Origin of the sequence: Pseudonocardia sp. ICBG1293 (assembly GCF_020131355.1) — a bacterium.
Taxonomy (GTDB): domain Bacteria; phylum Actinomycetota; class Actinomycetes; order Mycobacteriales; family Pseudonocardiaceae; genus Pseudonocardia.
Genome location: NZ_JAHLEL010000001.1, coordinates 1 through 57,671, shown reverse-complemented (window position 1 = coordinate 57,671; position 57,671 = coordinate 1). Strand labels below are relative to the sequence as shown.

At 68.5% G+C, this 57,671-nt stretch carries 48 protein-coding genes and 3 pseudogenes; 23 read left to right on the top strand and 28 right to left on the bottom strand.

Annotation, left to right across the window (positions count from 1 at the left end; all coding sequences use genetic code 11):
* Positions 1-674 precede the first annotated feature (674 nt).
* Positions 675-1,738: pseudogene (locus tag KPF47_RS00250) on the bottom strand (IS630 family transposase).
* 212 nt (positions 1,739-1,950) lie between these two features.
* Here KPF47_RS00250 and KPF47_RS00245 point away from each other — a divergent pair.
* Together KPF47_RS00245 and KPF47_RS00240 are read left to right on the top strand one after the other, a co-directional pair.
* Positions 1,951-2,487, top strand: coding sequence for a hypothetical protein (locus KPF47_RS00245; protein WP_224386164.1), 537 nt, complete (start codon positions 1,951-1,953; stop codon positions 2,485-2,487).
* A gap of 58 nt (positions 2,488-2,545) precedes the next feature.
* A complete protein-coding gene (locus tag KPF47_RS00240) occupies positions 2,546-2,854 on the top strand; it encodes a hypothetical protein (protein ID WP_224386187.1) in 309 nt (102 codons plus the stop codon).
* A gap of 25 nt (positions 2,855-2,879) precedes the next feature.
* Here KPF47_RS00240 and KPF47_RS00235 read toward each other — a convergent pair whose 3' ends face one another.
* On the bottom strand, positions 2,880-3,602 hold the full coding sequence (locus KPF47_RS00235) for a hypothetical protein (RefSeq protein WP_224386162.1): 723 nt from the start codon (positions 3,600-3,602) through the stop codon (positions 2,880-2,882).
* 321 nt (positions 3,603-3,923) lie between these two features.
* Between KPF47_RS00235 and mobF (KPF47_RS00230) the strand changes: the two genes are divergently transcribed.
* Positions 3,924-8,213 (top strand): MobF family relaxase, encoded by a 4,290-nt coding sequence (gene mobF / locus KPF47_RS00230; RefSeq protein ID WP_224386161.1) that lies wholly within the window; start codon positions 3,924-3,926, stop codon positions 8,211-8,213.
* Between the two features lie 279 nt (positions 8,214-8,492).
* Here mobF (KPF47_RS00230) and KPF47_RS00225 read toward each other — a convergent pair whose 3' ends face one another.
* The 9 genes from KPF47_RS00225 to KPF47_RS40700 all read right to left on the bottom strand — a co-directional run bounded on the left by KPF47_RS00225 (position 8,493) and on the right by KPF47_RS40700 (position 18,788).
* A complete protein-coding gene (locus KPF47_RS00225) occupies positions 8,493-9,221 on the bottom strand; it encodes a hypothetical protein (protein ID WP_224386160.1) in 729 nt (242 codons plus the stop codon).
* A 250-nt stretch (positions 9,222-9,471) separates the two neighbouring features.
* Entirely contained in the window at positions 9,472-10,032 is a 561-nt protein-coding gene (locus tag KPF47_RS00220; protein WP_224386159.1) for a hypothetical protein, read from the bottom strand.
* Between the two features lie 115 nt (positions 10,033-10,147).
* Positions 10,148-10,378, bottom strand: coding sequence for a ribbon-helix-helix domain-containing protein (locus KPF47_RS00215; protein WP_224386158.1), 231 nt, complete (start codon positions 10,376-10,378; stop codon positions 10,148-10,150).
* Between the two features lie 25 nt (positions 10,379-10,403).
* Positions 10,404-11,201, bottom strand: coding sequence for a ParA family protein (locus tag KPF47_RS00210; RefSeq protein ID WP_224386157.1), 798 nt, complete (start codon positions 11,199-11,201; stop codon positions 10,404-10,406).
* Between the two features lie 472 nt (positions 11,202-11,673).
* Positions 11,674-14,676: a Tn3 family transposase gene (locus KPF47_RS00205; protein ID WP_224386186.1), complete on the bottom strand. Its 3,003-nt coding sequence runs from the start codon at positions 14,674-14,676 to the stop codon at positions 11,674-11,676.
* 118 nt (positions 14,677-14,794) lie between these two features.
* Positions 14,795-15,580, bottom strand: coding sequence for a hypothetical protein (locus tag KPF47_RS00200; RefSeq protein ID WP_224386185.1), 786 nt, complete (start codon positions 15,578-15,580; stop codon positions 14,795-14,797).
* Positions 15,581-15,626: 46 nt separating this feature from the next.
* Positions 15,627-17,330 (bottom strand): type IV secretory system conjugative DNA transfer family protein, encoded by a 1,704-nt coding sequence (locus tag KPF47_RS00195; protein ID WP_224386184.1) that lies wholly within the window; start codon positions 17,328-17,330, stop codon positions 15,627-15,629.
* A gap of 304 nt (positions 17,331-17,634) precedes the next feature.
* Positions 17,635-18,543, bottom strand: coding sequence for a DUF2637 domain-containing protein (locus tag KPF47_RS00190; protein ID WP_224386183.1), 909 nt, complete (start codon positions 18,541-18,543; stop codon positions 17,635-17,637).
* On the bottom strand, positions 18,540-18,788 hold the full coding sequence (locus KPF47_RS40700) for a WhiB family transcriptional regulator (RefSeq protein WP_224386182.1): 249 nt from the start codon (positions 18,786-18,788) through the stop codon (positions 18,540-18,542). Before KPF47_RS40700 ends, KPF47_RS00190 begins: the two co-directional genes overlap by 4 nt.
* A 135-nt stretch (positions 18,789-18,923) precedes the next feature.
* On the opposite strand from KPF47_RS40700, the gene KPF47_RS00180 reads away from it, so the two are divergent.
* The 3 genes from KPF47_RS00180 to KPF47_RS00170 all read left to right on the top strand — a co-directional run bounded on the left by KPF47_RS00180 (position 18,924) and on the right by KPF47_RS00170 (position 22,127).
* Complete coding sequence (locus tag KPF47_RS00180) at positions 18,924-19,403, top strand: GntR family transcriptional regulator (RefSeq protein WP_224386181.1); 480 nt, start codon at positions 18,924-18,926, stop codon at positions 19,401-19,403.
* A 1,375-nt stretch (positions 19,404-20,778) separates the two neighbouring features.
* A complete protein-coding gene (locus KPF47_RS00175; RefSeq protein ID WP_224386180.1) occupies positions 20,779-21,003 on the top strand; it encodes a hypothetical protein in 225 nt (74 codons plus the stop codon).
* A gap of 278 nt (positions 21,004-21,281) precedes the next feature.
* A complete protein-coding gene (locus tag KPF47_RS00170; protein ID WP_224386179.1) occupies positions 21,282-22,127 on the top strand; it encodes an IS5 family transposase in 846 nt (281 codons plus the stop codon).
* 31 nt (positions 22,128-22,158) lie between these two features.
* Here KPF47_RS00170 and KPF47_RS00165 read toward each other — a convergent pair whose 3' ends face one another.
* The gene (locus tag KPF47_RS00165; protein WP_224386178.1) at positions 22,159-22,752 is read right to left on the bottom strand and encodes a plasmid pRiA4b ORF-3 family protein; all 594 of its coding nucleotides are present in this window, start codon (positions 22,750-22,752) and stop codon (positions 22,159-22,161) included.
* A 77-nt stretch (positions 22,753-22,829) separates the two neighbouring features.
* On the opposite strand from KPF47_RS00165, the gene KPF47_RS00160 reads away from it, so the two are divergent.
* Positions 22,830-23,924 (top strand): M20 family metallopeptidase, encoded by a 1,095-nt coding sequence (locus tag KPF47_RS00160; RefSeq protein WP_224386177.1) that lies wholly within the window; start codon positions 22,830-22,832, stop codon positions 23,922-23,924.
* Between the two features lie 19 nt (positions 23,925-23,943).
* Here the strand turns inward: KPF47_RS00160 and KPF47_RS00155 are convergent, their stop codons facing one another.
* From KPF47_RS00155 to KPF47_RS00135, 5 genes are all read right to left on the bottom strand, one after another.
* Positions 23,944-25,095 carry an acetyl-CoA carboxylase biotin carboxylase subunit family protein gene (locus KPF47_RS00155; RefSeq protein WP_224386176.1) on the bottom strand — a complete coding sequence of 384 codons (1,152 nt, stop codon included), beginning with the start codon at positions 25,093-25,095 and terminating at the stop codon, positions 23,944-23,946.
* 165 nt (positions 25,096-25,260) lie between these two features.
* Positions 25,261-26,814 (bottom strand): AbgT family transporter, encoded by a 1,554-nt coding sequence (locus tag KPF47_RS00150; RefSeq protein WP_255658828.1) that lies wholly within the window; start codon positions 26,812-26,814, stop codon positions 25,261-25,263.
* Positions 26,811-27,836, bottom strand: coding sequence for an MAB_1171c family putative transporter (locus tag KPF47_RS00145; protein WP_224386174.1), 1,026 nt, complete (start codon positions 27,834-27,836; stop codon positions 26,811-26,813). Before KPF47_RS00145 ends, KPF47_RS00150 begins: the two co-directional genes overlap by 4 nt.
* Before the next feature lie 5 nt (positions 27,837-27,841).
* Positions 27,842-28,297 carry a hypothetical protein gene (locus KPF47_RS00140; protein WP_224386173.1) on the bottom strand — a complete coding sequence of 152 codons (456 nt, stop codon included), beginning with the start codon at positions 28,295-28,297 and terminating at the stop codon, positions 27,842-27,844.
* A gap of 109 nt (positions 28,298-28,406) precedes the next feature.
* The gene (locus KPF47_RS00135; protein ID WP_224386172.1) at positions 28,407-28,871 is read right to left on the bottom strand and encodes a helix-turn-helix domain-containing protein; all 465 of its coding nucleotides are present in this window, start codon (positions 28,869-28,871) and stop codon (positions 28,407-28,409) included.
* 330 nt (positions 28,872-29,201) lie between these two features.
* Here KPF47_RS00135 and KPF47_RS00130 point away from each other — a divergent pair, with 330 nt between their 5' ends.
* From KPF47_RS00130 to KPF47_RS00105, 6 genes are all read left to right on the top strand, one after another.
* Complete coding sequence (locus tag KPF47_RS00130) at positions 29,202-30,092, top strand: TauD/TfdA family dioxygenase (RefSeq protein ID WP_224386171.1); 891 nt, start codon at positions 29,202-29,204, stop codon at positions 30,090-30,092.
* Positions 30,093-30,096: 4 nt separating this feature from the next.
* Positions 30,097-31,371 carry an NAD/NADP octopine/nopaline dehydrogenase family protein gene (locus KPF47_RS00125; RefSeq protein ID WP_224386170.1) on the top strand — a complete coding sequence of 425 codons (1,275 nt, stop codon included), beginning with the start codon at positions 30,097-30,099 and terminating at the stop codon, positions 31,369-31,371.
* A complete protein-coding gene (locus KPF47_RS00120) occupies positions 31,361-32,647 on the top strand; it encodes an aspartate aminotransferase family protein (RefSeq protein ID WP_224386169.1) in 1,287 nt (428 codons plus the stop codon). The genes KPF47_RS00125 and KPF47_RS00120 overlap by 11 nt, the downstream gene beginning before the upstream one ends.
* Complete coding sequence (locus KPF47_RS00115) at positions 32,644-33,612, top strand: TauD/TfdA family dioxygenase (protein ID WP_224386168.1); 969 nt, start codon at positions 32,644-32,646, stop codon at positions 33,610-33,612. The genes KPF47_RS00120 and KPF47_RS00115 overlap by 4 nt, the downstream gene beginning before the upstream one ends.
* A 77-nt stretch (positions 33,613-33,689) precedes the next feature.
* Positions 33,690-34,898: a GNAT family N-acetyltransferase gene (locus KPF47_RS00110; RefSeq protein WP_224386167.1), complete on the top strand. Its 1,209-nt coding sequence runs from the start codon at positions 33,690-33,692 to the stop codon at positions 34,896-34,898.
* A gap of 58 nt (positions 34,899-34,956) precedes the next feature.
* Positions 34,957-36,204: an MFS transporter gene (locus KPF47_RS00105; protein ID WP_308015274.1), complete on the top strand. Its 1,248-nt coding sequence runs from the start codon at positions 34,957-34,959 to the stop codon at positions 36,202-36,204.
* Between the two features lie 163 nt (positions 36,205-36,367).
* On the opposite strand, the gene KPF47_RS00100 is transcribed toward KPF47_RS00105, so the two are convergent.
* A complete protein-coding gene (locus KPF47_RS00100; protein ID WP_255658826.1) occupies positions 36,368-37,432 on the bottom strand; it encodes an IS630 family transposase in 1,065 nt (354 codons plus the stop codon).
* Positions 37,433-37,644: 212 nt separating this feature from the next.
* On the opposite strand from KPF47_RS00100, the gene KPF47_RS00095 reads away from it, so the two are divergent.
* Both KPF47_RS00095 and KPF47_RS00090 read left to right on the top strand, forming a co-directional pair.
* Positions 37,645-38,181: a hypothetical protein gene (locus tag KPF47_RS00095; protein WP_224386164.1), complete on the top strand. Its 537-nt coding sequence runs from the start codon at positions 37,645-37,647 to the stop codon at positions 38,179-38,181.
* Positions 38,178-38,549, top strand: coding sequence for a hypothetical protein (locus tag KPF47_RS00090; protein WP_224386163.1), 372 nt, complete (start codon positions 38,178-38,180; stop codon positions 38,547-38,549). Before KPF47_RS00095 ends, KPF47_RS00090 begins: the two co-directional genes overlap by 4 nt.
* 25 nt (positions 38,550-38,574) lie before the next feature.
* On the opposite strand, the gene KPF47_RS00085 is transcribed toward KPF47_RS00090, so the two are convergent.
* Positions 38,575-39,297 carry a hypothetical protein gene (locus KPF47_RS00085; protein WP_224386162.1) on the bottom strand — a complete coding sequence of 241 codons (723 nt, stop codon included), beginning with the start codon at positions 39,295-39,297 and terminating at the stop codon, positions 38,575-38,577.
* A gap of 321 nt (positions 39,298-39,618) precedes the next feature.
* On the opposite strand from KPF47_RS00085, the gene mobF (KPF47_RS00080) reads away from it, so the two are divergent.
* Positions 39,619-43,908, top strand: a complete 4,290-nt coding sequence (gene mobF / locus KPF47_RS00080; protein WP_224386161.1) for a MobF family relaxase — start codon at positions 39,619-39,621, stop codon at positions 43,906-43,908.
* 279 nt (positions 43,909-44,187) lie between these two features.
* On the opposite strand, the gene KPF47_RS00075 is transcribed toward mobF (KPF47_RS00080), so the two are convergent.
* The 5 genes from KPF47_RS00075 to KPF47_RS00055 form a co-directional block, all read right to left on the bottom strand.
* Complete coding sequence (locus tag KPF47_RS00075) at positions 44,188-44,916, bottom strand: hypothetical protein (protein ID WP_224386160.1); 729 nt, start codon at positions 44,914-44,916, stop codon at positions 44,188-44,190.
* A gap of 250 nt (positions 44,917-45,166) precedes the next feature.
* Entirely contained in the window at positions 45,167-45,727 is a 561-nt protein-coding gene (locus KPF47_RS00070) for a hypothetical protein (RefSeq protein ID WP_224386159.1), read from the bottom strand.
* Positions 45,728-45,842: 115 nt separating this feature from the next.
* Positions 45,843-46,073, bottom strand: a complete 231-nt coding sequence (locus tag KPF47_RS00065) for a ribbon-helix-helix domain-containing protein (protein ID WP_224386158.1) — start codon at positions 46,071-46,073, stop codon at positions 45,843-45,845.
* A gap of 25 nt (positions 46,074-46,098) precedes the next feature.
* Complete coding sequence (locus KPF47_RS00060; RefSeq protein WP_224386157.1) at positions 46,099-46,896, bottom strand: ParA family protein; 798 nt, start codon at positions 46,894-46,896, stop codon at positions 46,099-46,101.
* Positions 46,897-47,368: 472 nt separating this feature from the next.
* Entirely contained in the window at positions 47,369-49,645 is a 2,277-nt protein-coding gene (locus KPF47_RS00055) for a Tn3 family transposase (RefSeq protein ID WP_308015273.1), read from the bottom strand.
* 14 nt (positions 49,646-49,659) lie between these two features.
* Between KPF47_RS00055 and KPF47_RS00050 the strand changes: the two genes are divergently transcribed.
* From KPF47_RS00050 to KPF47_RS38300, 5 genes are read left to right on the top strand one after another with little or no spacing between them, the layout of a single operon-like run.
* Entirely contained in the window at positions 49,660-50,373 is a 714-nt protein-coding gene (locus KPF47_RS00050; protein ID WP_224386156.1) for an ATP-binding protein, read from the top strand.
* A gap of 30 nt (positions 50,374-50,403) precedes the next feature.
* Positions 50,404-51,336, top strand: a complete 933-nt coding sequence (locus tag KPF47_RS00045) for an ABC transporter ATP-binding protein (protein ID WP_224386155.1) — start codon at positions 50,404-50,406, stop codon at positions 51,334-51,336.
* Positions 51,333-51,896: a hypothetical protein gene (locus KPF47_RS00040; RefSeq protein WP_224386154.1), complete on the top strand. Its 564-nt coding sequence runs from the start codon at positions 51,333-51,335 to the stop codon at positions 51,894-51,896. Before KPF47_RS00045 ends, KPF47_RS00040 begins: the two co-directional genes overlap by 4 nt.
* An 11-nt stretch (positions 51,897-51,907) precedes the next feature.
* A complete protein-coding gene (locus KPF47_RS38305; RefSeq protein WP_255658825.1) occupies positions 51,908-52,258 on the top strand; it encodes an ABC transporter permease in 351 nt (116 codons plus the stop codon).
* Entirely contained in the window at positions 52,165-52,539 is a 375-nt protein-coding gene (locus KPF47_RS38300) for an ABC transporter permease (RefSeq protein ID WP_308015272.1), read from the top strand. The genes KPF47_RS38305 and KPF47_RS38300 overlap by 94 nt, the downstream gene beginning before the upstream one ends.
* Before the next feature lie 4 nt (positions 52,540-52,543).
* On the opposite strand, the pseudogene KPF47_RS00030 reads toward KPF47_RS38300, so the two are convergent.
* Positions 52,544-53,634, bottom strand: a pseudogene (locus KPF47_RS00030) (M24 family metallopeptidase).
* 30 nt (positions 53,635-53,664) lie between these two features.
* Between KPF47_RS00030 and KPF47_RS00025 the strand changes: the two are divergent.
* Positions 53,665-54,381, top strand: coding sequence for an MBL fold metallo-hydrolase (locus tag KPF47_RS00025; RefSeq protein WP_224386153.1), 717 nt, complete (start codon positions 53,665-53,667; stop codon positions 54,379-54,381).
* A 25-nt stretch (positions 54,382-54,406) separates the two neighbouring features.
* Positions 54,407-54,922: a hypothetical protein gene (locus KPF47_RS00020; RefSeq protein ID WP_224386152.1), complete on the top strand. Its 516-nt coding sequence runs from the start codon at positions 54,407-54,409 to the stop codon at positions 54,920-54,922.
* An 88-nt stretch (positions 54,923-55,010) separates the two neighbouring features.
* Here KPF47_RS00020 and aroB read toward each other — a convergent pair whose 3' ends face one another.
* From aroB to aroC, 3 genes and pseudogenes are all read right to left on the bottom strand, one after another.
* On the bottom strand, positions 55,011-56,153 hold the full coding sequence (aroB, locus tag KPF47_RS00015) for a 3-dehydroquinate synthase (RefSeq protein ID WP_224386151.1): 1,143 nt from the start codon (positions 56,151-56,153) through the stop codon (positions 55,011-55,013).
* Positions 56,150-56,824 (bottom strand): shikimate kinase, encoded by a 675-nt coding sequence (locus tag KPF47_RS00010; protein ID WP_308015271.1) that lies wholly within the window; start codon positions 56,822-56,824, stop codon positions 56,150-56,152. The genes aroB and KPF47_RS00010 overlap by 4 nt, the downstream gene beginning before the upstream one ends.
* Positions 56,821-57,671: pseudogene (aroC, locus tag KPF47_RS00005) on the bottom strand (chorismate synthase); the annotation flags it as partial. The pseudogene aroC and the gene KPF47_RS00010, both read right to left, overlap by 4 nt.

Genomic DNA, 57,671 nt, shown 5'->3' with positions numbered 1-57,671 from the left:
ACTGTTGGCTCGAGAGTTGACCGGCACCATCGCGGCCGCGTCTGCTCTCTTCACCATTAATGGCATACTTTGCGTACTCTTTCAGTACACATTGCTGCAGCACGTGTTCTCCCGGACGTCCGGAGAGTGCTGCTGATCGTCGGTTTTGGATCTTTTGCGGTCGCGTACGCCGTATTGATCCCGTTCAGTGGGTGGGGTGCCCTGCTGGCCTATATTCTGCCCATGACTTTCGCTGAGCTGTTGATTGGCCCACTCTGGACCAAGAGATCGTCAAGTAGGTTCGCTCGGTCGTGCCGGAGTTGCGCTGGGCGCCGTTACGCTAGCAGGGTCGATCGGGACCCTGCTCGGATCGTGGGGCGCGGCGGATCTATTAGACGCCTTTCAATCGAGCGATGCTGCATGTGCGTACTTTGCGGGATCTCCCTTTTCGCAGTTATGGTGTGTGTTCTAGTTCCGCAGAATCAAGAAGATCTGGGTCGTAGTTCCTCGGCAAGTTCTCGCACCACCCCTAGACCTGCTGACCTATGCGGCCTTCGACCTCTTTGGAATTTAGACACAGAGTTATCGTCGCGAAGTATGCAGAAGCAGTATACTGCGGTGGGCTGCGCATCACTTCAGCACTGGATAAAAGTTCCCAGGCTCTGCATTATCAGACATTTCGGGCGCTTGCAGGGCTAGTGTCGCGTAAACGATGTTCTTTGACCGGGTCGGCAGTGGTTGAGTAGGTGGTCTGCGGGTTTGGTCCAGATGAACGGGTGGCAGCGTTCGTTCCAGCCGTCGATGAACCGGCCGATCGCGCCGATCAGTTCTCTGACGCTGCCGAAGCTGCCACGGCGAATGGCCTGGCGGGTGATGACCCCGAAAAAGACCTCGACCATGTTCAGCCACGATCCCGAGGTCGGGTGAAGTGCAGGGTGATCCGCGGGTTGCGGGCCAGCCAGGCCTTCACTGCGGGGTGCTTGTGGGTCGCGTAGTTGTCCACCACCAGGTGCAGCTTGCGCCGCGGGTAGGCCTTCGCGACCTGCTTGAGGAACCGCAGGAACTCCTGATGGCGATGCCGCGGCAGGCACGCCTGCTCGACCCGCCCGGTCGCGACCTCTAACGCCGCGAACAGCGTGGTGGTGCCGTGACGGACGTAGTCATGCGTCCGTTTCTCCGGGATACCGGGCATGATCGGCAGGATCGGCGCTGTCCGGTCCAGGGCCTGGACCTGGGATTTCTCGTCGACGCAGAGCACGACGGCCTTGTCCGGCGGGTTCAGATACAACCCGACGATGTCGCGGACCTTGGCTTCGAGCTCGGGATCGGTGGAGAACTTGAACGTCTCGGACTTCCACGGCTGCAGCCCCCACCGCCGCCAAATCTTGCCGATCCACACGTGGGAGATCCCGAGCTCGGCACCGAGCAGCCGTGACGACCAGTGCGTGACTCCGAGCCGCTCAGGCGGCGGTTCCAGCGTGGCGAGCACGACCGCGACCTCGTCGATCACCGGCGGCCGGCCCGCCTTGGGCCGGTCGGCCAGCCCGGCGATCCCCTCAGCGGCGTAACGCTTCTTCCACCCGATCACCGTCGCCTTCGACGCCCCGACCAGTGTGACGATGTCCTTGACCGCCACCCCGTCCGCGGCCAGCAACACGATCCTGCCCCGTCGGGCCAGTCCCGCCGAAACCGACGAGGAACGCAGCCAGGACTCCAGCACCTCGCGGTCGGCGGCCGGAACGTCCACGGTCACAGTCAACGGCACAGCTCATGATCCCGTAAACCAGCCCGTGAGTAAAGTAACCTAGTTACCGCAACACTAGTAACGGCTCCGGGTCGCGTTTCGGCAGGTCGGGCGAGCCGATAATCAATATTATGTTCGATCGAGCCTTGTTGGGTCGCTTGCTCATGCTAGCTAAAGCTAGCGTCAGGATACCCTGACAGGGGAGATCGTCAGGGTATCCTGACAGTATGGGGTGGACCTGGGACACTGGTTACGGACCGGCCTACGAACACGAGGGCTACGCCGCCGTAGTCCTCGATGGCGACACGGTCACCGGGATCCACGACGATCTGACCAACAGTCGGTTCGTGGGCTGGCGCGCCGCGTGTGTCTGCGGTTGGCGCGGGGAGAGGTTCTGGTCCCGCGCGGAGGTGGTGGCCACGGACTCCTGCTACGCCGAGCAGGTCGCGCTCTATCCGAGTTCAGCCAGTGTCGCCCCGGAGTCGGTGGAGGGCCCCGAGGAGGGCGAGGGTGCGCAGGGACAGTGGCGTACGCACCTGGGCGAGGCGCTGCCGGGGCTTGCGGTGCACGATGCCGCGGTTCGGTTGGCTGAGATCCGCGAGGAGCTGGACACCGCGGTCGGCCGGGCCCGGGCTGCCGGGGCGTCCTGGACAGTGATCGGTGACGCGGCCGGCCTGACCCGCCAGTCGGCCCACGAACGCTGGGGAGCGGCCTTCCCGCCCCCGCCCCGTTCGACGGAGGCCAGGACGAGGAGCACGCGATGAGCACCTGCACCCACCCCGGGCGCACGTCCACGGCTTGGTCGGTTCCGGACCGGTCGCCGTGGCGCCCGAGGAGACCCGTCTTGCCCTGGAACCGGCCGAGTGGGGCCACCTCGACGGACCGTTGCGCCGCGGGGAGCGCATGTCGGCTGCGATCGGGGCGTGCAGCAGTTGCGGGGCGCTGGTGGTGTCGGTGTCGACCTGGCACCCCGCCGACGGTCAGGGGGAGCACGCGGTGCAGTACCGGACTCCCTGGACTGCGATGCACGGTCCGAACTCGGCTGAGGCGGTACCGGCCGATCCTGCGGCGCGGCCGCCGCTCCCGGTGACGCTGGTGGGGTTCGGCGGTCAGGATCTGACGCCCCGTTGAAGCTGAGCCAAGGGACCGGCGGGTGCTATCGGGGGAGCCAGTCCCACCGGTCCGGGGACCGACGGGCGGCTGCGGCCGCGAGCGAACCCAGTGGTTCTGAGGCGAGGTCGTGCACGCAGGTGAGTAGCTCGACGGCGCGGTCCCCGAGCTGATGGCGCGCGGCTGCGGCTTCGTCGTGGGGAGTGGCCCCGCAGACGGTGCAGCAGTACCGCCCGAACCCGGTCCGGGTGATCTGGCAGTCGCGATCGAGCGCGGTCACCACCTCCACCAGGACGTCGGCGGGGTCCCTGCCGGTCCCGGCCAGCCGCCGACCGGAGGCACACGAGAGTTTCCCGGCGCCGTCGATGTCGGTGATCGGCAACGAGGGCCGGAGCATTTCCGTCCATTCCCGGGTGGCCCCGTTCTCCGTCATCTGCGGTGACGGATTGATGATCCCGTTCTCGTCCCACACAGGGCTGTCCGGATCGCCCCACACCTGGTAGCTCCGTTCGAGACGGGCGCATTCCTCCGGTGTGAGAACGACCCCGGTCGCGATTACGCGGGTCACCACTGCCGACCGGCACCGCCGGAATGTCTTGGGGAAGTGGCGGTAATCCGGGTCCGGCCGGTCGACTTCCGGCCGCACTTCGTAGACGTCTCCCGGAATCGTGCGGCCGAACGGATCCACGTAGCGGCTCGCGTAGGCACGGGCGGAGCCCTCGTCAGCCGTGACGTACACCCAGTCCGGCGAGTACTCCGCCCCCGCCATCGCGTAGGTGTAGGCGATGCCGAGCGCCGTAGCGCTGACCAGGCGCGCCCCCGGGCGCAGCCCTGGCGTCCCGCCGTGGAACCAGCGTCCTGCACCGCGACGCCCCGGCGTCGTGTCCTTCGACCGTCGCGCGCCGCTGCCGCGACGCCTGTCTCTCGATGTCGCCACAGGCGCACCATACGAGCCGCCACCGACACCCAGCTGTCCGTTGCACGCTCAACCACAACCCAACATCAGCACCTGCACTCAGCCACTTTTCGATCATCAACACACACCTATGCACAGTGTTATGATCTTGGTCGGCTCCGGTACGATGGGCTCGTGCTGCGCATCACCGCCATCGGCTCCGGAGCGGTCGAGTACCTGCTCCGCGGGTCGGGCTGCCGCGAGCACGCTCACGAGGCGGCTGCCGGGCAGCAGGGGCCGGGGTACTACACCGCAGCGGTGGAGCACGGCGAGGCCGTCGGGCGCTGGGCCGGGTCGGGTATGGAGGCAATGGGCCTAGATTTCCGCGACGGGGACTCTGTGAATCCGGATGACGTTCGGGCGGTTTTCGGGCAGCTCCGTCGACCGGAGTCGACCGAGGAGACGCCGGTCTATCTGGGTCGCCGGCCTGCGAAGTACAAGACTGAGCAGGAGCGATACGACGCGCTGGTCGCGAAGGAGTCCGGCGAGGTGTCGCCGGAGCGTGAGCGGGAGCTGCGCAACCAGGCAGCTACGGATGGTCGGCGTCCCGTTGCCTATTACGATTTCACGTTCAGTGCGCCGAAGTCGGTGTCGGTTTACGAGGCAGCGCTTAGGGCTACGGGAAACGTTGAGATGGCGGATGCGGTTTCCGCTGCGCATGACCGTGCAGTCGGTATCGCGATCGAGTACGCGGAGTCGCGGATTGCTTTCACACGGACGGGATGGCATGGGCGGTCGGTAACCGGGAACGAGTCGATCGGGCGCCACGAAGCCGGTACCGGAACGGTATGGACATTGTGGCGGCACTCGACCAGCCGGGAGAACGAGCCCCAGACGCACACCCACGCGGCTCTGCTCAACCGCACGGTGACCGCTGATGGGAAGATCGGGGCACTGGACGGGGCCGCGTTCCGGGCCTACAAAGAGGCCATCGACGCCGCGTACGTCCGGGCGTTGGAGCAGGAGGTCACGACCGCGTCCGGTGCGAGGTTCGAGCTGCGCCCGGACGGAGTGGCCCGCGAGATCGTCGGTGTCGATGTCGAGCTGATGGCCGAGGCGTCGACCCGGCGCGGTCAGGTGACCGAGCTGGTTGCCGAGCGCGTGGCGCTCTACCGAGAGCGGCACGGCCAGGAGCCGGACGCGGCGGCAATGAAGCGGATCACCGACATGGCCGTCTACGAGACCCGCAAGGCCAAGGGGCCCGAGGCCGGCCCCTCTGCGGTGGCTGGATGGAGCGAGCCGCGGACAGCTCGGCTGGCCGCGATGGTGGCCGAGGTCGAAGCAGCCGGACACCGGGCGGACGGGGACGGCCGGGCGGCCACGGCCGCCGTGGCCGGGCAGCCCATCACTCCGGACAGAGTGTCCGCGGTGCAGCTGCGGGAGGTGATGGCGGCCGCGGTGGAAGACGTGCAGGCGCAGTACGCGGTGTGGACGTTCGGGAACCTCGCGGCCGCGCTGGACAAGCGCCTCGGTGACGCGGCCGCGCTGGGCGTGTCTGTGGCCGAGCGACCCGCCCGGTTGGAGGAACTGATCCGGGACGCACTGCGGACGGTCGAGGTTGTGAAGGTGTCCGCACCGGACCCCGTTGAGGTGCCGGAGGGGTTCCGGCGGGCGGATGGTGCGTCGATCTACCGGCGGGCGAACGGGGAGCGCTACGCGACCGCCGCGCACCTGGCCACGGAGCAGCGTGTGGCCGCCCGGATGGCCGCCGCGCGGACCCCGGACACCGCGGCGGCGGACGTGGTTGCGCTGCGGGCACGGCTGGACGGGGCGGGCCTGTCCGCGGACCAGGTGGCCGCGGTGGTCGGGGTCGTCGAGTCCGGCCGCGTCGGCGACTGTCTCGTGGGTCCGGCCGGGGCCGGGAAGTCCCGCACGGTCGGTGAGCTTGCCCGGGTGTGGGGTGAGTTCACCGGTGGGCGGGTGCTCGGAGTGGCGACGTCGCAGATCGCGACGCAGAACCTTGCCGGGGACGGGCTCGAAGCGATCAACACGGCCCGGTTCTTGCAGGCGTTCACCCCGAATGAGACCGGTCAGGTGCGGGACCGGCTGCAGGCCGGTGACCTGGTGATGGTCGACGAGGCCGGGATGTCCTCGACGCAGGACCTGGATCGGATCGTGGAACTGGCCGCGGCTGCCGGGGCGAAGGTCGTCATGACCGGGGACCCGTACCAGCTCGATGCGGTCGGGGCCGGCGGACTGTTCGCGCACCTGATCGCCGAGCACGGCGCGCACGAGCTGCGGGAGGTGCACCGGTTCACGCAGGAGTGGGAGCGCGAAGCCAGCCTGGGTCTGCGGATCGGCAACGTCGCGGCGGTGGACGCCTACGCCGACCGGGGCCGGTTGCGCACCGGCACGGTCGAGGAGATGCAGGACGCCGCGATGGAGTCCTACCTCGCAGACACCCTCGCCGGAGACGACGCGCTGCTGATCGTGGGAAGCAACGCCGACGCTTCAACCTTGTCTACGAACATCCGTGAACGACTGATCGAGCTGGGCCGGGTCGAAGCGCAGCCGGTCGCGCAGCTGGCCGGTGGTCAGGATGTGAGTGTCGGGGACCGGGTGCAGGCTCGGATGAACGACTACCGGGCGCGGGTCGACCAGCGACCCGGTGCAGCCGGGGAGCCCGACCCGGTGACGAACCGGGCGCTCTACACCGTGATCGGACGCCACACCGAGTCCGGGGCGCTGCTGGTCCGTGACGAGGACGGCGCGACCGCGCACCTGCTGCCGCAGTACGTGCGTGAGCACGTCACCCTCGCCTACGCGGTTACCGTGCACGCCGCCCAGGGCGTCACCGTGGACGCCAGTTACCCGGTGGTGGACCGCGACGCCAGCCGCGAGGCGTTCTACGTCGCGATGAGCCGTGGCCGAGCCCGCAACATCGCGCACCTGGTCACCGAGCGGGCCCCTGACGAGCATGCTCCCGAGCGGCTGGTTGAGTCCGCGCGGGAGCGGGCCGTGGCGATCCTGGCCACCAGCGGGGCGCAGCGCACCGCCACCGAGACCCTGCGCGCCGGGTTGCGGGACTCCGGCAGCTTCGCGATGGCCGCCGCGACCCTCGACGTCGCCGCCCAGGACCACGCACACCACCGCTACAACCTGGTGCTGGCAGAGATCCTCGGTCCGGAGCGCATGGCGGCCGCCGAGCAGGACCGGGCCGGATACGGGCGGCTGCTAGCGGCCACACGAGAGGCCGAGCTGGCCGGGCACGACCCGACTGTGCTGCTGGCGGAGGCGGCCGGGGTACGGGGCCTGGACACCGCCGACAGCGTCCCGGACGTACTGCGGTGGCGGCTGCGGAACCTGACCGGACTGCGTGAACCTGAGAGGGCCGTGGACCCGGCGAACTGGACCACCCGAGTCCCGGCACCGGATGGCACCGAGGCCGGCCGGTTCGTCGCCGAGCTGGCCGCGGCCGCGACCGATCGGCAGGCGCGCCTGGGCCGCCAGCTCGCCGCCGAGCCGACCGCGTGGGCGATCTCCGGACTCGGCGAGGTCCCCGACCCCGCCGATGTCGCCGCACACACGGACTGGCAGCGGCGCGCCGGAGCGGTCGCCGCGTACCGGGAGCTGCACCGCATCCCCGACAACCAGGAGTCGATCGGGGCGGCCCCGTCGAGGGAGCACCCGCTTCAGCGCGCTCTCTGGACCGACGCGCGGACCGCGCTCGGCGACCAGGACGCCGTCGTGGACCACCGGGCCCTGACCGACGGGCAGCTCTACGCGCGCACGGAGCGGTGGGAACGCGAGCAGGCCGCGGCTCCGGAGTGGGTCGCGGACAAGCTCGCCGACGCCCACCGCGCGACGCATGAGTACCGCACCCGCCACCGGCTGCTGTCCGGTGAGATCGAGGCCGCCGCAGCGGCCGACCACCCTCGCCACCATGAAGTGGCTCAGATGGTCGACGAGCGCGACCAGGCGCAGCGGATGATGGGATGGCACCAGCAGCGGGCCGCTGTACTCGAGACCGGCTATGCCGAGCGCGCGAAGTGGGCCGAGGCCAACCGCGACGCCGCCGACGACGCCCGACTCGCGGCCGAGGAACTGGCCCGCCGCAACCGCGACGCCACCCGCGCCGGGGTGGACACCGCGAGTCCGCGGACCGTCGATGCCGCTCCCGAGCACACGAGCGAGGGCCAGCAGGACACCACGCAGCGGCCAGACGCCGTCCCGGCACGCCAGCGCGTCGACGGGCACGAGCAGGGTTCGACGCTAGCCGCAGAGATGGACAGGTTGCGAGCCGTCTGGCAGGAAGCGGCTGAGGCAGGTGCGTTCCGCCGCGGCGAGGACTCCGGCCGGGAGGCCAGCCGTCAGCAGGCTGCCGCAGAGACCGCCCGTCAGCAGCGCAACCGCGGGTACGAGCGACCCCATCACCAGGTTCAGGAACAGGCTCAGGAGATGGACGGCCCGAGCCTGGGCTACTGACTCCTACCCACGGTGTCCGGCCCGTATAGGAAGATCTTGGCGTCTCTAGCGCAGGCGCTCGTGAGGCCTTTGCTGGCTGGACAGTCTCACGAAAATGCGTAAGGCCGTGCTCCCGGTCTGCCCCAGGTCACACGGCCTCGCGACTCGCTCAGCACCCGCGGTACCGCGCTGACCTGGAATCTATCAGTCCCGCTGCGAGCGTTCCGGCATGAACGGACCTATGCGAGGGAGCAAGTGCACGAGTGCACAAACACAGGAGTGCACTCGTGCAGTCTTAAGTTACCGGGGCGGGCGGGAAGTGCTGTTGCGCGCGATGAGCGCGGCGTCGGCGGCCATCATGTCGAGAGCATCGCGGCTGGGCTGCTCCCAGGTCGTGCGTGGCCCCCACGGAGACGGGCATACGCCCAACGCGGCATCCCAGATCGTCGCGTTCTGATGACTCATGATCCGCCTGTAGACCGGCGGGTCCAGGATCTCGAAGGCGTACCCATCCGGCGGCGGGCCCCACCGGCATCCAAAGCGCTGCTCAGTTAGCTCTCGAACAGCGTCGACGGCGATCGCGCTAGCAGCTCTAGCGACCCGACGGAGTCGAGGCGAGTCGACAGGTAGTCGTCGACCGTCTCGCAGACTCACGGCGGTCCGGCCGACGTATAGGTGGTGGTGGATCCGGATCATGCTGAACCCCGGCACAGTGCTCTCGCCGTAGGCCGTGAGATCCAGACGTGCTGGAAGTGAAATGCCTTGTTCGTCGACGACGTATCCGCCCATCAGCTGCAGCTGTGCCGTGGTGCGGTCCATGACCTGCTCGTACAGCGCGAAGCAGGCGCGCCCGTCTTCCTCCCGGCCGGCCTTGAACAGATCGTCGACGAACAGGGAGAACGACTGCGGCGCCCGGAACTGCACGTCCAGGGCATCGGCCGGTGGACCGCTCCCCCGATCCTCAGGGGCGAACAACCGCCCGGGCTGCACCCGGGTCTCTCCGATCCGCCCCATGCCCACCACCTCCACCTACGAGCCTGCACCGACGGTAGCGGCCCCCACCGACACCAACTGCGGAGTGCACAAGCGCACTCGTGTGCTCGTGTGCTCGTGCACGATTCTGCGGCCGAGGTGCCCGGCTTGTTTGCGGCGCCGCTTCGATGCTGGCATCATCTAGTTCGTAGCCAGTGCTCTGCGGAGTACTGGAAGTGAGCCCGAGAAGTTCCCGCCGGACGACGGGGTCTCGGGCTCGCGCCATATACAGACCTGCGACGCCGAATCAGGCGTCGTAGAACGTCGTCAGGCTGGCGAAACGCTCTAGGTACGCGGGTTCGCCTGCGCGTTGTGCACCTACCGCTCCCGCTACCACGTCGGGGACCCACAACAGCGGGTCCTGAGGCCCCGGCTGGTGATAGACCCGCAGCTCGGAGCCGACCTCACGCCGCGCCCGCATCGCAGCCAGGATCTGCAAGTCGCGGCCGTTCTGCTTGGTCTCACGGGCCTCGATGTAGACCTCACGCACCCCGTGCTGATCCAGCTCAGGAAGCAACCTGGCCAGACAGAGCCGACGACGTCGCTCTGACCTCGCGTGCACGTCAACCGTGACCACGATGAGATGGAGCACGGGAAGGCCGGCGATCGTGTCCGTCAGTAGCTTGCGCCGCGGGGCGTCTTCGTCGTGCCAATGCAGCTTGCGTTGTCCCCTGAGGCGCAGCGCAGCCATCGTCACCCGGGCCGCTTCCTGATCAACCTGGTCGATCAGCGCAGCCGCGAGCACATACGCCCCTGGCCCGAACCGGGGATCCGGCTCCGACTCATCGACGTACGCGCACCAGCTCATCAGGTGAACCTTTCCGGAGCACACCGAAAGACCGGTGGACAGCTCGTCTCAGCCAAAGATCCGAGATCATGCGCACCTGTGCGCACTCACACGAGTGCGGTTGTGCACGTACGCACTAGCTCGAAGCCGTCTGGTCCAGATAGAGCCGAACAGCGTCCTGGACGAGCTGTGCGACGGGGCGGTCCTCCCGGATCGCCTGGTGCTGCAGCTCGTCACGTAGAGACTTCGGGACCCGGGCCGACAGGTACTTCATCGCCACGGAGTCCTCCGCATCGACAGCGGGAGGGGTCGCCGTGGCGGTCTGCGTGGGCTCACGGACCAGGGACTCCGGCTGCGGGGTCAACATCGACGCCCCACCCGGACGCTGACGGTTACGCGGCGGCATTCGTGGACTCCAAACGGTCGGCCAGCTCATCGAAGATTGTCACTAGGTCCCGGGCGACCGATCCGGTCTGAGCCCGCAACGGCTCGGCCGCGTCCATCGCCTCGGCCAGGACCGAACGCGACGGCACAGGCGGGGTCCACACCAGGTCGCCGAACAAGTCCCGGAGGCTGCCCAGGTGCCAGGTGTGCAGCCCACGGCGCCGGTCCTGGGCATTCACGATCACCCCGACCAGAGCCAGGCTCGGCCGGTCGAGATGTTGGGCGCTGGCGGTCAGGAAGTCACGGACCCGGGTTGCGCCGGCGACATGGTCGTACTCGGCGACCACCGGAGCGATCACCCCGTCCGCCGCAGCGAACGACAGCTGCGTGAGATGCCCCAGCGACGGCGGGCAGTCCAGGAACACGACGTCGTAGTCGTCGGTGACACCGTCCAAGCCGCGCGCGAGGCGCAGGTGCGCCCCGAGCTGTCCGGCTTCCGGAACTCGGTTCTCCAGGTCGAAGCGAGACGGGACCAGATCGATCCGTTCCGCCCACGGCACCGACCACCGGCACCCGATCACAGCCTCGGCAGCGCAACCGGTGCGGTTCTCCCGGACGACCTCCGAGGTGGTGACCATCGAAGAGAGGTCGGATTCGGCGTAGCCGAGTCGACGGGTCAGGTTCGCCTGCGGGTCCATGTCGACCATCAGGACGCGGCGGCCGCGCGCGGCGAGCGCATCAGCCAGACAGAGGGCAACGGTCGTCTTGCCCGCACCGCCCTTGTTGTTCGCGATCGCGTAGCGCACAAGGCGCACTATCGCACAGCCGCACTCGTGTATTCACACACGAGCACGTAAACGCACGAATGCGTTTGTGCAGTCGTGCGCGTGTGCACAACTGCACCTGTTTAGTGCGCCTCCGGCGGCCCCTCCGGGGAGGGCCTCCGCTCCAGGATGAGGAGGAGGCGGGTGGGTCATCCCGCCACGACGACGCCCCAAGGGGGCGCCGTAGTATCCGGAATTTTTCGGGCGGATATGGAGGATGCAGGGCTGTGACCTCGTGGTTCGTGGGGATAGGTCAGATAAGCCGCGATTATCGCGTGTCTCAATCTATCGAGGCGGAAGCGACCATGGACTCGTCTCGACAGCAGTGGCCACGGAGTGCGCTGCCAGAGACGACAGTGGGTCTGAGCAGCGACGATGGGTGCTGTGGTGGCTGGCCAGTGAGTGAAACTTGCCCGATGACGGGGGCGTCGCGTCGTGAGGACGGCGAACCTGATCAGAACAGGGTGTCGCGGACACGTAGTGGTCGGTAGCCGGTCGGGCTGAGTTGGGCGAGTTCGCCGTCGATGTCGACCTCGATGGCGCCGAAGAAGTTGATGTTCTCCGAGTGGGCCGGGGAGATGTGGGCCAGGACCTCGTCGTCGATGCGGCGACCGGCGGCGCGCATCTGCTCGACGGCCAGGCCGTAGTACTCGGTCGTCCAGGTGACCACGGCGTTGGTGACGAGGGTGAGGCACCACGCCTGCTCGGTCTGTCCCTCCAGGTGTCGGGCGCGGATCATGCCCTCGTGGGCGTAGAGCAGGTCCCGCTTGAGCGCGTGCAGCGACTCGCCCTTGTTCAGCTGCCGGGAGATCTTGCGCCGGTAGGCCGGATCGGACAGGTACCGGGCGGTGTAGACGGTTCTGCGCAGCGCGCCGTACTCCTTGAGCGCCGCGGCGAGCGCGTTCTGCCGCCCGGACGCCGAGAGTTTCCCGACCAGTAGCGATGCGGTGGCGTGCCCGAACTTCAGCGACCCGGCCAGGCGCAGCAGGTCGTCCCAGTGCTCGGCGATCAGGTCGGTGTTGAGCTTGCGAGCCAACAGCGGCCCCGTCAGGGGGAACGCCGTCTCGGCCGCCGCCTTCGCACCCGTCCGGTAGAGAGTGATCTTGCCCAGGTCCCGGATCCGCGGTGAGAGCTGCAACCCGAGCAGGTCGAACAGCCCGAAGTTGACCAGGGTGACGCCGTGCGTGTCGGTGGCGTGCTCGGTGATCGGGATGTCGGTCGCGTTGCCGAGGATCTCGTCCAGGACGTAGTGCGCCTCGCGTTTCGTGGCGACGATGATCTTCGTGCCGTAGGTGGTATGCTGATCGGTCACGTGCGTGTAGGTCGACAGGCCCTCGTGCGCAAAATACCTGCTCAGAGCCCTGGCGGTGACCGACTTACCTCGCGTCGGGAACCGCTGACCGTCCGAAGAGGACAGCGTGCCGGTGCCGAACACCGGGGTCAGCGGCAGGCGCTGGTGGTAGCCGATCAGCGCCAGGTTCGCCGCCCGCAGCGTTTCCTCCCGTACGTACCACTCGGCGGTCCAGGCCAGGATGTCGTAGGAGATCCCGCACGCGTCCGCCATCCGTGTGAGCCCGAGGTTGGTGGACTGGGCGAGCAACACCGCGATCAGGTTCCGCTTCAGCTCGCGCGTGCGGGCCTGCTTGCCGCCGGCGTGGGTGAAGCAGTCCAGGAACCCGGTGCGCTTGTCCATCTCGATCAGCAGCGACACGATCGGCGCGAACGGCAGCATCTCGGTCAGCTCCGCCTTCAACGCTCTCGCCTCGGCCGGGATGTCCTCCGCGGTCAGCGGGGAGATCACCAGATCGCCGTCGTCGTCCAGGCGGACCGGGCCGTCGCCGTGGGCGAGCGTCGTTTCCAGCTTGCCCAGCGCGGTGTGCAGCTCGTCTTCGGCCTCGGCCAGGCCGGTGGCGGCGTCGGAGGGTTTGCCGACCAGTCGGCAGAACTCCGCCCGCTGATCCGCCCACTTGTCCTCGGTGAGCAGGTAGGCGGCCGGGTCGGAGTAACGGCGGCTGCCCGGCACGAACACGTCCCCGGTGCGCAGCCCGTCCCGCAGGGCCAGCAGCACGCACAGCTCCCAGTAATGCCGATACGCCGTCGCGCTGCGGTTCGCCGCGGCGGTGTCCAGGTAGCCGCGGAAGCGGGCCGGGACGAACCCGCTCGGCGCGTCGTCGGGGACCTTGCGGGCGCCGGTGGCGTTGAGCTCCCGCAGGATCGCCACCGCCTCCAGCAGCTCGGCCGCGGCGGTGCCGCCGGCGAAGGTCACGGCGTCGAGGACGTTCGGGGTGAACTGGCGCAGGTACCCGTACGAGCCGTCCAGCGCGGCGAGGTGCCCGTGATCGCGCGGCAGCGGCGGCAACGCGCTCGACTGCGCCGAACGCAGCCGGTCCCAGCCGACCCGCTCGCCCCGGATCAGACCGCCGACATCGCCGTCCGGCACCGCCGGGTCGGCCACGATGGCCAAGATCGCGTCCAGAAGCTCCTGGCGGTCCTCCCCGGACTTGGCGCGTTCGGCCAGATAGTCCCGCATCCTGTGCGCGGCCTTGCTCTCCCGCGCCGAGAGCGCCTGGTCGAACAGCGCCACCACCTCGTCGAGCACCTCGGTCGCCGACTGGGCCAGCAACGTCAGCAAGATCGGGTACCGGCGTTCCGGCTCCCGCCGTTCCAGCGCTTGGGCGGTGAGGCGGCGACCGACCGTGGCCAGGAACCGGCGGCGTTCGGCCGGCAGCACCGACAGGTCCAACGCGTGGGCGTCCATTCCGCGCAGGAACTCCAGCTTCGCGATCTCGGCCTTCACCGCCGCGGGCGAGGCCTCCACCGGCCCCTTCCCCAGCCACCGCAGCCGGGTCATCCCGATCTCCGAATCCACCACCAGCAGCCCGTCCAGCCCGACGCGGCGGGCGTCGGTGAACTCGTGCGCCAACCGGTCGAACGTCTCCTGCCGGGCCACCTCGCGGGCGTGGGCGACCCGCTTGACCACCGTCACCGGTCCCGGCCGGATCACCCGCGCCGAGATCAGGAACTCGCACGCCAGCCGGAACAGCAGCGTCGGCGAATCATGCTCCATCGCCCGCGCCAGCAGGAACTCGTCGAGCTCCTTGATCTCCAGCGTCGTCGGCGGCCGCCACCCCAGATACTGCGCCGCCAGCCGAAGATGCTCGGTGCGGGTCTTCGCCCGGCGCCCATACGAACCGATCACGGCCGGATCCACGCGCAACTGCTCAGCCAGGCGCACCACCGCCGCCTGCGGCGCCGACGCCACCTCATCCGGCACGAACCCCAACCACGACAACGAGCACACCGCGACCGCCAGACCCAGCCGATCCGCCGCGCCCCGGCCCCGACCGGGATCAACAAACGCAACGTCCGCCGGGGCCAGCGTGAAGAACCGGAACAACTCCTCCCGGCCGATCTCCGGGAACCGCCGCAGCCTCTCCAGCTCGACGTCTGTGAACACCGGAGCGACCACCCGACAACCTCCCGACCAGAACCCCAGAAACCCCCTGGTCAGGAGCCTACCCAGCCATATCCGCCCGATTATTCCCGGATACTACGGCGACCCCCACAAGCGAAAATCAGCCGGCCTCACGGGCACGGCGTGCGGCAACGTCAGCGTCCACCGCGCGGCGCCAGAACGGCGCCCAGTGCTCCGGCCGGATCGGATCATCCCGGAGGTACACGGTCTCGCGTCCGAGTTCGGCCTGGAGCTGCTCCAGCTCTGTCGCGGGCCGGACCGGATGGCCGGTCTCCCGGAACCCATTCCCAGACAGCACCGGCGCGCCGTCGGGGCCCGCGCCGTCGTGCCGCCCCGGAGAGCAGACCCGTTCCCGCGGGGCCATGTGGGCGAAGATCGCACTCAGCGCGTTCGGCAGCCACCGGTTCTGCCAGTCCGCGACCGCGGCCGCCGACGCTGCCGAGCCGCTGTAGGCCGCCACGTAAGTGGTGTGCAGCGCGGAGAGAAACCGCACCACCGGCCGGTGCAGAGCCCAGCAGTCGGGCAGATGCCCACGAGGCACCTCGTACCAAGGACCCAGGACGTCGGCGACCCACGTCGCCAACCGTGTCCACTCCTCCGCCGCCTCATCTGCGCTCAGGGTCTCCCACACCACACCGCTGACGACCTCCTCGCCACCAGTCCCCCCGTCACCGCTCGTCGATGCCCGGCCCCGGACCTCCGCGACCTGCTCGGCGAGGGTGTCCAGACGCGGGATGACCTGCGCGAGCAGGCCCGCGGACTCGGTGACGGTCTCGCCCAGGCCGCCGAGCGTCCCCTGCAGCTCGTCGAGGACGGTGCCGTGACGTCGAGTCCGGGCGTCGAGATCGGCGATGATCTCGTCTCGGACGTTGTCCGCGGCGCTCACGCAGCTACCTCCGTTGCCGACGTCGGGTGGATCGTGTCCAGGATGCTCACGTGGCGTCGTGGGCCAGGCCGAGCATCGCCCTGCGAGTCGCGACCAGCTCGTGGCCGGGGGTGTAGCGCACGACTGCGGGCCGCGGTGCGAGGCCAAGCACGTACGCATGGTGACGGGGCATCCGGGAGATGACGTCACCTTCCACCACCAGCTCCCGAGGGCGGCTCACCGACACCGACCGGGACCGGCGACCGTCGCCCTGAGACTCTCCCTCGGTGTCGTGCCGTACTCGCCGTTTACCCGCGAGGTAGGCCAGACCGTCAAGGTCATCGGTGCTCGACACCCCCGGCAGGATGACCTTGACCGGCAGGTTCTGCCAGATCACGTCCCCAGCGTCGCGGCCCCAGCGGGTCGACAGCTGAGCCAAGGACTGGAACACCCCGACGACCGTGATGCCCCACCCGCGAGAGTCCGCGGCCCACCGATCCAGCGGGACCGGGGTCAGGTTCGCGACCTCGTCGAGCAGGAACGTGCATGTCGTCGGCAGCACCCCGCCCGCCTCGGCGGCCGCACGTTGCGCCTCGGCGAAGACCGCTTCCACCAGGGCGGTGAACAGCGGCGCCACCCGGTTGTCGTTCGCGCCGCCGACCAGGTAGAGGCTGCCGTGCGCAGCGAGGAACTCCCCCAGATCGAGAGTGTCGCCGTCGGTGGCGGTGCACGCGGCCGCGATCGTCGGCGACTGCATGAACGCGAGCGCGGCGTGCACGTTGGTCATCACCGTCGCCGCGGTCTTCTCGTTCTGGGTCAGTGCGGTGCGCAGCATGCCCGGGAGCGTGGCGTCCACCGCTGCCGTCCCAGCCTGAACCGCACGGGTCAGGATCTCGACCGGGACCGGAACGGTGCCGCGCGGCTCGTAGCGGGTGTTGACCCACGAAACGACGGTGTCCATGCGGCGCCCGGCAATCGCCGCGGCCATCAGGCAGCCCCGCAGGATCAGCTCGGCCTGCCCAGACCAGTACGAGGCGTCCTCGACCCCGTTGACCCCGCCGGAGCCCCGCACCAGCGCCGCAGCGCGAGCCGACGCGACAGCGCTGTCCTCGCACCCCGCCACCGGGTCCCACCGGAATGTCGAGCTGACCCCGGCCAGGGCCTCGGGGTTGAAGACCGCGACCGGCCCGCGGGTCGTCCGCCGCAGCGCCATCGTCGCCCGAGCGAGCTCCGTTTTGGTCGAGGTCACCACAGCCGCACCAGGAGCATCGAGAACCAGCCGGGTCAGATACTGGCTCTTGCCCGAGCCCTGCGGGCCGAGGATTCCGACCCCCCGGGTCCACGGCGCGTACACCCGCGTGCGGCGCAGCCGCAGGTGAGCCGGTCCGGAGACCAGACGGCCGGCCTCCCAGCCGGAGAAGTGCAGCGGTGCCGTGAACGGGTCGCGGTCACGGAAGATCCCCGCCGCGGTCAGCCGGACGCCTCGCTCCCCCGCCTGCTCCGCCACATCACGGTTGGACAGCCACCCATCCTGACCGCCCAGCTCACGCCGGAACACCCGTGCCGGGTGGAAGTGCCACCGGTGGTGCACCAGTGCTCCGGCCGCCGCGAGGGAGCCGACGGCGCCCCCAACGAGCGCAGCATCATCGACGAGCCCGGCGAGTGACTCCCACACCGGCGCCGCGGCCAGGCCCGCCGACCCGACGGCGACGGCCAGGCCGCCACCGCCGAGCACCTGGTGCCGGGACCGGATCTCCGCATCGGTCAGCATCGCGATCACCTCAACCAACGGGTCGGAGGCAGCGAGATCGGCGACAGACCGTGTACGGGACGCCCAGCCCCCTGCACGCCGCGCCACCGAGCCAGCGCAGGACGTGGAGACAGCCACGGGCCCACAGCGCGCGCGACCCGCAGCGCGTGACCGCCAGCCACAAGCAGGAGCGGCCGGAACCGGTGTGCCAACGGAGCCAGCAGCACCGTTAGAGCCTGGGCGACTCCCGGTACGTACGCCGTGATGAGCACAGCGACGGCGAAGACCGCCGCGACCCGCTTGACCTTGGACAACGTGGAGCGCATCAGGAAGCACCTCCTACCGAGACCAGCGCCAGCGGAGCCGCGTCCCCGGAGGCGCGGTGTCGCAGGTCGGCCGCCTGCCGGATGAGGCGTCGGCCCGTACGGTCCGAGACGCCGAACTCGGCTCCTACCGAGCGCCCGGTCAGCTCCTCACCCGCGTTCAGACGTCGGGCAAGGGCCTGCACACGGGGCTCAGCGGTTCGGCCGGCCTCCGGCGCCTCGTCGACCTGAGCAGCTCGTCGCTGGACACCATCAGACTGCTCGGCGGCAGCCGAACGCGGCGCCGCCGCGGCATCAGGAGCTTCGGCCCACCAGTCCAGCGATCGGTCGTCCTCGCGTTCCTCGACCTCGTCCAGGTAGCCGATGACGATCGGTTCCCCAGGCCCAGCCGGAGCGTCCGATGCAACGACGGGCCGACTGATCGAGCCCCGTCGCGGCCCGGACCGGTAAGCGACAAGCGCGACCAGCTCCAAGGTGATCGCCAGAGCCAGTGGCGGGAACAGCGCCACCGCGACAGCCTCTGGCCTGGGCTGGGCGACTGCGGCGAGGTTGGCCAGGATCGTGACGACCATGCCGAAGCCGAACGCGAGCCAGGGGAACACACCCGCGGGATCGCCGCGGTGACGGCGCACCCAGATCACGACCAACGCCGCGACGAGCATCCCGTCCACGCTCAGCGGCAGCCACGGCGCCATCACCGGGTCGCCGTTGGTCGCGATGACGTCGCGGGCGTGTCGATAGGAGGCGACAGCGGCCGGAACACCCACCGCGCCGACCGTGCTGACGGCGAGCAGCGCGGGCCACGTCCGGCTCCACCAGTGACGTGCGCGCGCAGCGCTCTCATCGGGGGTCTCGGCCGTCGACCAACCCCAGTTCGCAACCGCCGCCTGAGTGTCCGCCGGGGTGCTCACGCCGCCTCCGTCCCGGTGCGCCCCTCGGCGCGAACCGCGCGCCGATCAGCCGCGGTGAGCCCACCCGCAACGCCGTACGGCAGCTCCATCCCGAGCACCACCGACCGGCAGTCGGCAAGCAGCGGGCAGCGACCACACACCCGCAGAGCCCGCCGCTCCCCGTCGGTGGGCCGCCCTGCCTTGCCCGACTCCGCGACGGGAAACATCCGCTCCGGATCCGCGGCGCAGACAACTGCGCGTGTCATCCTGTCCATTGGTCGTTCTCCCAGCTATCAGAGGCAGCGAGATCGGCCTATGCCGCGGCGGGGGCCCAATCCCCGCCGCGGTCCGGGCCGGACCAGACTGGCGTGTGCCAACTGGCATGTGCCAGGCTAGGCGACATGAGCGCCTATGTCTATGCCAGTTGGCCTAGGCTGCCTTTCGTGGCTGAGTCGAGGGGACGCCCGGCGATCGCAGCGGAGGTCCGCGCAGCAATTCGTGCAGGTGAGTACCGACCCGGGCATCAGTTGCCCTCGGCGCGTGTGCTCGCTGACCAGTTCGGTGTAGCCCGAGGCACGGTGGGAGCTGCGATGGATCAGCTCGTTCGAGAGGGGCTAGTGGAGTCGAGGCCCCGCACCGGCTGGTTTGTCGCGGAGAGAACTGCTCCCATCCAGATCGAACGTGCCACACGCGAGCACGCCAAGGCTGTCGATCGCATTGAGGCGGCTCCCGCAGGCAAGGACGACGCAGACCGCCTCGGAGTGCCTGTCGGATCTCCCCTCCTAGTAGTAACGCGCACTCCACTGGTCGACGGAGTGGAGGACCCCGCTCGTTCGGAGCGGCTCGTCGTCGCTAGCACCCAGCTCATCTACGAGGTCTGAGGTTGCAGCTCTTTGCACAAATCCGCGAGCGGACGGCGTGTCCGGGGGCTGTTGGAACAGCTCTACGGCATGATCCGGCGCCATGAGCCGGAGGAAGGACCCGCGGGGGAGACCGTCGATAGGCCAGCCAGAGATGGTGTGGGGCCGTGTGTCGACGGATGTCCGTGACCAGGTCGACGCCCTCTCCGACGAGCTCGGCATCCCGAAGTCACGCGTCGTTGCTGCGTTGATCGAGGTCGGTCTCACCAACCTGGATCAGGCCCGGTTCCCCGTGAGTCGTCGTGCGCAACCGGAGCTGCCGCTGACTGAAGCCTCATAAACAGAACGAGGCGGCCCTTGCCGGGGCCGCCTCGTTCGAATCCTCACGTCACTCGGTCATGCACCCGAGCGACGTCGGTGCCCTGGCGTACCGGGGCGGTTCCCAACTCCCTGCGAAGAGAAGGGGCGCTGTCGCGCTCCCGACGATGAGAAGGGGCGCTGTCGCGTGCCCAGAGTAACCCCTGCGCGCAGAATTACGCACGCACCACACCGCCGAGACCGGGCAGAGACGTCTCCCCGCACTCCAGTACCTAGGGCATGCCGACGTGCCGTTTACGGCCGTCGGCGGGCAGCTCGCCGAGTCCGAGCCGGGGGTTTCGCAGTGCACCCGGGTTGGCGCGGCCGGGTCCCGGCCGGTCGAGTCGTGGTCACTGACCAGCACGAAGCTCGTGCATGGCTGGACCAGATGCTCGACGAGGAACTGTGGCGTGCGGACCGGCTTCGAACCAGCCGCGCGATTCTGCTCACCCTCGTCGAGGCGATGGACTGGCGAACCGGCCTGGTCACCGGCGCGACCCGCGATAAGGCCGCTCAACGGGCTGCAGTCAGCACACGGACGGTGAGCCGAGTCCTTGCCTGGGCCGCCCAGGTCGGGCTCCTGGTTTGCGTCGAGGGAGGCGCCACGGCTGAGTTCCTAGGCGTCACTACCAACCGCGCTCCGGCCTACGTCTTCACTGCCCAGACAGGCATGCCGGCCCCTACCCGGAGGAGGGAGTCGGCGGCTCATGGTGTGGACAAAAATGGCAACCCCCCCGCATCTTGCGTAAGCACTCAAACCCTTGTGCACGAGGGCGCGAAGCGCGCTTCACAGAAGCGGCGAGCCTGGCCGGGTCGAGACCGAGCCAGGGACAGCCAAGAGCGGTTGGCCGCGACGCAGACGGTCTTGGACCGAGCAGGGGTCCGCCGTGTCCCGGTGTGGAAGGCGTCGGCGATGCTGGCGCGCTGGTGGCACTCTGCCTGGTCCGTGGCGGGGTTGCTCTATGCAATCGACCACCACCCTGACCGGCCCGGAGAGTCTCGAGGTGACGCGATCCGAGGTGCCCGCGACCCGCTGGCCGTGATCGGGCACCGGCTCGCCGCATGGACCGGCCGCGAGCACGAGCTGCCCGCCGCCGTCCAGGCCGTCGACCCGGACGAGCGCCGCCGCCGCGCGGCGCGTCTGGCCGAGCAGTTCAACGAGCCCGCCCAGCAGCCGCGGTGCACCGGTTCCACCACGATCGGCCGCCAGCAAGCCCGGGAGCTGTTCGCCAGTGCTCAGCGGGCCCGTCGAGCGGCCCCGTGATCTTTGTTTGCCGTCGTCGTGCATGTGTGCACGTGTGCGCTCGGGCTGTGTGGGCGTGGAGGGGTATCTGAGCAATGGCGGTCTAAGAGGTCATTTCAGAACGAGGTCGACGTGTCTGTTGTAGACGACAAGCGGCTATCTGACCTGCCGTTTGATCTGTCGTCGAGGGGTCAATGGAAACTCGACAAGTCGTTCTGAAACGACCTCTAAGAGGTCGTTTCAGAAGTCGGCGTGTCGGTCCTGTGTGGATCGGCGCTGGTAGCTGATCATGTCCGGTCGTGGCGCGGCGATCTTGTGTCGAGCGATTGGTGAGCGACGAGCTGTGGGCGCTGGTGGAGCCGCTGCTGCCCAAGCCGCGCAAGCACAAGCGGGGACGGACAGGCCGTCCGCGGGTGCCGGATCGGGCCGCTCTGGCCGGGATCGTGTTCGTGCTCAAGACCGGGATCAGCTGGAACGCGCTGCCCGCCGAGCTCGGCTGTGGGTCCGGAGTGACCTGCTGGCGGCGGCTACGGCAGTGGCAGCAGGCCGGGGTCTGGGCCCAGCTGCACCGGGTGATGCTCGACCGCCTCGCCCAGCAGGGCCTGCTGGACTGGTCGCGGGCGGCGGTGGACAGCGTGAGCGTGCGGGCCAAGCGCCGCGGCGAGGCCACCGGGCCCTCGCCGACCGATCGCGGGAAGGCGGGCAGCAAGTACCACGTGCTCTGCGACCGAGGCGGGCTCCCGCTGCATGCGCTGGTCACCGGGGCGAACACCCACGACAGTCGGATGCTCGCCCCGCTGCTGGACACCAACCCCGGCGTCCGCGAACGGGCGGGACAGCCGGGGCGTCCGCGACGTCGGCCGGACAAGGTGCACGCCGACAAGGGCTACGACTATCCCCGCTGCCGCCGCTACCTGAGTGGGCGTGGGATCGGGGTGCGGATCGCCCGGCGCGGGATCGAGGACTCCACCCGGCTCGGGCGGGTCCGCTGGGTCGTCGAGCGCACCATGTCCTGGCTGCTGGACTTCCGCCGCCTCGCGCTGCGCTACGACCGCGCCGAATCCACGATCACCGCGCTGTTATCGCTGGCCTGCGCCCTGATCTGCCACCGCCGCCTCACCAAGCCGAAGCCGAAGCCGAAGTGATGGTCGACCCAGCCCTCGCTGAGGCACTCGCCTACGAGGTCGGGGCCAGCGGCCGCCAGGCCAGCCACTCCAAGGCCCGGTCGGCCTCGTCAGGGTCGAAGCGGTGCGGGTCGAACGGCCCGCCCGCCCACTCCAGGCGCTCGGCGCGGTCGGGATGGTCAGGGTCGGCGAGCACGGCCTGGAAGTCCTCATACCCCCCGATCCCGCCGACGTCCTCGGGCGGGCACGCCCCCTGCCCGGCGACGCATCGCGGATAGCACACTCCCGGCTCGACGGCCGCGACCGCCTCGACGGTGATCTCGTGGGCCCAGTTGTCACCGAAGTCGTAGACGTAACCGAACCGGTCACCAGCCTTGACCAGCCGAAACAGCTTCTCTTTCGTCTCGTCGGCGACATCCTGTCCGGGCCAGTCCGGGTCTGGGATCCCGTAGCGGCGCCCGACGATCTCGAACTCGTGCAGATGAGAGTTCGTCCAGCCCATCACTGACTGCACCACCTCGTGCAACACCGCCAAGTCGACCTCGCCCGGCACCTGCACCCGACGCCGGACCGCCGGCACCACCTCGGTCAGGACGATCTCCAACTCGAAAATCTTCGTCTTCTCAGACACACGAGGCGCGACCATCAGCCGATGCTGCCAGCCCCGCCGTCACCGGCAGAACCGGGCCCACCACTTCTGAAACGACGTCTAAGCTGGGTTTCATGCTGGTTCGAGACGGCACCCGTGTCACGTCTATGCTCGACGATCTTCGCCAGCTCGTTGAGATCGAGTCTCCCTCGGGTGATCCGACGTCACTGCAGTCCTCAGGGCTCGCCGTCGCCGACCTCCTCGAACGGAGACTCGGTCGGTCGGTGCATCTGGTACACACCGAAGTCGGACCCCATGTGCTGTGGGATGGGGGTGGCGAGACCCGCGTGCTGGTGCTCGGGCACCACGACACTGTGTTCCCACTCGGAACGCTCGCGGCTCGCCCCTTCGCCGTCGACGATCGGATCGTCACCGGCCCAGGTGTGTTCGACATGCTCGGTGGCATCGTGCAGGGTGTGGAGGGGCTAAGCCGTTTGCCAGTGCTCGACCACGTCAAGGTGTTGGTTACCTGTGACGAGGAGACAGGGTCGCACCATTCCCGCGAGCTGATCGAGGAACTCGCAACGGGGTGCCGTGCCGTTCTGGTACTTGAAGGCGCCGGTGTGGGTGGCGCCCTCAAGACGAGTAGAAAGGGATGTGGAACCTTCGGGGTCCACGTGACCGGGCGTGCTTCTCATGCCGGTCTCGAACCCGAGGCCGGCATCAACGCTCTGATCGAAGCTGCACATCAGGTGCACGAGATCGCTGCACTAGGGCGACCCGATCTCGGAACGACAGTCATCCCCACACTGGCGAGAGCCGGGACTCTCGACAACGTCGTTCCCGCATACGCCGAGATCGCGGTCGATGTGCGCGTGGAGACCAACGAGGAGAAGGCCCGCGTTGAGCAGAGCTTCGCAGCGCTCGCCCCGCGCCTCCCCGGAGCTGCGCTGACCGTGTCGGGCGGCATCGGACGCCCCCCGATGCCACGCTCGACGGCGATCGAGTTAATCGCCCTCGCACGAAGACTTTGCCCCGGTGTGGAGGATGTCCACGTCGGCGGAGGCAGCGACGGAAACTTCACCGCCGCTCTCGGGGTCCCGACCCTCGACGGCCTCGGTGCGGTCGGTGGCGGAGCGCACAGCGACGATGAGCACCTGCTCATCGACTTCATGGTTGAGCGCGCCGACCTCGTTGCAGGACTGGTCCGCACCTCCACTGCCGACTGAGCCGGATGACCTCTGCCATTCATCGTTCATACTCGACCGTGAATCGTGTCTCGAGCAGTTCTATCAGGGGTTCGACCTCCTCTATCGAAGACAGATGACAGTGACTCATCCCCGACATCGACGACGCGTAGAGAGTGCCGTCGATGCACTGTCCCGGGCGAACTCGCACTTCAGTATCAATCACTGCAGGAACATCCTCGAATATATTACAATCGGGTACCGAGCGTACGGTTCCGCGCCGAAGCGGAAACTGCACTGTCAACCATACTCCTGGTGAAACTCTCGGACTCCATTCGATTTGTTCGTTCAGCTCTGTCGCCATGAAGTGGCGCCAGGTGTCAAACCCATAAGCGTCAAGCATTTGCCTAGGAACAACTCCGCCGCCCGGTCGGCAAGCGATCTCGCCAACCATGAAACCGTCCTTGGTTCGGAACGCCTCCATGTGGGTGACTGAATTCTGTAGCCCTAGGGCCGCAACGGCACGGCGGTGGAGCTCTCTAAGTGCATAGGTATGGGGGGAGCTACTAGGCAGCGTGAATGAACCGTACGTACGGCCGAATGCATTCAAAGTAGGTCTGATGTACTGAGAACTCGCGACAAACACGACCTCGCCATCGTAGACGAGGCCGTCGCAGTGGAACTCTTCGTCGAACTGGACGAACTCCTCGACGAGGAAAGGTGCCGACTGTTCGCGCAGGAACGGGCTGTCTGATCGGGTGAGTGCGTCGAGTTCGCCGTTGTCGCGCACGACGTGAACGTGGGCCGCGCCGTCGCTCCAAACAGGCTTCACGACGGCGGGGAAACCGTTCTCAAGTACTCGTTCCCGAAGCACCTGGCTGGTTTCGGCCAAGCGGTCGTCCGCGACCGGTACGCCGGCGGCCCGCAACCGATTCTTCATTGCGTGCTTGTTACAGAAGGCGTGTGCAACGTCAAACGACATCCCGGCCATACCAAAGTAGGAACGCAGGTATCCACCGGTCGGTATCGAGCTTTCGCCTGGTGCGACGATAGCTGCAAAATCGCGGTGGCTACCCAATTTTAAAGCGGCCTGTCGTACCTCGTCAAGATTCTGGACGTCCTGCACGATTTCGACGGCTTCCATAGGTGGGTAAACTGACAGGCAGTCCGCTTCGGTAATCAATGAGATTCGTAGTTTTGGGTCGATGGCCATGCGGTGCACCAGCTCAAGCCGTCGTCGCCCTACGACTAGAATGTCGCGGCCACCGATGTGAACACCCGGAGTTCCTCGGCTACCCATAAACGTATCCCACCGTTCTTCTCGTTCGGCTTAAGTCTTTAGAAGGTAATGCTACGTGCCTTGGTGGCTACCTACTGGCTAGAGACCAAATGGTATACCGAGCAGATGCCAGAGGATGAAGAAGAGGATCCACACGATCCAGACCGCACCTGCAACGGGCAACGTCAGTGAAACCAAAGTCCCGATGCCCGCTGTCTTGCGATACGTCTGTAGGTGTCGGAGTGCCATCGCGAAATAAGGACTCATCGGCGTAATGCAGTTCGTGGCCGAGTCGGCGACGCGGTAGACCGCCTGCGTGGCCTCAGCAGGGATTCCTGTTAGGAGCAGCATCGGCACGACGACGGGAGCAACCAACGACCATAGAGCTGATCCGCTGGTGATGAACAAGTTCATCACAGTGATGACAGCGGCGACGCCGACGAGCACCAGCCACTCGTGTGCTCCTAGTCTGGTTAGGGTTTCCGCACCCCTAATGGCAACAATCTCACCTATGTTGGTCCAGGTGAAGTAGGCGAGGAACTGCGAGATTGCGAAGAACAAGACCAAAGTTGGCGCCAGAGAGCGAACGCCGTCGCTCATCGCGGCGACAACGTCACGAGCGCAGGTGAACGTTCCGGTCGTCAGGCCGTAGGCCAGGCCGACAGCGGTGAAGAACACCCCGAGCACCAGGGCGATCCCGGTGATCAGTGGAGACTGGGTCAGGCTCCCACCGGGCCCGCGCAGCGGCGAGCCTGATGGAAGCACCACGAGAATGAGGGCGACAACGAAGCCGAGTGCGACCGCAGCGCTCGCCCACAGTCCACGGGTCTCCCGGTTGTTTGGCTCATTGGGCGCGTGGGCAGCATCTGTTTTCAAACCCGCGGTCTCGTCATGGCCGAGGCCGGGTGACCGGGCGAGCACAGTCTCTACGACCACGGTGATAGTTGCAGCGATGAGAAGCGAAGACGCGAGACCAAAAAAGTAGTTCGACAGAGGGCTCACTACCAGGCCGGGGTCTACTGTGTTTGCCGCTGCGGTCGTGATGCCCGAGAGTAGGACGTCGGTACTGGTCAGCAGGGGAGAGGCGTCGTAGCCGGCGGAGACGGACACGAACGCGACAACGCAACCGAGGAGTGGACTGCGCCCGGCTGCCTGAAACGCCATCGCTCCGATCGGGATCAGTGTCACGTAAGCAGCGTCGCCGGCAACGTGGCCGACCATGGCGGTCAGCGACAGGACAAAGGTCAGTGAGGGGCCCGAGACCTGCAGCACCATGCGCTGCAGGAGCGCAGTGATGAGTCCGCTGCGGTCCGCCACCGAGATACCGAGGAGCACGACGATGACAGTGGCTAAGGGAGGGAAGCTCGCGTAGTTCCGGACCGCGCCACCGACCATCATCGCAACACCATCAGAGCTGAGCAGGCTGCGGACATGCAGGAGCCTGCCACTCGAGTTCCGGGCGGCGAACCCGGTGGTCGAGAGCGCGGCGCTGAGCACGATGACTGCGAGGGCCAGCATCCAGAACAACCAGAACGGGTCTGGAAGCCTATTGCCGAGCCGTTCGACCGCCGCGAGAGCCCGGGCTACGGTGCGGCCGCCAGTGTGATGCGGGTGAGTAGGTCGCGCCGAAGAGAATCCTCGGGCTTCGTTCATGTGGATCGCGACATGTGCACGAGCCAAGCCACCTCATCAGCGAGTCTGGGCTGACCGGCAGGAACAGAGAGGCCACCGTCGGCCTGAAGGGAGAGCCGGGCGTCCTGGATCTCGACGACGCGACGACAGAGGTGATAGCGGACGTCGCGTACCCGCAGGCAGTCGGCCCACCGTGAGCGCGGCGGGTCGAGGGCGATCGTGGGAACTTGCCTGTAGAGCGAGGACCACAGTGGGTAGAGCGCAAGATGATTGCGATAGTCGCGCCACCAGAGAGCCGCAGCCGACAGCTTGATACCCCACGACGGCAGAGTGAAACCCACAACTATGAGCAGGGCGCCGACACCAACGCACAAAGGCGTTGCCAATTCGATGTCCGGGAAGTCGGCGCGCAGGCCCGGAAGCATCACGCCAACGACTCGATGAACGCAGTACAGCAGATAGACAGAAGCGCCGAACGCGGAAACGTACAGGCCGCGCCGCAACCACGCACCGGTGGCGACACGCGCATACCGTAGGCACGTTAATAGCACCCCAAGCAGTCCTGCGACAAAAGAAGCGATGTAAAGCAAGAGATAAACTGCAACCGACGGTAACTCAAGGTTGTCTAGTAGGTATCTTCCGGAGCGGGCTGTAACGGTGTTGGTCGCAGCCAACCACATATCTATCAGCACTCCGGACATGATCACCGAAAGCACGATCCAAATAATCGCTCGACGCTGCGCTCGCTCCACTGGGTAGGCCCAGTAGCTCAGCGCAACTAACATTCCAGTGCTGTAGACAACGCCGCCGAGCAAATGCACAACGAGGGCATTAACGTTCGGAACTCCGACAATCTGATCAATGAAGGTTGCAACTGTCGGGGCCGACAAAGTCAAGGATACGGCTTTGGCTGCAAACGCAAGAATGAGCATTTGTAACGATCGATCCTCCGCGCGACCTCGCAGTCCTACTGCTAGGTACACGTCTGCGATTAAACAGACCACAGCACACGACAAGAACGTCCAGTCCTTGATTTCGTCCACAACACCTACCTCTCGAGCCAATCTCTGCGCAGCGACCGGGAGATGCGCTTCAGCGCGTCGGTCTCCGCGCACCAAGGAGCTACCAGCGTCGGCTGCTCGTTGCGAGCAAGGCGCTCCAGTAGCACCGTCGCGACGACCTCGGCTTCCTGCTCGTCGCGGTCATCGTAACCGCCTCGGCCCAACATCCCGCGGACAAAGGTCGGGTCGAGATCGGGGAACAGGAGCGCAATCACTTGGTCGGTCATCGATTTTGTACTCGTGTGACCGCACAGCATGTGGGCGAACTCGTGGGCAACGATGTGAATGCGGTGCTGAAACCCGGCTGACGCCTCATACACGACGAGGTCGATCTCCGCAGTCTCGACCCACAAGCCGCTCAGTCCGCTGGTTTTTACGTCGAGTCCTATTAGTTCGACAGGGCGTTTTCGCACCGTGCTGACCCGTTTTTGCAGCGCGGACATGTCGCACGGGTCTGGCAAGTCGAGAGATTCGACCAGGGACCGAGCTCGCCGCCGCAGGCTGCGAAAATTCGGCTGTTGCGGCCGGCTAGGTCCACTTCGATGCGCCATCTCACGTTTCCCCGTCTACGGGGGGCAGCCCCTGGAGCTTGCGAACCTGATCGAGGACTGAGGTAATGGCCTCGAGGTTCTCGCTCGACAGTCCCATAGCTCGTATCGCGATGCCTCGGATACCTGCGGCGCGCAGCTCTTCAAGGGTGTCGAGCTGCGCGGTGATGCGGTCGGATTCGTCTCGGTCAAGAAAGTAGCTGGGCGAGACGCCGAAGTATTCAGCGAGCGCCACCAAGAGATCTCGTGACGGATTGACCCGAGTTCCTGCGCGAAGGGCGGACAGATAAGCGCCACTCACCCGCAGTCCCGGTCGACGCCGCTGTATCTCGGCGGCGACCACCTTGTTGGTGAGCCTCTTGTCGCCGCTTCGCATCCGGAACAGTCGATCGAGACGGGAGCCCAGGAGTGATACCTGCTCGTCGGCGAGCGAGGCCTGCTCGACGACGGGGCGAGGGGGGCGCTGCATCCCGCCGTCATCGGTGTTTGCGCCAGTCACTCTCTGCCTCCCAGCTGCTGGAGCCGTAGTCGTCTCCCGACCAGCGTAGACAACGAGCAGTTGAAGTCAAGTCAGAAAATCAACTGACAGTTGCGCTAGGTTCGAAGCTGTGCTTACGTCACCTCAAGTGCTCGCCCCAACAGTCGAACCGAGCCCGCCCGTGGCCGGAGCCTAGAGGGATGCTGCCTAGCGCAGCACATGTTCGAGACCGCCTGGCTGGTGTCGTCCTTTCGCGAGACAAGATCACGAACCTCACGAAGGAGCTGACTCATGCCTAGAACAGGACCGAACGCCCGGATCGTGCTGGACGACACCGAACAGGCATTGGTGGAGGAGATCGTCCATAAGGTGCACGAGAACTGTCCCGGCCAGACCGAATACCGCTACTTGAATTTCCTGCGCGAGCACGTCGTGACGCCGATCGACCGAGTGCGTGCGTTCTGCGATGCCAATAAGGGCGAGCCCGTCTTGGTGAATCATCTCCCGCGGTTCGACGACGTCGAGCACAGCAAGATCTTGGCACTTCTTCTCGGGCGCACGGTCGGGGTCCCCGTCGCTTACAGCGATTACAACGGGTCCTACATTACCGATATCCGCCCGACTGAACTCTCGAAAGAGAAAAGTTCGGGTACCGACCTGCTGGCGATGCACAACGACCTCGCGTGGGCCGACGACGTGTGTCGACCCCGGACGCTGGTCTTGGTACCGCATGTGGCCGAGGGAGCGGTGCCTTGCACGCTTCTCGCCCCGGCCCGCACGGTCGTCGAGCGACTAGCCCCCGACGTCGTCGACGTACTGTGTTTGCCGATCTTCGAGGCACGAGCAGGTTCTTCGTTGGGCTGGGGTTACGAGCGGGTGCGTCAGATGCCGCTGATCGAGTTCATTGACGGAGCCGTCGTCGTGCGGCTCAACTTCTCGGCCTTCACCCCAATCTCCGGTCTGGCCCCGGAACAGCGTGCTGCCGCTGATGCCGCCCATCAGCAGCTCCACGCGACCGCGCTGGAGGTCGGCCGACTCCACGGACATGCGGCGCGCGAGGGCGAGGCATTAATCATCCCGAACGACCACTGTCTACACGGACGCGATCCAATCGACACAGGTGCTTGCCGTCGGCTTCTGTTGCGCTCATACGTGGTGCCCGACGAGATCGTCGAACACCACGGCCGCACAATGATCTCGCTCGAGTACTGACTCGATGTCGGGTATCGTCGTGATTGGCGGGGGACACGTCGGCCTCACACTGCTCACCGACCTGGTCTGCCTCGAAGAGCACCAGGACCTGCACCCCACGCTGCTGTTCGTACGAGAGAACGCCCAGGCGCGGGCTTCAGGCACGATCACTCGGACAAATCTGCTCGACGGGGAGCAGGACAGCGTGAGGTTGAGAGCAGATCACTTCGAATCACTCCATAGTCCGTGCGCCGACGCACTCCTGAGTCGAGCCGATCACATCATCGTGACCGTCCCGGATATCCCTGTGCTACGGCTCGAGCTGCTGAGACGTATTGCCGGGCTCAGGAGCCTGGCTGGAAAAGTGATCACGTTCGTCCGCGCGGGGCAGGGCGGGCAGCCCGTCGTCGCCAATTGGGTGCGAGGCACGCCGCAACTCCGTGACGCCTCGATCGTTCTGGTCGAGGACTCCTTCTACGGAACGCGGGTCGCCGGTGCCCACATCACGTTCAAACGCAAGCTCTCGGTGAACGTCTCGGTGTACTCGCGCACTCCTCAAATAGCAATCACGCGGCTCCGAGAACTGTTCCCGCTGGGCGAGCGAATCGGAAGGACGTCGTGGCCGGAGATCGTGGTGCGCTCAGGCACCGGTCTGCTGTTCGACCCGCTCGGCTACATCATTCATGTCGGGGTCGCGTTCTACGCCCGCAACCTCGCCCGGACTCACGCCGGCCACCGCTACCTGCACTACACCGACGGCATCGACCGCAACCTCGCCCCTCTGCTCGCTCAGCTCGACGAGGAACGGGTCCAGCTGGCCCAGGCCTATGGCGTTGAGACCGAGACTTTTCCTCAGATCATCGAGCGCCAGTACGGACTGCCGTACCGGTCGGATTTCTACGAGATGATGCAGTCTTGCCGAGAAATCTATCGCTCGACATCATGCGCCTCACTCGCAGAGTTGCGACACTCACGGCTCGTTCGCGAGGATCTCCCGGGCTTACGGACGATCCGCTGGCTCGCAGATGTAGCGGGCATCGCCCTGCCAGCAACTGAACGCTACGAGGCCGAGGTTGAGCGAACTGCTACTAGCCTCGGAGTGTCTGCGAGCGATCTGAACGGGTATAGCGCCCAGTTGGCGCTCATACCAGCTGATGTGTCGTTCCTACGTTCCGTTTTGGAGGCGCCGCACGACCTCCAGGGGAACCACCAGGAACCCTTCCTTTTATTGCCAATGGGCACAGGCGGTGTGCCGACCGGCGACACCTCCCAAGGAATGGAGCCGCGCCGTGCTGGATGACGCTCTACAGCATGCACACGCCAGATATGCGCAACGTCGTCCGATGAGCGCGCGATTACACGCTTCGGCGGCGAGATTCCTGCCGTCAGGAACTACGAGGTCGGTCCTGGACCTCACGCCGTTCCCGTTCGCCGTCGAGTCCGGTTGGGGCTGCCGGCTCCGGGACGTCGACGGTCATGAGTATCTCGACTACCTTGGTGACTACAGCGTGGGATTGGCGGGTCATAATCCGCGAGAGGTACGCGAGGCGGTCGAGTCAGTCCTGGTCAGCGGGTGGTCGTTCGGCGCGGTCGCGCCCGTGGAGGCCGAGGTGGCTCGTCTCTTGTGCGAGCGGTATGCGTCGATGGATCGCGTCCGATTCACTAGCTCCGGAACCGAGGCCAACCTGGTAGCGGTGTCCTTGGCAGCGAAGGCGTCGGGGCACACCACGGTGCTCGGCTTCGATGGCGGATACCATGGTGGATTCCTCAGCTTTGCTCGCGGCAGCGACTCGCTCAATGTCCCCTTTGAGTTGACGATCTGCGACTACAACGATCTCGACTCCGTCACCTCGGCTTTCCGTGCCTACGGGGGCCGCCTCGCCTGCGTATTGCTCGAGCCGATGCTCGGCTCCGGCGGGCGGATCCCGGGTGATGCAACCTTCCTGCAGGGGGTTCGTGACCTGTGCACCGATCATGGCGTAGTTCTGATCTTCGACGAGGTGCAGACATCGCGGACGACGCCTGGCGGCGCCCAGTCAGCTCTGGGAATCAACGCTGATCTGACCACAGTCGGGAAATACATCGGCGGCGGGCTGGGCTTCGGAGCCGTCGGTGGTCGCGAGGATGTCATGTGCTTACTCGACCGTTCTCATGAACCACACTTTGACCACTCCGGGACGTTCAATAACAACCGATTCTCTATGGCGGCAGCGGCCGCCATGCTCGGACGGGTCCTCACCGCCGAGCGCCTCGACGACTTGCACCAGCGCGGAGAGCGATTGCGCAAGCACGCCGATGAGTTGCTCCGCACACGCGGATTTCAGGCAACCGGCTGGGGCTCGTTAATGAGTATCCATCCGACCGACCGACCGATCCGTAGTGCGGCGGACCTCGCCGGAATCGACCGGAGGCGTGTGCAGCTTCTGTTTCACGAGCTTCTCGAGCGCAATGTCTATATCGGAAGGTCGGGCTTCGTGACCTTGTCCTTGGTCCACGACGACGAGACCGACCACGCGTTCCTGACCGCACTCGGGGAAGCTCTCGATGCCCACGATCACCACGAATGGATGTCATGACGACTGCCGACACACTCGACGTATTCGTCCTTGAGGACGGCTTCCCCCCGATTGCCCGACGCCGTGGCCATGCTGCGCGCCCGGTCGATGCGCTCGAGGACCTGGGTCCTGCAGAGCGGACTCAGATCCGCGATCTACTGGACTCAGCCGGTGCAGTGCTCTTCCGAGACTTTGAAGTGTATACCGTCGAGGAGTTCGAGGGCGTCGCGCAGAGCCTGCTCGGCCAACTTGCCCCGTACCGAGGCGGTGACTCGCCACGTCAAGCCGAGAAGGGCCTGATCTACAACGCGGCCGGGCCGAGTCCATCGAGGCTCCTCCGAGCGCACAACGAGCTGTCCTACGCGCCGTGGCACCCGAAGACCCTGTGCTTTGGCTGCAGTCGCCCCGCGGATGAGGGCGGTGCGACCACGCTCATCGACGGGCATCGAGTCTATCAGGCGCTTCCTGCGGAGATCCGCGAGGCTTTTCACACCCGAGGCGTCATCTATGTCCAGCATCTCCCCCACGTCAGCGGCGACGCGAGCGGGGTTAAGTCTTGGTCGGAGACCTTCGAGTCCGACGATCGTGACGCTGTCACGGCGCTGTGCGAGTCCACCTACACCTCGTCGGAGTGGACCGAGTTGGGCCTGCTCACCACCAACCGAACGCCGGGGACGCTGCTTGTCGGCACCGATCGTCGTGAGGTCTGGTTCAACCAGGCCCACATCTGGCGCAAGGACGACAGCGTCACTCCCGACGCCACGAACATGGACCGGTGGCGTAAGCGTATCGGCTACGGCGCGATCTTCGGGGACGGGACGGATATCCCGATCGACTACGTTGAGGTCATCAGCCGAACTCTGACCGAGTGCACAGTGCCGGTGCAGTGGGAGGCCGGCGACGTGCTGCTGATCGACAACCGAGCCGTAATGCACGGCCGTCTACCGTTCTCCGGACCGCGTGAGGTCTTCGTCGCGTTCGCCTGATTGGACTGCCTACCCGGAACCATCGACCCCGCACGCAGTGCTGGGCGTCCTCGACGTCTCGACCGACGGAGCCCACGATGCCCCTGACGCCCATCATTCCGAACCTGACGCGACCCGTGGCCGAGGCGAATCACCCCAACCAGCTCATCGTCGAGACGGTCGACAGCATCAGCGACATCGCGGAGCCCGAGTATGAGGTCCTGACCCGCGGCCGTTCTTTCTACGTCGCGCGCCCCTGGCTCCTTGCTGTCGAGTACGCCCGCGGCGGTAACGTCCGCTACTTGTGCTGCCGTTACGGTCTCCATCGAAGCTTGGTCGGTGTGCTTCCCGTCTACGGGGAGTCACCCGGCCCATATCACCTCTATGAAACATTCCTCAGCCGATCGCACGCTCGCTTCGCTCGCGATGAGTGGTCACCGGCCGCGGTGGTCGGCGCCCAAGCCGGTTACTCGACAGAGTTCGCGATCGACCGCGCACTCGACGCCGTCACGGCCGAGGCCGTCCTCTCAATGCTCCTTGATGCAGCGGGCCATGGGCCGGGGACTTCGCGCGTGCCCCTTACTGCGCTGCACCTCAACCCGGTGGGAAGAGCGCAGCTTCGTGCGCTCGGTGTTCATGATGACGCCTTCTTCACGACAGGTGCGAACTGCGTCATCGACATCGAACACGCGACCCTCGCCGAGTACATCGACGCGCTCGGTGGCCGTCAGCGGCGGGAGATGCGGCGTGAACAAAGAATCTTCGAAGGTGCCGGATACACGTTGTCGCGACGGGGTTTAAGCGATTGTGTGGATGTAGCCGCCGTGTTGTGCACGCAGTTGCAGAGCAAGTACGGCGACCACGCTTCCTCCGTTACGGCTCGCCGGCAGTACATGACGAAGCTCGCCGAGGCTGCCGACGACCACAGCCATGTGCTTCTCCTCGAGGACGGCGAGCGCGCCGTCGGCGTCGTCATCTGCTTCGCGTGGGGCAACACACTCTACGTCCGACAGGCAGGATTCGACTATGCGCGAATCGGCCGCAACTTCGAGTACTTCAACCTTTGCATCTATTCAACCGTCCACCTTGCGATGCAGCAGTCCCTGCAGGCGGTGCATCTCGGGATGTCCTCATACACGGCCAAGCTCTCTCGTGGCGCGCGGATCGAACGTCTGGAGGGCCTCGCGATGTCCGCGACGGGAGAGTCTCCTACCGACCAAGAGGAGTTTGCGCGACGGCAGGACGGCCTGCGGTCGATGTTGGAGCGCGGCGACGGACGCGAGATCGACCGGGACGACAGCAGGTGATCGGCACACCCGCCTTCACCAGCAGCATCGGAATCGATGCGGGACAGGCGCGTGGGCAGTGAGTCAATGGCGTGAGGCTTCGCCCCTGGCGCGCCTGCTGCTCGTCGTGGTGCTCATGACCGGAGCCACCACATTTATGTTCGTACCGCTGCTCGCGCTGAGGCTGGATTCAGCGGGGCTCACGACGGCGACGGTGGGGCTCGTCGCCGGTTTATTGGCATTCTCGAGCCAGGCTTTCTCCCTAGTGATCGGGTGGATCGTCGACCGTACTCGGCTGCGTTTCGTGCTCGCCGCGGGGCTTACGGGACGGATCGCTGGATACCTCGTCCTCATCAGTGCGCTGAGTGAGCCGAATGACGACCCGAGTGTGCCAGCCCTAGTGGTCGGCGTGGTTTGTGTCGGGGTGGGGGGTTCCCTGCTTACCCTCGCAATCAAGATCGAGCTCGTCCGGCAGAGTGGTACGAGTAGCAGAGAGATGCTAGCGCTACGGGCAACATTCTTGAATACAGGAGTCGTCGCCGGCCCCGCGCTCGGCGCCGCGGTCTATCCGGTCGGTTTTACTGTCATCCTATGCGCCTGCATCGCATCACACCTGTTTGTCACGCCGCTGCTCTTCTCCCGTCGCCTCACTGCGCCCAAACTTCGCGATGACACGAGGAAGGCAGCCGAGCCGAAGGAGGCCGAGCAGGAAACGACCTCATGGCGATCTGCGATTCGCTATTGGGCGCCCTTGCTGCTGCTTTCTACTATGTTCTGGTTGATCTACAGCCAGATCAGTGTAATGCTGCCACTGTTGGCTCGAGAGTTGACCGGCACCATCGCGGCCGCGTCTGCTCTCTTCACCATTAATGGCATACTTTGCGTACTCTTTCAGTACACATTGCTGCAGCACGTGTTCTCCCGGACGTCCGGGAGAGTGCTGCTGATCGTCGGTTTTGGATCTTTTGCGGTCGCGTACGCCGTATTGATCCCGTTCAGTGGGTGGGGTGCCCTGCTGGCCTATATTCTGCCCATGACTTTCGCTGAGCTGTTGATTGGCCCCACTCTGGACCAAGAGATCGTCAAAGTAGGTTCGCTCGGTCGTGCCGGAGTTGCGCTGGGCGCCGTTACGCTAGCAGGGTCGATCGGGACCCTGCTCGGATCGTGGGGCGGCGGCTATCTATTAGACGCCTTTCAATCGAGCGATGCTGCATGTGCGGTACTTTGCGGGATCTCCCTTTTCGCAGTTATGGTGTGTGTTCTAGTTCCGCAGAATCAAGAAGATCTGGGTCGTAGTTCCTCGGCAAGTTCTCGCACCACCCCCTAGACCTGCTGACCTATGCGGCCTTCGACCTCTTTTGGAATTTAGACACAGAGTTATCGTCGCGAAGTATGCAGAAGCAGTATACTGCGGTGGGCTGCGCATCACTTCAGCACTGGATAAAAGTTCCCAGGCTCTGCATTATCAGACATTTCGGGCGCTTGCAGGGCTAGTGTCGCGTAAACGATGTTCTTTGACCGGGTCGGCAGTGGTTGAGTAGGTGGTCTGCGGGTTTGGTCCAGATGAACGGGTGGCAGCGTTCGTTCCAGCCGTCGATGAACCGGCCGATCGCGCCGATCAGTTCTCTGACGCTGCCGAAGCTGCCACGGCGAATGGCCTGGCGGGTGATGACCCCGAAAAAGACCTCGACCATGTTCAGCCACGATCCCGAGGTCGGGGTGAAGTGCAGGGTGATCCGCGGGTTGCGGGCCAGCCAGGCCTTCACTGCGGGGTGCTTGTGGGTCGCGTAGTTGTCCACCACCAGGTGCAGCTTGCGCCGCGGGTAGGCCTTCGCGACCTGCTTGAGGAACCGCAGGAACTCCTGATGGCGATGCCGCGGCAGGCACGCCTGCTCGACCCGCCCGGTCGCGACCTCTAACGCCGCGAACAGCGTGGTGGTGCCGTGACGGACGTAGTCATGCGTCCGTTTCTCCGGGATACCGGGCATGATCGGCAGGATCGGCGCTGTCCGGTCCAGGGCCTGGACCTGGGATTTCTCGTCGACGCAGAGCACGACGGCCTTGTCCGGCGGGTTCAGATACAACCCGACGATGTCGCGGACCTTGGCTTCGAGCTCGGGATCGGTGGAGAACTTGAACGTCTCGGACTTCCACGGCTGCAGCCCCCACCGCCGCCAAATCTTGCCGATCCACACGTGGGAGATCCCGAGCTCGGCACCGAGCAGCCGTGACGACCAGTGCGTGACTCCGAGCCGCTCAGGCGGCGGTTCCAGCGTGGCGAGCACGACCGCGACCTCGTCGATCACCGGCGGCCGGCCCGCCTTGGGCCGGTCGGCCAGCCCGGCGATCCCCTCAGCGGCGTAACGCTTCTTCCACCCGATCACCGTCGCCTTCGACGCCCCGACCAGTGTGACGATGTCCTTGACCGCCACCCCGTCCGCGGCCAGCAACACGATCCTGCCCCGTCGGGCCAGTCCCGCCGAAACCGACGAGGAACGCAGCCAGGACTCCAGCACCTCGCGGTCGGCGGCCGGAACGTCCACGGTCACAGTCAACGGCACAGCTCATGATCCCGTAAACCAGCCCGTGAGTAAAGTAACCTAGTTACCGCAACACTAGTAACGGCTCCGGGTCGCGTTTCGGCAGGTCGGGCGAGCCGATAATCAATATTATGTTCGATCGAGCCTTGTTGGGTCGCTTGCTCATGCTAGCTAAAGCTAGCGTCAGGATACCCTGACAGGGGAGATCGTCAGGGTATCCTGACAGTATGGGGTGGACCTGGGACACTGGTTACGGACCGGCCTACGAACACGAGGGCTACGCCGCCGTAGTCCTCGATGGCGACACGGTCACCGGGATCCACGACGATCTGACCAACAGTCGGTTCGTGGGCTGGCGCGCCGCGTGTGTCTGCGGTTGGCGCGGGGAGAGGTTCTGGTCCCGCGCGGAGGTGGTGGCCACGGACTCCTGCTACGCCGAGCAGGTCGCGCTCTATCCGAGTTCAGCCAGTGTCGCCCCGGAGTCGGTGGAGGGCCCCGAGGAGGGCGAGGGTGCGCAGGGACAGTGGCGTACGCACCTGGGCGAGGCGCTGCCGGGGCTTGCGGTGCACGATGCCGCGGTTCGGTTGGCTGAGATCCGCGAGGAGCTGGACACCGCGGTCGGCCGGGCCCGGGCTGCCGGGGCGTCCTGGACAGTGATCGGTGACGCGGCCGGCCTGACCCGCCAGTCGGCCCACGAACGCTGGGGAGCGGCCTTCCCGCCCCCGCCCCGTTCGACGGAGGCCAGGACGAGGAGCACGCGATGAGCACCTGCACCCACCCCGGGGCGCACGTCCACGGCTTGGTCGGTTCCGGACCGGTCGCCGTGGCGCCCGAGGAGACCCGTCTTGCCCTGGAACCGGCCGAGTGGGGCCACCTCGACGGACCGTTGCGCCGCGGGGAGCGCATGTCGGCTGCGATCGGGGCGTGCAGCAGTTGCGGGGCGCTGGTGGTGTCGGTGTCGACCTGGCACCCCGCCGACGGTCAGGGGGAGCACGCGGTGCAGTACCGGACTCCCTGGACTGCGATGCACGGTCCGAACTCGGCTGAGGCGGTACCGGCCGATCCTGCGGCGCGGCCGCCGCTCCCGGTGACGCTGGTGGGGTTCGGCGGTCAGGATCTGACGCCCCGTTGAAGCTGAGCCAAGGGACCGGCGGGTGCTATCGGGGGAGCCAGTCCCACCGGTCCGGGGACCGACGGGCGGCTGCGGCCGCGAGCGAACCCAGTGGTTCTGAGGCGAGGTCGTGCACGCAGGTGAGTAGCTCGACGGCGCGGTCCCCGAGCTGATGGCGCGCGGCTGCGGCTTCGTCGTGGGGAGTGGCCCCGCAGACGGTGCAGCAGTACCGCCCGAACCCGGTCCGGGTGATCTGGCAGTCGCGATCGAGCGCGGTCACCACCTCCACCAGGACGTCGGCGGGGTCCCTGCCGGTCCCGGCCAGCCGCCGACCGGAGGCACACGAGAGTTTCCCGGCGCCGTCGATGTCGGTGATCGGCAACGAGGGCCGGAGCATTTCCGTCCATTCCCGGGTGGCCCCGTTCTCCGTCATCTGCGGTGACGGATTGATGATCCCGTTCTCGTCCCACACAGGGCTGTCCGGATCGCCCCACACCTGGTAGCTCCGTTCGAGACGGGCGCATTCCTCCGGTGTGAGAACGACCCCGGTCGCGATTACGCGGGTCACCACTGCCGACCGGCACCGCCGGAATGTCTTGGGGAAGTGGCGGTAATCCGGGTCCGGCCGGTCGACTTCCGGCCGCACTTCGTAGACGTCTCCCGGAATCGTGCGGCCGAACGGATCCACGTAGCGGCTCGCGTAGGCACGGGCGGAGCCCTCGTCAGCCGTGACGTACACCCAGTCCGGCGAGTACTCCGCCCCCGCCATCGCGTAGGTGTAGGCGATGCCGAGCGCCGTAGCGCTGACCAGGCGCGCCCCCGGGCGCAGCCCTGGCGTCCCGCCGTGGAACCAGCGTCCTGCACCGCGACGCCCCGGCGTCGTGTCCTTCGACCGTCGCGCGCCGCTGCCGCGACGCCTGTCTCTCGATGTCGCCACAGGCGCACCATACGAGCCGCCACCGACACCCAGCTGTCCGTTGCACGCTCAACCACAACCCAACATCAGCACCTGCACTCAGCCACTTTTCGATCATCAACACACACCTATGCACAGTGTTATGATCTTGGTCGGCTCCGGTACGATGGGCTCGTGCTGCGCATCACCGCCATCGGCTCCGGAGCGGTCGAGTACCTGCTCCGCGGGTCGGGCTGCCGCGAGCACGCTCACGAGGCGGCTGCCGGGCAGCAGGGGCCGGGGTACTACACCGCAGCGGTGGAGCACGGCGAGGCCGTCGGGCGCTGGGCCGGGTCGGGTATGGAGGCAATGGGCCTAGATTTCCGCGACGGGGACTCTGTGAATCCGGATGACGTTCGGGCGGTTTTCGGGCAGCTCCGTCGACCGGAGTCGACCGAGGAGACGCCGGTCTATCTGGGTCGCCGGCCTGCGAAGTACAAGACTGAGCAGGAGCGATACGACGCGCTGGTCGCGAAGGAGTCCGGCGAGGTGTCGCCGGAGCGTGAGCGGGAGCTGCGCAACCAGGCAGCTACGGATGGTCGGCGTCCCGTTGCCTATTACGATTTCACGTTCAGTGCGCCGAAGTCGGTGTCGGTTTACGAGGCAGCGCTTAGGGCTACGGGAAACGTTGAGATGGCGGATGCGGTTTCCGCTGCGCATGACCGTGCAGTCGGTATCGCGATCGAGTACGCGGAGTCGCGGATTGCTTTCACACGGACGGGATGGCATGGGCGGTCGGTAACCGGGAACGAGTCGATCGGGCGCCACGAAGCCGGTACCGGAACGGTATGGACATTGTGGCGGCACTCGACCAGCCGGGAGAACGAGCCCCAGACGCACACCCACGCGGCTCTGCTCAACCGCACGGTGACCGCTGATGGGAAGATCGGGGCACTGGACGGGGCCGCGTTCCGGGCCTACAAAGAGGCCATCGACGCCGCGTACGTCCGGGCGTTGGAGCAGGAGGTCACGACCGCGTCCGGTGCGAGGTTCGAGCTGCGCCCGGACGGAGTGGCCCGCGAGATCGTCGGTGTCGATGTCGAGCTGATGGCCGAGGCGTCGACCCGGCGCGGTCAGGTGACCGAGCTGGTTGCCGAGCGCGTGGCGCTCTACCGAGAGCGGCACGGCCAGGAGCCGGACGCGGCGGCAATGAAGCGGATCACCGACATGGCCGTCTACGAGACCCGCAAGGCCAAGGGGCCCGAGGCCGGCCCCTCTGCGGTGGCTGGATGGAGCGAGCCGCGGACAGCTCGGCTGGCCGCGATGGTGGCCGAGGTCGAAGCAGCCGGACACCGGGCGGACGGGGACGGCCGGGCGGCCACGGCCGCCGTGGCCGGGCAGCCCATCACTCCGGACAGAGTGTCCGCGGTGCAGCTGCGGGAGGTGATGGCGGCCGCGGTGGAAGACGTGCAGGCGCAGTACGCGGTGTGGACGTTCGGGAACCTCGCGGCCGCGCTGGACAAGCGCCTCGGTGACGCGGCCGCGCTGGGCGTGTCTGTGGCCGAGCGACCCGCCCGGTTGGAGGAACTGATCCGGGACGCACTGCGGACGGTCGAGGTTGTGAAGGTGTCCGCACCGGACCCCGTTGAGGTGCCGGAGGGGTTCCGGCGGGCGGATGGTGCGTCGATCTACCGGCGGGCGAACGGGGAGCGCTACGCGACCGCCGCGCACCTGGCCACGGAGCAGCGTGTGGCCGCCCGGATGGCCGCCGCGCGGACCCCGGACACCGCGGCGGCGGACGTGGTTGCGCTGCGGGCACGGCTGGACGGGGCGGGCCTGTCCGCGGACCAGGTGGCCGCGGTGGTCGGGGTCGTCGAGTCCGGCCGCGTCGGCGACTGTCTCGTGGGTCCGGCCGGGGCCGGGAAGTCCCGCACGGTCGGTGAGCTTGCCCGGGTGTGGGGTGAGTTCACCGGTGGGCGGGTGCTCGGAGTGGCGACGTCGCAGATCGCGACGCAGAACCTTGCCGGGGACGGGCTCGAAGCGATCAACACGGCCCGGTTCTTGCAGGCGTTCACCCCGAATGAGACCGGTCAGGTGCGGGACCGGCTGCAGGCCGGTGACCTGGTGATGGTCGACGAGGCCGGGATGTCCTCGACGCAGGACCTGGATCGGATCGTGGAACTGGCCGCGGCTGCCGGGGCGAAGGTCGTCATGACCGGGGACCCGTACCAGCTCGATGCGGTCGGGGCCGGCGGACTGTTCGCGCACCTGATCGCCGAGCACGGCGCGCACGAGCTGCGGGAGGTGCACCGGTTCACGCAGGAGTGGGAGCGCGAAGCCAGCCTGGGTCTGCGGATCGGCAACGTCGCGGCGGTGGACGCCTACGCCGACCGGGGCCGGTTGCGCACCGGCACGGTCGAGGAGATGCAGGACGCCGCGATGGAGTCCTACCTCGCAGACACCCTCGCCGGAGACGACGCGCTGCTGATCGTGGGAAGCAACGCCGACGCTTCAACCTTGTCTACGAACATCCGTGAACGACTGATCGAGCTGGGCCGGGTCGAAGCGCAGCCGGTCGCGCAGCTGGCCGGTGGTCAGGATGTGAGTGTCGGGGACCGGGTGCAGGCTCGGATGAACGACTACCGGGCGCGGGTCGACCAGCGACCCGGTGCAGCCGGGGAGCCCGACCCGGTGACGAACCGGGCGCTCTACACCGTGATCGGACGCCACACCGAGTCCGGGGCGCTGCTGGTCCGTGACGAGGACGGCGCGACCGCGCACCTGCTGCCGCAGTACGTGCGTGAGCACGTCACCCTCGCCTACGCGGTTACCGTGCACGCCGCCCAGGGCGTCACCGTGGACGCCAGTTACCCGGTGGTGGACCGCGACGCCAGCCGCGAGGCGTTCTACGTCGCGATGAGCCGTGGCCGAGCCCGCAACATCGCGCACCTGGTCACCGAGCGGGCCCCTGACGAGCATGCTCCCGAGCGGCTGGTTGAGTCCGCGCGGGAGCGGGCCGTGGCGATCCTGGCCACCAGCGGGGCGCAGCGCACCGCCACCGAGACCCTGCGCGCCGGGTTGCGGGACTCCGGCAGCTTCGCGATGGCCGCCGCGACCCTCGACGTCGCCGCCCAGGACCACGCACACCACCGCTACAACCTGGTGCTGGCAGAGATCCTCGGTCCGGAGCGCATGGCGGCCGCCGAGCAGGACCGGGCCGGATACGGGCGGCTGCTAGCGGCCACACGAGAGGCCGAGCTGGCCGGGCACGACCCGACTGTGCTGCTGGCGGAGGCGGCCGGGGTACGGGGCCTGGACACCGCCGACAGCGTCCCGGACGTACTGCGGTGGCGGCTGCGGAACCTGACCGGACTGCGTGAACCTGAGAGGGCCGTGGACCCGGCGAACTGGACCACCCGAGTCCCGGCACCGGATGGCACCGAGGCCGGCCGGTTCGTCGCCGAGCTGGCCGCGGCCGCGACCGATCGGCAGGCGCGCCTGGGCCGCCAGCTCGCCGCCGAGCCGACCGCGTGGGCGATCTCCGGACTCGGCGAGGTCCCCGACCCCGCCGATGTCGCCGCACACACGGACTGGCAGCGGCGCGCCGGAGCGGTCGCCGCGTACCGGGAGCTGCACCGCATCCCCGACAACCAGGAGTCGATCGGGGCGGCCCCGTCGAGGGAGCACCCGCTTCAGCGCGCTCTCTGGACCGACGCGCGGACCGCGCTCGGCGACCAGGACGCCGTCGTGGACCACCGGGCCCTGACCGACGGGCAGCTCTACGCGCGCACGGAGCGGTGGGAACGCGAGCAGGCCGCGGCTCCGGAGTGGGTCGCGGACAAGCTCGCCGACGCCCACCGCGCGACGCATGAGTACCGCACCCGCCACCGGCTGCTGTCCGGTGAGATCGAGGCCGCCGCAGCGGCCGACCACCCTCGCCACCATGAAGTGGCTCAGATGGTCGACGAGCGCGACCAGGCGCAGCGGATGATGGGATGGCACCAGCAGCGGGCCGCTGTACTCGAGACCGGCTATGCCGAGCGCGCGAAGTGGGCCGAGGCCAACCGCGACGCCGCCGACGACGCCCGACTCGCGGCCGAGGAACTGGCCCGCCGCAACCGCGACGCCACCCGCGCCGGGGTGGACACCGCGAGTCCGCGGACCGTCGATGCCGCTCCCGAGCACACGAGCGAGGGCCAGCAGGACACCACGCAGCGGCCAGACGCCGTCCCGGCACGCCAGCGCGTCGACGGGCACGAGCAGGGTTCGACGCTAGCCGCAGAGATGGACAGGTTGCGAGCCGTCTGGCAGGAAGCGGCTGAGGCAGGTGCGTTCCGCCGCGGCGAGGACTCCGGCCGGGAGGCCAGCCGTCAGCAGGCTGCCGCAGAGACCGCCCGTCAGCAGCGCAACCGCGGGTACGAGCGACCCCATCACCAGGTTCAGGAACAGGCTCAGGAGATGGACGGCCCGAGCCTGGGCTACTGACTCCTACCCACGGTGTCCGGCCCGTATAGGAAGATCTTGGCGTCTCTAGCGCAGGCGCTCGTGAGGCCTTTGCTGGCTGGACAGTCTCACGAAAATGCGTAAGGCCGTGCTCCCGGTCTGCCCCAGGTCACACGGCCTCGCGACTCGCTCAGCACCCGCGGTACCGCGCTGACCTGGAATCTATCAGTCCCGCTGCGAGCGTTCCGGCATGAACGGACCTATGCGAGGGAGCAAGTGCACGAGTGCACAAACACAGGAGTGCACTCGTGCAGTCTTAAGTTACCGGGGCGGGCGGGAAGTGCTGTTGCGCGCGATGAGCGCGGCGTCGGCGGCCATCATGTCGAGAGCATCGCGGCTGGGCTGCTCCCAGGTCGTGCGTGGCCCCCACGGAGACGGGCATACGCCCAACGCGGCATCCCAGATCGTCGCGTTCTGATGACTCATGATCCGCCTGTAGACCGGCGGGTCCAGGATCTCGAAGGCGTACCCATCCGGCGGCGGGCCCCACCGGCATCCAAAGCGCTGCTCAGTTAGCTCTCGAACAGCGTCGACGGCGATCGCGCTAGCAGCTCTAGCGACCCGACGGAGTCGAGGCGAGTCGACAGGTAGTCGTCGACCGTCTCGCAGACTCACGGCGGTCCGGCCGACGTATAGGTGGTGGTGGATCCGGATCATGCTGAACCCCGGCACAGTGCTCTCGCCGTAGGCCGTGAGATCCAGACGTGCTGGAAGTGAAATGCCTTGTTCGTCGACGACGTATCCGCCCATCAGCTGCAGCTGTGCCGTGGTGCGGTCCATGACCTGCTCGTACAGCGCGAAGCAGGCGCGCCCGTCTTCCTCCCGGCCGGCCTTGAACAGATCGTCGACGAACAGGGAGAACGACTGCGGCGCCCGGAACTGCACGTCCAGGGCATCGGCCGGTGGACCGCTCCCCCGATCCTCAGGGGCGAACAACCGCCCGGGCTGCACCCGGGTCTCTCCGATCCGCCCCATGCCCACCACCTCCACCTACGAGCCTGCACCGACGGTAGCGGCCCCCACCGACACCAACTGCGGAGTGCACAAGCGCACTCGTGTGCTCGTGTGCTCGTGCACGATTCTGCGGCCGAGGTGCCCGGCTTGTTTGCGGCGCCGCTTCGATGCTGGCATCATCTAGTTCGTAGCCAGTGCTCTGCGGAGTACTGGAAGTGAGCCCGAGAAGTTCCCGCCGGACGACGGGGTCTCGGGCTCGCGCCATATACAGACCTGCGACGCCGAATCAGGCGTCGTAGAACGTCGTCAGGCTGGCGAAACGCTCTAGGTACGCGGGTTCGCCTGCGCGTTGTGCACCTACCGCTCCCGCTACCACGTCGGGGACCCACAACAGCGGGTCCTGAGGCCCCGGCTGGTGATAGACCCGCAGCTCGGAGCCGACCTCACGCCGCGCCCGCATCGCAGCCAGGATCTGCAAGTCGCGGCCGTTCTGCTTGGTCTCACGGGCCTCGATGTAGACCTCACGCACCCCGTGCTGATCCAGCTCAGGAAGCAACCTGGCCAGACAGAGCCGACGACGTCGCTCTGACCTCGCGTGCACGTCAACCGTGACCACGATGAGATGGAGCACGGGAAGGCCGGCGATCGTGTCCGTCAGTAGCTTGCGCCGCGGGGCGTCTTCGTCGTGCCAATGCAGCTTGCGTTGTCCCCTGAGGCGCAGCGCAGCCATCGTCACCCGGGCCGCTTCCTGATCAACCTGGTCGATCAGCGCAGCCGCGAGCACATACGCCCCTGGCCCGAACCGGGGATCCGGCTCCGACTCATCGACGTACGCGCACCAGCTCATCAGGTGAACCTTTCCGGAGCACACCGAAAGACCGGTGGACAGCTCGTCTCAGCCAAAGATCCGAGATCATGCGCACCTGTGCGCACTCACACGAGTGCGGTTGTGCACGTACGCACTAGCTCGAAGCCGTCTGGTCCAGATAGAGCCGAACAGCGTCCTGGACGAGCTGTGCGACGGGGCGGTCCTCCCGGATCGCCTGGTGCTGCAGCTCGTCACGTAGAGACTTCGGGACCCGGGCCGACAGGTACTTCATCGCCACGGAGTCCTCCGCATCGACAGCGGGAGGGGTCGCCGTGGCGGTCTGCGTGGGCTCACGGACCAGGGACTCCGGCTGCGGGGTCAACATCGACGCCCCACCCGGACGCTGACGGTTACGCGGCGGCATTCGTGGACTCCAAACGGTCGGCCAGCTCATCGAAGATTGTCACTAGGTCCCGGGCGACCGATCCGGTCTGAGCCCGCAACGGCTCGGCCGCGTCCATCGCCTCGGCCAGGACCGAACGCGACGGCACAGGCGGGGTCCACACCAGGTCGCCGAACAAGTCCCGGAGGCTGCCCAGGTGCCAGGTGTGCAGCCCACGGCGCCGGTCCTGGGCATTCACGATCACCCCGACCAGAGCCAGGCTCGGCCGGTCGAGATGTTGGGCGCTGGCGGTCAGGAAGTCACGGACCCGGGTTGCGCCGGCGACATGGTCGTACTCGGCGACCACCGGAGCGATCACCCCGTCCGCCGCAGCGAACGACAGCTGCGTGAGATGCCCCAGCGACGGCGGGCAGTCCAGGAACACGACGTCGTAGTCGTCGGTGACACCGTCCAAGCCGCGCGCGAGGCGCAGGTGCGCCCCGAGCTGTCCGGCTTCCGGAACTCGGTTCTCCAGGTCGAAGCGAGACGGGACCAGATCGATCCGTTCCGCCCACGGCACCGACCACCGGCACCCGATCACAGCCTCGGCAGCGCAACCGGTGCGGTTCTCCCGGACGACCTCCGAGGTGGTGACCATCGAAGAGAGGTCGGATTCGGCGTAGCCGAGTCGACGGGTCAGGTTCGCCTGCGGGTCCATGTCGACCATCAGGACGCGGCGGCCGCGCGCGGCGAGCGCATCAGCCAGACAGAGGGCAACGGTCGTCTTGCCCGCACCGCCCTTGTTGTTCGCGATCGCGTAGCGCACAAGGCGCACTATCGCACAGCCGCACTCGTGTATTCACACACGAGCACGTAAACGCACGAATGCGTTTGTGCAGTCGTGCGCGTGTGCACAACTGCACCTGTTTAGTGCGCCTCCGGCGGCCCCTCCGGGGAGGGCCTCCGCTCCAGGATGAGGAGGAGGCGGGTGGGTCATCCCGCCACGACGACGCCCCAAGGGGGCGCCGTAGTATCCGGAATTTTTCGGGCGGATATGGAGGATGCAGGGCTGTGACCTCGTGGTTCGTGGGGATAGGTCAGATAAGCCGCGATTATCGCGTGTCTCAATCTATCGAGGCGGAAGCGACCATGGACTCGTCTCGACAGCAGTGGCCACGGAGTGCGCTGCCAGAGACGACAGTGGGTCTGAGCAGCGACGATGGGTGCTGTGGTGGCTGGCCAGTGAGTGAAACTTGCCCGATGACGGGGGCGTCGCGTCGTGAGGACGGCGAACCTGATCAGAACAGGGTGTCGCGGACACGTAGTGGTCGGTAGCCGGTCGGGCTGAGTTGGGCGAGTTCGCCGTCGATGTCGACCTCGATGGCGCCGAAGAAGTTGATGTTCTCCGAGTGGGCCGGGGAGATGTGGGCCAGGACCTCGTCGTCGATGCGGCGACCGGCGGCGCGCATCTGCTCGACGGCCAGGCCGTAGTACTCGGTCGTCCAGGTGACCACGGCGTTGGTGACGAGGGTGAGGCACCACGCCTGCTCGGTCTGTCCCTCCAGGTGTCGGGCGCGGATCATGCCCTCGTGGGCGTAGAGCAGGTCCCGCTTGAGCGCGTGCAGCGACTCGCCCTTGTTCAGCTGCCGGGAGATCTTGCGCCGGTAGGCCGGATCGGACAGGTACCGGGCGGTGTAGACGGTTCTGCGCAGCGCGCCGTACTCCTTGAGCGCCGCGGCGAGCGCGTTCTGCCGCCCGGACGCCGAGAGTTTCCCGACCAGTAGCGATGCGGTGGCGTGCCCGAACTTCAGCGACCCGGCCAGGCGCAGCAGGTCGTCCCAGTGCTCGGCGATCAGGTCGGTGTTGAGCTTGCGAGCCAACAGCGGCCCCGTCAGGGGGAACGCCGTCTCGGCCGCCGCCTTCGCACCCGTCCGGTAGAGAGTGATCTTGCCCAGGTCCCGGATCCGCGGTGAGAGCTGCAACCCGAGCAGGTCGAACAGCCCGAAGTTGACCAGGGTGACGCCGTGCGTGTCGGTGGCGTGCTCGGTGATCGGGATGTCGGTCGCGTTGCCGAGGATCTCGTCCAGGACGTAGTGCGCCTCGCGTTTCGTGGCGACGATGATCTTCGTGCCGTAGGTGGTATGCTGATCGGTCACGTGCGTGTAGGTCGACAGGCCCTCGTGCGCAAAATACCTGCTCAGAGCCCTGGCGGTGACCGACTTACCTCGCGTCGGGAACCGCTGACCGTCCGAAGAGGACAGCGTGCCGGTGCCGAACACCGGGGTCAGCGGCAGGCGCTGGTGGTAGCCGATCAGCGCCAGGTTCGCCGCCCGCAGCGTTTCCTCCCGTACGTACCACTCGGCGGTCCAGGCCAGGATGTCGTAGGAGATCCCGCACGCGTCCGCCATCCGTGTGAGCCCGAGGTTGGTGGACTGGGCGAGCAACACCGCGATCAGGTTCCGCTTCAGCTCGCGCGTGCGGGCCTGCTTGCCGCCGGCGTGGGTGAAGCAGTCCAGGAACCCGGTGCGCTTGTCCATCTCGATCAGCAGCGACACGATCGGCGCGAACGGCAGCATCTCGGTCAGCTCCGCCTTCAACGCTCTCGCCTCGGCCGGGATGTCCTCCGCGGTCAGCGGGGAGATCACCAGATCGCCGTCGTCGTCCAGGCGGACCGGGCCGTCGCCGTGGGCGAGCGTCGTTTCCAGCTTGCCCAGCGCGGTGTGCAGCTCGTCTTCGGCCTCGGCCAGGCCGGTGGCGGCGTCGGAGGGTTTGCCGACCAGTCGGCAGAACTCCGCCCGCTGATCCGCCCACTTGTCCTCGGTGAGCAGGTAGGCGGCCGGGTCGGAGTAACGGCGGCTGCCCGGCACGAACACGTCCCCGGTGCGCAGCCCGTCCCGCAGGGCCAGCAGCACGCACAGCTCCCAGTAATGCCGATACGCCGTCGCGCTGCGGTTCGCCGCGGCGGTGTCCAGGTAGCCGCGGAAGCGGGCCGGGACGAACCCGCTCGGCGCGTCGTCGGGGACCTTGCGGGCGCCGGTGGCGTTGAGCTCCCGCAGGATCGCCACCGCCTCCAGCAGCTCGGCCGCGGCGGTGCCGCCGGCGAAGGTCACGGCGTCGAGGACGTTCGGGGTGAACTGGCGCAGGTACCCGTACGAGCCGTCCAGCGCGGCGAGGTGCCCGTGATCGCGCGGCAGCGGCGGCAACGCGCTCGACTGCGCCGAACGCAGCCGGTCCCAGCCGACCCGCTCGCCCCGGATCAGACCGCCGACATCGCCGTCCGGCACCGCCGGGTCGGCCACGATGGCCAAGATCGCGTCCAGAAGCTCCTGGCGGTCCTCCCCGGACTTGGCGCGTTCGGCCAGATAGTCCCGCATCCTGTGCGCGGCCTTGCTCTCCCGCGCCGAGAGCGCCTGGTCGAACAGCGCCACCACCTCGTCGAGCACCTCGGTCGCCGACTGGGCCAGCAACGTCAGCAAGATCGGGTACCGGCGTTCCGGCTCCCGCCGTTCCAGCGCTTGGGCGGTGAGGCGGCGACCGACCGTGGCCAGGAACCGGCGGCGTTCGGCCGGCAGCACCGACAGGTCAACGCGTGGGCGTCCATTCCGCGCAGGAACTCCAGCTTCGCGATCTCGGAACGCCTGCGAGGGCGCGCGACCTCCACGACGTCGTCGCCCACCACGTGTCCGCGGTCGCGGTGCAGGCCGGGGCGGCCCGGCTGGCCGCCGACGCGCAGCGCGGCGCGGACGCGCTGGGCCACATCGCCGACTCGGCGCGGCGGGTCGCCGAGGCCATCCCGGCACTCGCCGACCTCGCCCCCGACCCGGCGACGGCCGCGCTCACCCGGCCGGGCTCGACGCGCTGGTCGCGCCGTCCCGGGCCGCCGGGCTCCCGGTCGGGGTCGTGGTCACCGGGCACGCCTGCCGACCCTCCCGGTGAGGCCGAGCTGTTCGCCAGCCGGATCGTCACCGAGGCGCTCACCAACACCCTGCGCCACGCAGGCCCCAGCCCGACCCGGGTGCGGGTGGCCCACGGTGGCGAGCGCGGCCCGGTCGTCGTCGAGGTCGTCGACGACGGCCCCGTGCCCGGACACCGGCCCGACGGCACCGGCTCCGGGCTCGGGCTGGTCGGCATGGCCGAACGGGTCGCGCTGCTGGGCGGCGACCTGCACACCGGGCCCGGCGACGGTCCCGGGTGGACGGTGCGCGCGGTGCTGCCACGGGCCACCCTCGTCCGCGCGGACGACCCCGCCGCGGCGCCGATCTCGTCCTGTGCGCCGATCCGCGGGGCCGCCCCCGGCTCGTAGCGTCGGTGCCGACCACGCAGGGAGGCACCGATGACCGCTCACACGCTCGCGCCCCGCACGCCGACGGGGACCGGGGCGACGCTGCAGATCGACGGTCTGGGCAAGCGCTACGGCGACACCGTCGCCCTCGACGGCGTCACCTTCGACGTCCGGCCGGGCGAGATCTTCGGGTTCGTCGGTTCCAACGGCGCCGGCAAGACCACGACCATGCGGATCGCGCTCGGGGTGCTCGCCGCCGACTCCGGCACGGTGCACCTCGGCGGGCGACCGGTCGACCTCGACGTGCGCCGCACCATCGGCTACATGCCCGAGGAGCGCGGCCTCTACCCGAAGATGAAGGTCGGCGAGCAGCTCACCTACCTGGCCGAGCTGCACGGGGTCGGCCGCGCCGCCGCACGGCGCGCGGTGCTGCGCTGGTCCGAGCAGCTCGGCGTCGCACACCGGCTCGACGACACCGTCGACGCGCTGAGCCTGGGCAACCAGCAGCGGGTGCAGCTCGCCGCGGCGCTGGTGCACGACCCGGCGGTGCTGGTGCTCGACGAGCCGTTCTCCGGACTCGACCCGGTCGCCGTCGACGTGATGAGCGAGGTGCTGCGGGAGAAGGCCCGCGCCGGGGTACCGGTGCTGTTCTCCTCCCACCAGCTCGACCTGGTGCAGCGGCTCTGCGACCGGGTGGGGATCCTCGTCGCCGGCCGGATGCGCACCGTCGGCACCGTCGGCGAGGTCCGCCGCGGCGGCGGCACCCGCCTGGAGGTGCACGCCCCCGCCGCGCCGCCCGGGTGGGCCGACGCGCTGCCCGCGGTCGACGTGGTCACCCACGACCGCGGCCGCACCGTCCTCACCCTCACCGAGGGCGCCGACGACCAGCAGGTCCTCGCCGCCGCACTGGCCACCGGCCCGGTGCACGGGTTCACCCGCACCACCCCGTCGCTGACCGAGCTCTACCGGGAGGTCGTCGCGTGAGCGCCCCGTCCGCCACCCTGCCCGCCCGCCGCGCGGTCGCACTCGTCGCCCGCCGGGAGTTCCGGGTGCAGGTGCACAAGCGCAGCTTCTGGGTCAGCAACGCGATCATGCTGCTGGTCATCGCCGGCGGCCTGGTCGCCTACTCGCTGTTCGGCACCGGCGACGAACGGACCTCGGTCGGGGTGGCCGCCGACCCAGCGCTGGCCGCGGCGGTCGGCACCGCGGGCGAGCGCCTCGGGGTGCCGCTCGAGGTCCGCGCGGTCGCCTCCGCCGACGCGGCGCGGGCCGCCGTGACCGCCGGGGACCTCGACGTCGCCCTGCTCGGCGACGGCACCGGGCCCGGCGCGACGGCCGTCGTGACCTCCGAGCTCGCCCCGGCGACCCGGGCCGTCCTCGACGCCGCCGTCGCCGACCGGGCCACCGCCGCGGGGCTGGCCGCGGTCGGCGTGACCCCCGCCGAGCTGGCCGCCGCCACCCGCCCGCCGGGCTGGCCGTGGACGCGCTCGACCCCGCCGACCCGGAGGCCGGGCAGCGTTCGGCGCTCTCGTTCGTCGTGCTGATCGTGATGTTCATGCAGATCGTGGGCTTCGGGCTGACCGTCGCGATGGGCGTGGTCGAGGAGAAGTCCAGCCGGGTGGTGGAGCTGCTGCTGTCCACGATCCGGCCGCTGGACCTGCTGTGGGGCAAGGTGCTCGGGATCGGCGCCGTCGGGCTGGTGCAGTTGCTGGCCTACGGCGTCGTCGGGATCGTCACCGGCCTCGCGACGGGGCTGCTCACGATCACCGGGACCGCGGTCGGGGTGTTCGGCGCCGCGCTGCTGGCTGGTTCGTGCTCGGCTACGCCTTCTTCGCCGTCCTCTACGCCGCCGCCGGGTCGCTGGTGTCGCGCCAGGAGGACGTCAGCTCCACGACCGGGCCGTTGATGATGCTGCTGTTCGCGATGTACGGCGTCTCGTTCTGGTACCTCGGCTCGCCGGACGCGGTGGCGCTGCAGGTCCTGTCCTGGATCCCGCCGTTCCCGGCGATGCTGATGCCGCTGATGATCGCCCAGGGCACCGCACCGGCCTGGCAGGTCGCCGGGTCGGCGCTGGTCATGCTGGTGGCCGTGGCGCTGCTCGCCCGGGCGGGCGCCCGGGTCTACGAGCGGTCGGTGCTGCGGATCGGGGCGACCGTGCCGTGGCGCGAGGCGCTCTCCCGCCGGTAGGTCCTCAGACCTCCACGAGCTCGCGCGGCAGCCCGGTCAGCGCCCGGGCCGGGGCCGCCCGCGACGACGTGCAGGGTGTCCTCGATCCGTACCCCGCCGCGGCCGTCGAGGTAGACCCCCGGCTCGACGGTGACGACGTTGCCCGCCTCGATCCGCCCGGTGGCGGCGACGCCGAGCCACGGCGGCTCGTGCACCGCGAGCCCGACGCCGTGGCCGAGCCCGTGCGGGAACCTCTCGCCGTGGCCCGCGTCGGCGATCACCGCACGGGCGGCGGCGTCGACGGCGGTGACCTCGGCACCGTCGACGAGGGCGGCCCGGCCCGCGACGGCCGCGGCGTCGACCAGGGCGTGCAGCTCGCGCTGCCAGTCCGCGGCCGGGCCGAGACAGAACGTGCGGGTGGTGTCGGAGTGGTAGCCGTCCAGCGCCGCCCCGAAGTCGATCTTGACGAGGTCGCCGCGGCGCAGCGCGCTGCGCTGCCGGTGGGGCGGTGGTGCGGGATCGCGGAGTGCGGGCCCGCGGCGAGGATCGTGTCGAACGCCGGGCCGTCGGCGCCCAGGTGGCGCATCCGGTCGTCGAGGTCGCGGGCGACCTGCGCCTCGGTGCGGCCGGGCCGCAGACCGCCGTCGTCGAGCAGCGCGCGCAGCGCGGTGTCGGCGAGCGCGCAGGCCGCGGCGACCCGCTCCACCTCGGCGCGTCCTTGACCGCCCCCAGCCCGCAGCCGCCCACCAGGCCGGGGGCGCGGCGCAGCCGGCGTCCCGGGACGGCGTCGCGCACGGCGGCCAGCCCGTCGACGGTGATCGTGGCCGAGTCGTAGCCCAGGGTCCGGCCCGCCGGGACCCGGGCCGCGGCGGCCGGGGCGCTCGGCCGGTCGACGAGCACCTCCAGGTCCGGGCACTGCTCGGCGGCCTGCACGCGGTAGCGGCCGTCGGTGCACAGCAGGTCCCCGCCCGGCTCGGCGGCGACCACCACGGCCGCGTTGGAACCGGTGAACCCGGTCAGGTGGCGGACGTCGAGCAGGTCGGTGACCAGCAGCGCGTCCAGACCGGCGGCGGGCAGCAGGGCGCGCAGGGCGTCGCGCCGGGCGGGGTGGGACATGCCCCGAACCCTATGTCTAGGGTCGCGGCCATGGGTCTCTACTTCCGCCAGCTGCTGTCGGGCCAGGACTACGCCGTGGGTGACCCGGTCGCCACCCAGATGGTCAACTTCTCCTACCTGATCGGCGACGACGAGACCCGGGAGGCCGTGGTCGTCGACCCCGCCTACTCCCCCGACGAGCTGCTCGCGGCCCTCGACGCGGACGGCATGCGGCTGACCGGGGTGCTCGCCACCCACCACCACCCCGACCACGTCGGCGGCACGATGATGGGCTTCGACCTGGTCGGCGTCGCGCAGCTGATCGGGTCGCACCCGGTGCCGATCCACGTGCAGCGCGCCGAGGCCGACTACGTGACCCGGGTGACCGGGCTGTCGGCGACCGACCTGACCCCGCACGACCACGACGACGTCCTCGAGGTGGGGAACGTGGCGATCCGGCTGCTGCACACCCCCGGCCACACCCCGGGCAGCCAGTGCTTCCTCGTTCCGGACCCGGACGGTGACCGGCTGGTCGCCGGGGACACCCTGTTCCTGCAGGGCTGCGGGCGCACCGACTTCCCCGGCGGGGACACCGCGCAGATGTACCACTCGCTCCAGCAGCTGGCGGCGCTCAAGGGCAACCCCACCGTCTACCCGGGGCACCGCTACTCCCCGGCGGCGCACGCGCCGCTGGAGGACGTGCGCCGCACCAACACCGTGTACCGGGCGTCGTCGGCGGAGCAGTTCGTCGCGGCCTTCGGGTCGTGACCACGCCGGGGCCGAGGGCCCGGCGGTGACACCGCGGGCGGTGGCGCTCGTCGAGGGCGCGAGCGACGCGGCCGTGCTGGAGGGCCTGGCGCGCCGGCGCGGCACACCGCCCGGGACCACCCGGATCGTGGTGCTGCACGGCTACACCAACCTCGGCAGCGCGCTGCGGGCGCTCGCCCCGGCCGCTCCCGAGCGGGTGTCGGTGCTGTGCGACGCCGGCGCCGCCGCGTACTGCAGGCGGGTCGCCGGGCCGTCGGTGCCGGTCCGGGTGTGCGACGCCGACCTGGAGGACGAGCTGCTGCGCGCCCTGGGCCCGGACCGGGTGCACGCGCTGCTCGACGCCCACGGCGAGCTCGCCGCGCTGCACGCACTGGCCCGTCAGCCGGGCCGCCGCGACCGGGGCGAGGTCGAGAACCTGCGCCGGTTCCTGTCCGCCCGCTCCGGGCGCAAGGTCCGGTGGGGTGCGCTGCTCGCCGGCGCGCTGGACCCGGGCGCGCCACCGGACCCGCTGGCCCGGGTCCTCGACGACGTCGGGCTCTGAGCGTCACCGGCCGGCGCGGTGGTCGCCCCGCCGTGGTGGTAGCGGTCGGCGGGCCGCCGGGTGTGCGGCCGCCGCCCGCAGAACCACCTCAGCCGCTGATCGCGGCGTAGGCGGTCGCCAGCAGGCCTGCGTCCGGGCCCTCCAGCCGCCCGGGCTTCGCGAGACCGTCGAGGACGACGAAGCGCAGCGTCCCGGCGCGCGACTTCTTGTCCCCGCGCATGGTCGCGGTCAGCTCGTCGAGCACACCGGGCTCGTAGCCGGTCGGCAGACCGACCAGCTCCAGCACCTCGCGGTGCAGGTCGGCGGTGGCGTCGTCGAGGCGTCCGGCCGCGCGGGCGAGCTCGGCGGCGAACACCAGCCCCACCGCGACCGCGTTGCCGTGCCGCCAGCGGTAGCGCTCGCGACGCTCCACGGCGTGGCCGAGGGTGTGGCCGTAGTTGAGGATCTCGCGCAGGTGCGACTCGCGCAGGTCCGCGCCGACGACGTCGGCCTTCACCCGGATCGCGCGGCGGACCAGCTCGGCGAGCACCGGCCCGGCCGGGTCGAGCGCGGCGGCCGGGTCGGCGCGGACGCGGTCGAGGATGACCGGATCGGCGATGAACCCGGCCTTCCACACCTCGGCGGACCCGGCGACGAGCTCGGGACGCGGCAGCGTGCGCAGGGTGTCCAGGTCGACCAGGACCGCGGACGGCTCGTGGAAGGCACCGCCCAGGTTCTTCCCGGCCGCCGTGTTGATCCCGGTCTTGCCGCCGACCGCGGCGTCGACCATCGCGAGCAGCGTGGTCGGGACGTGCACGACCCCGATCCCGCGCATCCAGGTGGCGGCGACGAACCCGGCGAGGTCGGTGACCGCGCCCCCACCGAGACCGACGACGACGTCGGCGCGGGTCAGCCCGGCCGCGGCGCAGGCGTCCCAGCAGTCGGCCAGCGAGGACAGCGACTTGCCGTCCTCGGCGTCGGGGACCTCGTGCAGCGCGGCGGCCAGCCCGGCGGCGGCGAGCTCGTCCCGCGCGGCCGCGGCCCGGTCGGCGAGGGTCGGCGGGTGCAGCACGAGCACCCGCCCGGCACCGGTGCCGGCGACGACCCCGGCCAGGCGGGCGGCGACCCCGGCGCCGACGAGCACCGGATAGGGCGCTGCGGTCCGCACGTCGATGCGGACGGCCCCGTCGGGCTCGACGGTGCCCGAGTCATCCGGCAGCCCGGTGCCGGGGTCGGGGGTCGGGCCGGTCATCGGGCCTCCGCCCGCTCGGCGCCGTCGCCGCCCTGCGGCGCCCCGAATCCGGGTGTCGGGAGCGTCGAGTCCTGGCGCGGGGTGGGGCGGTCGTACGGGTCGGCCGCGTCGGGCGAGGCCTCGGGCAGGGTGTCCGGTCCGAGGTCGAACGCGGCCAGCACGGCGGCGACGACCTGGTTCGGGCTGCGCCGCACCGTGCTCACCTGCACGGTGGCGACCTCGGCGTAGAGCGGTGCGCGCTCGGCGAGCAGCGCGCGGAAGGTGGCGCGCGGGTTCACCCCGGCGAGCAGCGGGCGCGCCGCGGACATCCCGGTGCGCCGCATGCCGTCGGCCAGGTCGACCTCGAGCGCGACGACGCGGTGCCCGGCGAGCAGGGCGCGGGTCTCGGCGGCCAGCACCGACCCGCCGCCGAGGGCGAGCACGCCGTGTCCGGCGTGCAACTGCTCGGCGACGACCTCGCGCTCCAGGGCGCGGAACGCGGGCTCGCCCTGCTGGACGAACATCTCCGCGATCGGCGTGCCGATGCGCTCGACGATCGCCGCGTCGGTGTCGGCGAACCCGAGCCCCAGCCGCCGGGCGAGCAGGGTCCCGATGGTGCTCTTGCCGGACCCGGGCGGCCCGACCAGCACCACCCAGGGACGGCCCTGCGCGTCCGGGCCGGGCCCGGTCACGGCTGCCCCCCGAGGTAGGAGGCGACGTTGCGGCGGGTCTCGTCGAGCGAGTCGCCGCCGAACTTCTCCAGCGCGGCCTGGGCCAGCACCAGCGCCACCATCGTCTCCACGACCACTCCGGCGCGCGGCACCGCGCAGGCGTCCGAGCGCTGGTGGATGGCGGTGGCCTCCTCGCCGGTCGTGGTGTCGACGGTGCGCAGTGCCCGCGGCACGGTGGAGATCGGCTTCATCGCGACCCGCACCCGGACCGGCTCGCCGTTGGTCATGCCGCCCTCGATGCCGCCGGCCCGGTTGGTGAGCCGGGTGACCGGGACGGTGCCGGCCGGGCCCTGCCCGGGCGGTCCGGCGGGGACCATCTCGTCGTGGGCGACCGAGCCGCGCCGGTGCGCGGTGCGGAAGCCGTCGCCGATCTCGACGCCCTTCATCGCCTGGATGCCCATGAGGGCGGCGGCCAGGCGGGCGTCGAGACGGCGGTCGGCCTGGACGTAGGTACCGACACCGACCGGCATGCCGTAGGCGATGACCTCGATGACCCCGCCGAGGGTGTCGCCGGCGTCGTGCGCCGCGTCGATCTCGGCGGCCATCGCGGCGCCGGTGGCGTCGGTGAACGCGCACCGGGTTGGCGTCGATCCGGTCGAGGTCGCCGGGGCCGGGCAGCGGCTCGTCGTCCGGGGCGTCGACGGCGCCGATGCCGACGACGTGGGACACGACCGTCACCCCCAGAGCCTGCTGCAGGAACGCCTTGGCCACGGTGCCGAGCAACCCGGGCGGCGGTCTCCCGGGCGCTGGCCCGCTCCAGGACCGGGCGGGCCTCGTCGAACCCGTACTTGGTCATGCCGGCGAGGTC

Coding starts and splice junctions, on each gene's coding strand:
- KPF47_RS00245 (WP_224386164.1), top strand. CDS start 1,951: ATGGGGTGGACCTGGGACACTGGTTACGGACCGGCCTACGAACACGAG.
- KPF47_RS00235 (WP_224386162.1), bottom strand. CDS start 3,602: ATGGCGGGGGCGGAGTACTCGCCGGACTGGGTGTACGTCACGGCTGAC.
- KPF47_RS00220 (WP_224386159.1), bottom strand. CDS start 10,032: ATGAGCTGGTGCGCGTACGTCGATGAGTCGGAGCCGGATCCCCGGTTC.
- KPF47_RS00215 (WP_224386158.1), bottom strand. CDS start 10,378: ATGTTGACCCCGCAGCCGGAGTCCCTGGTCCGTGAGCCCACGCAGACC.
- KPF47_RS00195 (WP_224386184.1), bottom strand. CDS start 17,330: ATGCTGACCGATGCGGAGATCCGGTCCCGGCACCAGGTGCTCGGCGGT.
- KPF47_RS40700 (WP_224386182.1), bottom strand. CDS start 18,788: ATGACACGCGCAGTTGTCTGCGCCGCGGATCCGGAGCGGATGTTTCCC.
- KPF47_RS00180 (WP_224386181.1), top strand. CDS start 18,924: ATGAGCGCCTATGTCTATGCCAGTTGGCCTAGGCTGCCTTTCGTGGCT.
- KPF47_RS00165 (WP_224386178.1), bottom strand. CDS start 22,752: ATGGTCGCGCCTCGTGTGTCTGAGAAGACGAAGATTTTCGAGTTGGAG.
- KPF47_RS00160 (WP_224386177.1), top strand. CDS start 22,830: ATGCTGGTTCGAGACGGCACCCGTGTCACGTCTATGCTCGACGATCTT.
- KPF47_RS00155 (WP_224386176.1), bottom strand. CDS start 25,095: ATGGCCATCGACCCAAAACTACGAATCTCATTGATTACCGAAGCGGAC.
- KPF47_RS00150 (WP_255658828.1), bottom strand. CDS start 26,814: ATGAACGAAGCCCGAGGATTCTCTTCGGCGCGACCTACTCACCCGCAT.
- KPF47_RS00140 (WP_224386173.1), bottom strand. CDS start 28,297: ATGTCCGCGCTGCAAAAACGGGTCAGCACGGTGCGAAAACGCCCTGTC.
- KPF47_RS00135 (WP_224386172.1), bottom strand. CDS start 28,871: ATGCAGCGCCCCCCTCGCCCCGTCGTCGAGCAGGCCTCGCTCGCCGAC.
- KPF47_RS00125 (WP_224386170.1), top strand. CDS start 30,097: ATGTCGGGTATCGTCGTGATTGGCGGGGGACACGTCGGCCTCACACTG.
- KPF47_RS00115 (WP_224386168.1), top strand. CDS start 32,644: ATGACGACTGCCGACACACTCGACGTATTCGTCCTTGAGGACGGCTTC.
- KPF47_RS00110 (WP_224386167.1), top strand. CDS start 33,690: ATGCCCCTGACGCCCATCATTCCGAACCTGACGCGACCCGTGGCCGAG.
- KPF47_RS00095 (WP_224386164.1), top strand. CDS start 37,645: ATGGGGTGGACCTGGGACACTGGTTACGGACCGGCCTACGAACACGAG.
- KPF47_RS00090 (WP_224386163.1), top strand. CDS start 38,178: ATGAGCACCTGCACCCACCCCGGGGCGCACGTCCACGGCTTGGTCGGT.
- KPF47_RS00085 (WP_224386162.1), bottom strand. CDS start 39,297: ATGGCGGGGGCGGAGTACTCGCCGGACTGGGTGTACGTCACGGCTGAC.
- KPF47_RS00070 (WP_224386159.1), bottom strand. CDS start 45,727: ATGAGCTGGTGCGCGTACGTCGATGAGTCGGAGCCGGATCCCCGGTTC.
- KPF47_RS00065 (WP_224386158.1), bottom strand. CDS start 46,073: ATGTTGACCCCGCAGCCGGAGTCCCTGGTCCGTGAGCCCACGCAGACC.
- KPF47_RS00045 (WP_224386155.1), top strand. CDS start 50,404: ATGACCGCTCACACGCTCGCGCCCCGCACGCCGACGGGGACCGGGGCG.
- KPF47_RS38305 (WP_255658825.1), top strand. CDS start 51,908: ATGCAGATCGTGGGCTTCGGGCTGACCGTCGCGATGGGCGTGGTCGAG.
- KPF47_RS00025 (WP_224386153.1), top strand. CDS start 53,665: ATGGGTCTCTACTTCCGCCAGCTGCTGTCGGGCCAGGACTACGCCGTG.
- aroB (WP_224386151.1), bottom strand. CDS start 56,153: ATGACCGGCCCGACCCCCGACCCCGGCACCGGGCTGCCGGATGACTCG.